This is a genomic window from Paraburkholderia sp. BL6669N2 (assembly GCF_003387275.1).
Classification (GTDB): Bacteria; Pseudomonadota; Gammaproteobacteria; order Burkholderiales; family Burkholderiaceae; genus Paraburkholderia.
The window spans coordinates 1,323,905-1,381,575 of record NZ_QUNA01000002.1; the positions used below are offsets into that span (position 1 = coordinate 1,323,905).

Consider the following 57,671-nt stretch of genomic DNA (forward strand, 5'->3'; position numbering starts at 1 on the left):
ATTTCCTCGGCATTCTTCGAAATCACGACTTCATGCGCACCCAACCGCTTCGCATCTTCAATCTTGGAAGGCGAGGTCGTGAACAACACAACATGCGCGCCCATCGCGCGAGCAAGCTTCACACCCATATGCCCAAGGCCGCCAAGACCGACAATGCCGACCTTCTTGCCAGGACCAGCACCCCAGGTCCGCAGCGGCGAATACGTCGTGATCCCCGCGCACAGCAACGGCGCCACGCCAGCAGGGTCGAGATTCTCCGGCACACGCAGCGTGAACGCTTCATCCACGACGAGCTGCGTGGAATAACCACCATATGTGATCTGGCCGTCAACTCGATCAACACCGTTATACGTGCCGACAAAACCGTTCTCGCAATACTGCTCGAGATCTTCTTTGCAACTCGCACAGGTGCGGCACGAATCCACCAGACAGCCGACGCCTACCAGATCGCCGGCCTTGTACTTCGTTACATCCGGACCCACCGCGGTCACGCGGCCGACAATCTCATGGCCCGGCACAACCGGAAACACCGTGTTCTTCCATTCGTTGCGCGCCTGATGCAAATCGGAATGGCACACTCCGCAAAACAGAACTTCCATCTGCACGTCATGGGCGCGCAGTTCGCGGCGCTGGATTTCGAACGGGGCGAGCGGCGCAGTAGCGTCGGTCGCTGCATAGGCGTAAGTCGTGCTCATGGGTAGCTCCAGCAAAGAGGGTGAAGTTGCAAGGCGCCGGCGACGGGCGACACATGTCGCCGATGTGGCCAACCTCGTCATGAACCGGGATCACGGCGCGGGCGGTGGCTGGCAAATTCGTCAAACTGGGAATTGGCAACCGAGCCCGGCGCAGCGCGGAAAAGGATGATCCGGCAGGGTTCCCATGATAGGAGCGGGCAGGCAGCCCGGGAATACCTGAATGTCTTGAAGATTTGCCTAAAACTCCTGGCGAAGAGCGCGATAGGTTGTTTGGTGCTAAATTTCAAGCATTATTCTCTCGCACGTCACTATACCGTCATGTCTCCCCGTTCCGCTGAACCCGTCTCGGTCGATCCCGCCCAGCAGCGCCTGATCGAATTATTCGATGTGCTCGCGCCCACCCCGGGCTTCACGCGCACGAGTCTCGAAGGCGTCAATCTGATGCGCGCGAATAGTCCCATGCCGCGCATGCCGGTCATGTACGAACCGAGCATCGTGATCGTCTGTCAGGGCCGCAAGCGCGGCTTTCTCGGCGATCAGGTGTTTCAGTACGACGCGCAGCAGTACCTGGTTCTCTCAGTGCCGTTGCCATTCGAATGCGAAACCGAGGCGAGTGCGGAAGAGCCGTTTCTCGCCATCTCGGTGCGCGTCGATCTGACCATGGTGGCCGAATTGCTGATGGCGTTGAACGAAACGCAGGGCGCCGCGCAGAACGAACCCGTCGGCATTTATTCGACACCGCTCGACCCGGCGCTGTGCAATGCGGTGCAACGGCTGATGGATGCGCTGGCTTCGCCGCTCGACGCGCGCATTCTTGCACCCGGCGTGGTGCGCGAAATCTGTTATCGCGTGCTGACCGGCGAGCAAGGCGACGCGATTCGCGCGGCGCTCACGCATCAGAATCATTTCGGCCGCATTGCCAAGGCGCTGCGGCGAATTCATGCCGACTACCACGGCGTGCTCGACGTCGATACGCTCGCGTCCGAAGCAGGCATGAGCCTCGCCGTGTTTCACGCGCAGTTCAAAGCGGTCACCGCGACTTCGCCGATGCAATACGTAAAGACCACGCGTTTGCATCACGCGCGTTTGCTGATGGTGCAGGATGGGCTGAATGCGGGCGCGGCCGCGGCGCGCGTCGGTTATGAAAGCGCGTCGCAGTTCAGCCGCGAGTTCAAGCGTCTGTTCGGGCTGAGCCCGGTCGACGAAGTGAAGCGCATGCGCGCCCTCTACGACGCGCCGCCGCCGCGCGTGGTGAAACCGGTAGCGCGTTACGTTACTGCCGTGTGATCGGGCAAAACGGACCGCACTACAAACCGCTGAACCAGTTGTACCCCTGGTCTTCCCAATAGCCGCCGGGATTCGTGTTGGTCACGAAGATCGCGGCGATGTGCTTGGGATTCTTGAAACCGAGTTTGGTCGGCACGCGCAGTTTCAAGGGATAACCGTATTTGGCCGGCAGCGGCTCGTTGCGAAAATCGAGCGTGAGCTGCGTCTGCGGATGCAGGGCCGTCGCCATGTCGAGACTGGAGTAATAGCGGTCCGCGCATTTGAACCCAACATAGCGCGCATTCAGATCGGCACCGATGCGCTCCAGAAACGTGCGAAACGGCACACCGCGCCATTGTCCGATCGCGCTCCATCCTTCAATACAGATGTGGCGAGTGATCTGCGAAGCCTGCGGCAACGCGCGTAGCTGATCGAGGTTCCAGGTGCGCTTGTCCGAGACGAGCCCTGATACTTCCAGTTGATACGTCGAGCCGTCGATGTCCGGCGCGTCGAACTCAGGATAGAACGCGTTGAAGGGGAACGGGTCGGTGATTTCGCGCGCCGAATAGGTCGGCGCGAGCTTGTTGCGATCGAATAGCCAGCCTTGCACGCGATCATTCCAGCGCGACATGGCCCAAAGTACTTTGTCGACCGAATCGCCGTCCTGCATGTTGCAGCCCGAGAGCATCCCCAGTGCGCCGATGGAAAGCGAGGAGCGCAGAAACAGCCGCCGTTGCAGTCGCTCGATTTGCGGCTGATGATCGGCAAGCACGATGGGGGATCGGCGTGCGTCGCGGTTGGGTTTGGATGCGCTCATGCCTGGCTCCCTTCATGCGCCGAATGTGGCCGTGCGCGTCCTGTCAACATCGGCAGCAAGGTGCGCGGCACCAGCAGCACGAGCGCCAGATGCACGACCACGAAACCGACCACGCCTGCCATCGCAATGAAATGCACGCGTCGCGCAAAATCAAAGCCGCCGAACAGTGCGGTGAGCCATGAGAATTGCACGGGCTTCCAGATGGACAGCCCAGACGCGACCAGCAACACGCCAAGACATAGCACCAGCAGATACAGCGCGCGCTGCACTGCGTTGTATTTGCCGGTATCGTGCGATAGCTTGAAGCGCAGCGCGAGGCTGGCGTCATGCGCCACGTCGCGTGGATGAACCGGCAACAGCTTGCGCCGGAAATGCCCGCGTCCGACGCCATACGCGAAATACAGCAGCCCGTTCGCGCAAAGCAGCCACATGGCCGCGAAATGCCACGCAATCGAGCCGCCCAGCCATCCGCCGACGGTCGCCCACACCGGAAACCGGAACGGGAAAAACGGCGACGCGTTATAAATGGCCCAGCCGCTCATCACCATGCAGACCATCGCGAATGCGTTGATCCAGTGCGTGACTCGTACGGCGAGCGGGTGAACGGGCAGGCGCGTTGGTGTTTCGGGCATGGTGTGAAGCTCACGAGACAAACGGGGAATCGAAAAGCCGCGTCCTGCAAGAACGCGGCGGCCCGACTCAAAGAAAAAACAGAAACGCCGTCTTACATCGGCGGCGTCACGCCATGCTCGCCCGCGGAGATGAAGTTGGCGGCCATCGAGCCGTCGGCTTCCTTGTGTGCAAACAGCACGACTTTCGCGCCGGGCACCAGCAGCGAACGGTCACCCGATTCCAGCGCGACGATAGGCACGTCTTGCGGAATCACGATTTTCTTTTCGCCGTCCTTGTACTTCACGGTGATCGTGCGGCCGTTGCTGACCACGAGCGAACCCACCGTGCCGTTAGTCATCGAACTGTTGCCGCCGAGATCCCACGGACGATGGCCTTCGCCGGAGCCGCGCATGCTCGCCGGAAACACATGCACTTCGAGCGCCTTCAGCGTGCCGTCCGCCTGCGGAATCGCGGCGGTGCCGACATAGCTGTCCGGCTTGATGTCGTTGATGTTGGCGAGCACCACGCCGCGGATCGGCGTGTCCTTGGCGAGCTTCACGTCAACGTCCTTGCCGTCGCGCGTGTGGACCTTGAGCAGATCGCCCGACAGCGATGTCACCGTGCCGCGGACGCCGGTGGGCGCGGCGCTCTGAGCGTGGGCAGCCGGTCCAGCGGCGAGCAAGGCAGCGGCGACGAGCGCGGGGGCGGCGAAAGCGCGCAACGCACGCGGGGAAACAATCTTCATGAATCTGCTCCAGGTGGTGAAGGATGGGGGCAGATTAGACTCGGGACCGGCTCCGGCGAGTGACAGACGGATGACAAAAACGTCATGAACGGCGCGCGGCGGACACGTAGAATGACCGGCATATCCACGTCCAGAATTCGGCGAGCGGCAGGGCGAGGTTCTGCGCCAACGCCGAATCGGAGCACCGAGCACCGAGCACCATGAGTATCCTCGTCATCGAAGACGATCCGAAAACCGGCGACTACCTGAAGAAGGGCTTGCGCGAGAGCGGCTATGCGGTCGATCTTGCGCGCACCGGCACGGACGGGCTGCACATGGCGCTCGAAAATGCGTACGACCTCGTGGTGCTGGATGTGATGCTGCCCGGTATCGACGGCTGGGAAATCATGCGTGCGCTGCGGGCGCGGCGCGATCTGCCGGTGATCTTCCTGACCGCGCGCGACCATGTCAGCGACCGCATTCGCGGTCTTGAACTCGGCGCGGACGATTACCTCGTGAAGCCGTTTTCATTTACCGAACTGATGCTGCGGATCCGCACGCTGCTTCGCCGCGGTGTGATCCGCGAGAGCGACGTGTTCGAGATCGCCGACCTCAAGCTCGACGTGCTGCGCCGCAAGGTGACGCGTGAAGGCGTGGAGATTCCGCTCACCAATAAGGAATTCATGTTGCTGCATCTGCTGGTGCGCCGTCAGGGCGAAGCGCTGTCGCGCACGCAGATCGCCTCTGAAGTGTGGGATATGAACTTCGACAGCGACACCAACGTGGTCGACGTGGCCATCAAACGGCTGCGCGCCAAGATCGATCATCCATTTGAAAAGAAGCTGATCCATACGGTGCGCAGCATCGGCTACGCTTTCGGCGACGGCTCATGAAATTCTGGACCAGGCGCTCGCTCACGGCTCGCACTACGATACTGTTCGCGACGATCGCATGCGTGGTGATCGGCACGCTCGGCGCGTACTTCTATCACTCCGCCGAAGTCTCGCTGCAACGCCGCGCCGACGTGGTGCTGGCCGCCCGTGTCGAGCATTTCAGCCGCATCGTGCGCGATCTCTATCCGGTCGGCGAACTGAAGACCCGGCCATTGCTATTCGAGACCATGCTCGGCGCGGAACAGGACGTGCTGCTGTTTCGCCGCCCGGGCGAGGCGCCGTTCATCGACGTGAACCCGGCGGGCGTGGCCGTGCCCGCGCTGCAAGCCGGCGTGGAGGGCCGCTTGCCGACCTTCGCCGATATCCGCCAGACGCACCTGGCCAACGGCGTGCCGGTGCATTGGGCGATCGCAACTGCAAAGGCGCGCGAGGACGGCACCGAAGTCGAAGTGATCGCTGGCCACCCGATGACGGAGGAAATGCGCATGCTGGCGGCGTACCGCGACCGCATCGTGCTGGCCACGCTGATCGGCATGCTGGCCGCGACGCTGCTCGCCTGGTACGTGCTGCGCCGCGCCCTGCGCCCGGTTCGCGAGATTGCCACGCGGGCCGCGCAGATCAGCCCCACGAGCCTCTCGGTGCGGCTCGACAGCGAGGCGGCGCCGCTCGAATTGCGCCAGATCACGCATGCGTTCAACGCCATGCTCGACCGTCTCGCCGACGGCTATCAGCGGCTCTCGCAGTTTTCCGCCGATCTGGCCCACGAGATCCGGACGCCGGTCGGCGCATTGATAGGGCAAACGCAGGTGACGCTCGCGCGGACCCGCGAGCCCGACGAGTATCAGCAGGTGCTCGAATCGAATCTCGAAGAACTGAGCCGCCTGAGTCATATCGCGGAGAACATTCTGTTTCTCGCGCATGCGGACCACGCGGCGCTTTCAGTGGAACGTGAACCGGTCGATCTGCGTGAGGAACTCGTCAGGATCGCAGATTATTTCGAAGGTCCCGCCGACGAACGCGGGATGCGCTTCGTGGTCGAGGCCGCAGGCGTGGCGTCGGTCAATCCGATGCTGTGCCGCCGCGCGATCAACAACCTGGTGGTCAATGCCGTGCGTTACGGGGCGAGCGATACCGTGGTGCGTCTGCGTGGCACGCAGGACGAGGCGGGCGCCACCGTCGCGGTCGAAAACGACGGCGCGCCGATCCCCGAGGAGCAGCTAGGCCGTCTGTTTGACCGTTTCTATCGCGCGGACGCGGCGCGCAGCGCGTTCACCGAATCGAGCGGTCTGGGTCTCGCGATCGTCAAGGCGATCATGCATTTGCATGGCGGCACGGCAAGCGTGGTGTGTCCGGCGCCGGGCGTGGTGCGCTTCGAGTTGCGCTTTCCGGGCACCTAAGTGCGGGTCGCGCCGGCCGGGTTTTCCGGTTCGTGACAGCACACGCAGAGCTTGTTGCCGTCCGGATCGCGAAAGTACGCGCCGTAATAGTTCGCGTGATATTGCGGACGCAAGCCCGGCGGTCCCTCGCACATACCGCCATGAGCGAGCGCCGCGGCGTGCGCGCGATCCACCGTGACGCGGTCGGCGGCGAGCAGGGCGATCATCTGGCCGTTGCCGGCCGACGCAGGTTGGCTATCGTAGGGCTTACCGATCACGAACAGCGGGCGCGGCGCATCCGCCGCCATCCATCCGGACCAGCATGCTTCCGGATCGCGGAATTTGAGGCGCAGATCGAGCGTGCCCATCAGTGAGTCGTAAAAGCTGCAAGCACGCTCGAAATCGCCGATACCGATGAAAACGTGGGAAAGCATCGCTGTCGCTCCTGGTGACTACTGACTGCACAAGCCGGCGCTGTTCGTTCAGACTCAAACCTTCTTCAGATACGCGGCCTTCAGCATAAAGTTGCCGGCGTCCATCTTGCAGTCCACTTCGTGATCGCCGCCGACAAGACGAATGCTCTTCACCTTGGTGCCCATTTTCAGCGTGATCGACGAGCCTTTCACTTTCAGGTCCTTGATCAGCACGACGGCATCGCCGTCGGCCAGCGGGTTGCCGTTGGCGTCCTTGACCACGCGTGCGTCGGCTTCGTCGAGGGACGCGGCGGCGTTCATCGGCCATTCATGCGCGCAGTCGGGGCAGACGTAGTTGTCGCCGTCCGGGTAGGTGTTTTCCATCGCGCAGTGCGGGCAGGCGGGAATTGTCGACATGATTTTTTCCAGACCGCGGCGCCGGGCCGCGGAAAACTTCAGGGGCGGCGAGTATAGCCGATGGGCGCCGGGCGGCCCGCATCCGCAACACGGTATGCTGTGCAAGCGCAAACCGGCGTGTGTAGATCCTGACGCGAAAGATGTCTGACGGCGCTAGACGGGCAGCGGACTATACTCTTCCGACAGACCGGCGGTCCCCAATGTCTCGTCGTGCTTTGCGAACCCTCGCAAAGCACACCATTGTTCGCATCTCACAGCAGGAGTTCTGTCATGGTCAAGCTCGCCCTGTACGTTCGTCTTGAAGCCAAACCCGGCAAGGAAAAAGACGTCGAAGCGTTTCTGCTCGGCGGCTTGCCGCTGGTCGAGGAGGAGCCGGGCACTGTCGCGTGGTTCGGTTTGAAACTGGGGCCGTCCACCTTCGGTATCTTCGACGCCTTTCCGGATGAAGCCGGCCGTGAAGCACACCTGAACGGCAAGGTGGCGGCCGCGCTGATGGCGAAGGCCGGCGATCTGTTCGCCTCGCCGCCCACGATCGAAAAAGTGGACGTGCTTGCAGCGAAATTGCCGGGCTAGGCCAACTAGCGGCGACAGCGCGTGACCAGCCGCTCTGTCGTCCGTTTCGCCGACGCCGTAACGGAAAAAACGCGCTGATCATCCCGACGACGCCACGCCATGATCCGGCGCGGTTAAGCCAGTGTTCAGCGGCCCGCCGGGTCGCCCGCCGGCTGGCCCGCGTAGGTCGCGCGCTTTTCCTCGTACATCAACAGATCGGCCCGCTGCACGCCCGCTTCGAGCCGGTCGCCGCGCAGGCAGGTGGCCGCGCCCATCGAGAAACTGAGCGGCGAGCCCGGATAAAACTGATTGTTCAGCTCGATCAGTTGGCGGATCGCATCGATCATTGCGGCGCCTCCGCGCTCGTCGGTGTCCGGCATCAGGATCGCGAACTCGTCGCCGCCAATCCGCGCCGCATGAAACGGCGTCTCGGTCGCCTTGGCGAGCACCTCGCCGGCGCGCCGCAAAAGCGCGTCGCCGGCCGCGTGGCCGAGCTGATCGTTGACGCGTTTCAAGCCGTTCAAATCGGCCATGATGATCGTCACGGGCCACGGACCCTTGCGTTCGAGCCGGTTCAATTCGTCCACGTAGAACGAGCGGTTGCGCAGTTTGGTCAGCACGTCGTGCTTGCCGAGGAACTCGAGGTAGGCTTCGGCCTTCTTGCGCGCCGTGATGTCCGTGAGCGCCACCAGCACCAGATCCCAGCTTTGCTCATGCCCCGGCAGCACGGAAAACTGCAGGTGCACATGCACCTCGCTGCCGTCGAGCGAATAGTTGAGCACTTCGCGCTGCTGGAACAGCTTGCCGTCCCATAGATCGACCAGTTGCTCGCGGAAATGCGGACGCATGTCGTCGCGGAACACCTCGGCGAGATGCGACAGCAGCGTTTTCTTGTCCTTCGCCGCGAACATGTCGAGCGTGTGCTGGTTCACGTCGAGCACATGGATTTCCTGCATGCAGCGTTCGACGAACTCGGGATGCACGTCCGTAAACACGCGGAAATCGTTGATGCCGGCCGCCCGTGCTTCGTCGAGCAGACGCTTGACCGCGCTGAAATCCTCCACCCAGAGCGACACCGGCGAATATTCGAACAGACCGCGCACATACTGCTCGGCAAGCGTCACGCGATGCCGCGCGCCTTCCAGTTCTGTAATGTCTTCCACCGAGACCAGCACGCGATCCCAGCGCGCCTCGTGGCCGGGCAGCACGGCGCCCTTGAGCAGCACGTCGAGGCGCCGTCCGCCGAGCGTGTAGTTAACCGTCTGGCTGGTGAACTGCGATTGGCCGGCCCACAACTGGCATAACTCTTCCAGATGCGTCTTGAGCATGTCGTCGCGGAACACCGAGGCGAGATTGCTGGTGAGCGCTTCGAAATCGGTGGCCTCGAATTGCGTTAGCGTCTTCTGATTGACCTTGATGACGCGGATGCTGTGCGCGCATTGCGCGACGCAGCCCGGATTGGCGGCGAAATGCGCGCGCAGATCGGTTATACCGTCTGCCCGCCATGCATCGAACAAGGTGCGCACGCCGCTGAAGTCTTCGAGCCAGAGCGAGACGGGCGCGAGTTCGAACATCTCGGAATCGTCGTTGGCGGGCGCCGGGCCGCGCGGGAGGATATCCAGCATGAGGTTCTCAAAATCGGAAGTGCCGCTATTTTAAGACGGGTTCGGCTGTGGCTGAAAAGAAAGACCGGTTACGCATCATTTTTACGCCAGGCTATCAAGCAGGATAACGGCGCCGTACCGTTGGACTTGAGGCGCGCCAGGGCGCATCCGGCGGGGTGTCCAACCCTTCAGCGGACTTGCCGGCAAGCCTTCCGGAGGCTTGTTACACTGGCCTGCAAATTGTCCTGTCCATTCACGTCGCCAGGAAAAAGCGCCGCCATGAAGCCATCCCTGCTGGTTCTGATCCATCTTAACGATGCAAGCCGCGCGAAGATCGAAGCCGCGTTCGACGTGGTCTATGCGCCCGACGCCACCGCGCGAGCCGCCGCGCTCGATGCGCACGGTGAGACGATTCGCGCCGTGCTGACCAACGGCACGACCGGGCTCGCCGCCGCGGATATCGACCGCATGCCGCAACTCGAACTGATCAGCGCGCTGGGCGCGGGCTATGAAAACCTCGCCGTCGACCACGCCCGCTCGCGCGATATCGTGGTCGTCAACGGCGCGGGCACCAACGATCATTGCGTGGCCGATCATGCGTTCGCGCTGCTGCTCGCGGTGGTGCGCGACGTGCCGCAGCTCGATCAGGCCACCCGCAAGGGTGTCTGGCGCGACTCGTTGCCGATGCAACCGAACGTCTCCGGCAAGCGCCTCGGCATTGTCGGGCTCGGCAACATCGGCGAGAAAGTCGCGCGGCGCGGCGCGGGGTTCGAGATGGAAATCGGCTATCACAACCGTAAGCCGCGCGAAGGCTCGCCGCATCGGTACTTCGATAGCGTGGAAGGCCTTGCGCGCTGGAGCGACTTTTTGATCGTCGCGACGCCGGGTGGTGCGGGCACGCGTCATCTGATCGGCGCGGCGGTGTTCGAGGCGCTCGGGCCACAGGGCTTCGTGGTCAACGTGTCGCGCGGCAGTGTGCTCGACACGGCGGCGCTTGCGCAGGCGCTCACAGCAGGGACGATTGCCGGCGCCGCGCTCGACGTCTACGAGAGCGAGCCCAATCCGCCCGAAGCCTTGCTAATGCTGCAGAACGTGGTGCTGACGCCGCACGTGGGCGGCCGCTCGCCGGAAGCGATCACGGCCTCGGTCGACAACTTTCTGGACAACGCCCGCCGGCATTTTGCGGGAGATGCGGTACTGACGCCGATCTGATGTCCACGACCGGCGGGGTCTGTACTACCTGCCTTCGTCGCTGCCCGGCCGGTTGCCGATGTACTCGTACTCTTCGTCGGACAGCGCGTGCGGCATGGCCGACGCGTAGCGCCGTCGTCGAAAGCCAAACACAAACTATCGGCGCAGCGGATAGTTTCTCTCGAAAATGGCGATTTCCCTTGTGAGGCCACCGCGCATACGATGGGCGGTATCGCATCACCACCGCTTCGGCGCAGCCGGAGCAGCGACGGAGATCCCGCATGGAACATCACGCTCGCACGCAGAACGAACGGCTCGACATCAAGACGACCACCTGCTACATGTGCGCCTGCCGCTGCGGCATTCGAGTGCATCTTCGCGAAGGCGAGGTGCGCTACATCGACGGCAATCCGGAGCATCCGCTCAACCAGGGCGTGATCTGCGCGAAGGGCGCCTCGGGCATCATGAAGCAGTACTCTCCCGCGCGCCTCACGCAACCGCTGATGCGCAAGCCGGACGCGGAGCGCGGCAGCGCGCAGTTCGAGCCGGTGTCGTGGGAGCATGCGTTCGAGGTGCTCGAAAAGCGTCTCGGCCACATTCGCGCCACCGACCCGAAAAAATTCGCGCTCTTCACCGGCCGCGACCAGATGCAGGCGTTGACCGGGCTGTTCGCCAAACAGTTCGGTACACCTAATTACGCGGCGCATGGCGGCTTCTGCTCGTCCAATATGGCGGCGGGCATGATCTATACGATCGGCGGCTCGTTCTGGGAATTCGGCGGCCCGGACCTTGACAGCGCCAAGCTGTTCTTCATGATCGGCACGGCGGAAGATCATCATTCGAATCCGCTCAAGATCGCGATTTCGAAATTCAAGCGCGCGGGCGGCCGCTTCATCGCGATCAATCCGATTCGCACGGGCTACGCGGCGATCGCCGACGAGTGGGTGCCGATCAAGCCCGGCACCGACGGCGCGCTGTTCATGGCGTTCCTCCACGAACTGATTGCCGCCGACGCGTGGGATCACGAATTCGTGCGCCGCTACACCAACGCGGCGGAACTCGTCTCGCTCGACGAAGCCAGCGAAAACTTCGGCCTGTTCGTGCGCGATCCCGAGCGGCCGGTCGGCAATCCGCTGTTTCCGCAGAATCACCTCTGGTGGGACACTCAAGCCGCGCGCGCTGTGCCGCATCATGCGGCCGGCGTCAGTCCCGCGCTCGACGGCCGCTATACGCTCGAGGACGGCACACCCGTCACGCCGTCGTTCGCCTTGCTGCGTGAACGCGTGGCCGATTGCACGCCCGAGTGGGCTGCCGGCATCACCGGTATTTCGGCCGACACGATTCGCCGCCTCGCCGGTGAAATGATTCAGACGAGCCGCGCTCATCGCATCACCTTGCCGATCCGCTGGACCGACGCATGGGGCGAGACGCACGAAACCGTCACCGGCAACCCGGTCGCCTTTCACGCGATGCGCGGGCTGGCGGCGCACTCCAACGGCTTCCAGTCGATTCGCGCGCTAGCCGTGCTGATGTCGCTGCTCGGCACGATCGACACGCCCGGCGGCTTTCGTCACAAGTCGCCGTTTCCGCGTGCCGTGCCGCCGTCGGCGAAACCGCCGAACAGCCCCGACGCCGTCAAGCCGAATACGCCGCTCGCCACCGGCCCGTTGGGCTGGCCCGCCGCGCCCGAGGATCTGTTCATCGACGAACAGGGCGGCCCGGTGCGCATCGACAAGGCGTTCTCGTGGGAATATCCGCTCGCCGTGCATGGCCTGATGCACAGCGTGATTACCAACGCGTGGCGCGGCGATCCGTATCCCATCGACACGCTGATGATTTTCATGGCCAACATGGCGTGGAATTCGTCGATGAACACGATGAAAGTGCGTGAGATGCTGGTCGACAAGCATGCTAGCGGCGAGTACAAGATTCCGTTTCTGGTGGTGTGCGACGCGTTCCAGTCGGAGATGACCGCGTTCGCCGATCTGATCCTGCCCGACACGACGTATCTGGAACGGCACGACGCGATGTCCATGCTCGACCGGCCGATCTCCGAATTCGACGGCCCGGTGGATTCGGTGCGCGTGCCGGTTGTGCCGCCCACCGGTGAATGCAAGCCGTTCCAGGAGGTGCTGATCGAGCTTGCGTCGCGTCTGAAGTTTCCTGCCTTCACGACCGCGGAGGGCGCGCGCCGCTTTCGCGACTATCCCGACTTCGTCGTCAATTTCACGACTTCGCCGGATTCCGGCGTGGGCTTTCTGATCGGCTGGCGTGGCAAAGATGGCGACAAGGCGCTGGTAGGCGAACCGAATCCGCAGCAGTGGGAGCAGTACGCGAAGCACAATTGCGTGTTCCATTACCCGTTGCCTGAGACCCTGCAATATATGCGCAACTGCAACGGACCGTATCTCGAGTGGGCGGTCAAGCACGGTTTCCGCAAGTTCAGCGAGCCGATTCTGATCCAGCTTTACTCCGACGTGATGCAGAAATTCAGGCTCGCCGCGCAGGGTCGCACGAGCGGCAGGCAACCGCCGGATCACTTGCGCGCGCGGGTGGAAAAGTACTTCGATCCGCTGCCGTTCTGGTATGCGCCGCTCGAAAGCGCGGCGACCGACCTCGACAGGTTTCCGCTCGCCGCGGTGACCCAGCGGCCAATGGCGATGTACCACTCGTGGGACTCGCAGAACGCATGGCTGCGGCAAATTCACGGCGAGAACTATCTGTACATGAATCCGTTGATGGCGGCCGAGAACGGTATCGCCGACGGCGCGTGGATCTACGCCGAATCGCAATGGGGCCGCGTGCGCTGCATGGCGCGGTTCAGCGAGACCGTCGAGCCGGGCACGGTATGGACGTGGAACGCGATCGGCAAGGCGTCGGGCGCATGGAATCTCGGGCCGGGCGCGAACGAATCGCAACGCGGTTTCCTGCTCAATCACCTCATCACCGACGAGTTGCCCAACCGCGTCGACGACGTAGCGCGAAGCATGTCGAATTCCGATCCGGTGACGGGCCAGGCCGCATGGTACGACGTGCGCGTGCGCATCTATCCGGCGGAGGCGGACGCGCGGCATACGCTGCCGCAGTTCGCGGCGATGCCCGCCGTGCCGGGCGAGAACGGTGTGATCTCGCGGATCGTGCAAACCTACTTCGCGGGACGACGGGAGTTCGCGGCGCGGCTGCGCGGCGCGACGGGGCGCAAATAACATCAGGACAGCCGCAAGGAGCCTGTGATGACACAGATGGCATTGGTGATCGACCTGAACGTGTGCGTGGGATGCCACGCCTGCGTAACGAGTTGCAAGGAGTGGAACACGTCGGGCGAATCGGGCAGTCTCGCCGATATGAATCCGTACGACGCGGATCCGTCCGGCACGTTCTTCAACCGGGTGCAGAGCTTCGAAGCCGGCAGTTTTCCCAACGCCGAGACGATCCATTTTCCGAAGTCGTGTCTGCACTGCGAGGATCCGCCGTGCGTGCCGGTGTGTCCGACCGGCGCAAGCTATAAGCGCAAGGAAGACGGGCTCGTGCTGGTGGACTTCGACCGCTGTATCGGCTGCAAGTATTGCGCGTGGGCGTGTCCGTACGGCGCGCGCGAACTCGACGAAAGCCGCAAGGAGATGACCAAGTGCACGCTGTGCGTCGATCGGATCCACGATGAAAATCTGTCCGAGCGCGATCGGCAGCCGGCCTGTGTGCTCGCTTGTCCGACTTCGGCGCGGCTGTTCGGCGATATTCACGATCCGGAGTCGGTGGTGTCGAAGGCGATCGAGGAGCGCGGCGGCTACCAGTTGATGCCCGAGTGGAATACGCGGCCGGCGAATCACTATTTGCCGCGCGTGCCCACCGAGGCCGCGGGCTGCGGCAGTGGCTCGTGCTCGTGCAAATCGACGGGCTCGGTACAGGAACCGGAATCGCTCGATGCGCAATTCGAGCGCGGCGAGTTGCGTCTTGCGTCGATGGCGACGCGCATCTAATCAACCCATAGGACCTCACGATGAATCCCGCATTCTCCGTGGTTTTTCTCACCACTTTGAGCGGCGCGGCACAGGGTCTGCTGATCGCGCTCGTCGGTGTGGAAACTGCCGCGCATCTGGGCCTGCTCGCTTCGCCCTCCGGTGCGTTCTATATCACCGGCGCGGGCGTGTCGGTGGCGTTGGGCGGACTCGGACTGATCGCGTCGTTCTTCCATCTCGGTCATCCCGAACGCGCATGGCGCGCGATCGCCATGTGGCGTACGTCGTGGTTGTCGCGTGAATGTCTGTGCCTGCCGGCGTTTCTCGCCTGCGCGTTTTTATATGGCGTCGCGCATTGGTTCGCCTCGCCGTGGTCGCTCGCGATCGGCTGGCTCGGCGTGCTGGCGAGCGCCGTGCTGTTCGTCTGCACGGCGATGATCTATGCGTGCCTGCGCTTTCTGCAGGAGTGGGCCACGCCGCTCACGTTGGTGAACTTCGCGCTGCTCGGTTGCGCGTCAGGCTTCACGCTGGCGACGGCCTTGAGCGCGTGGTTCGCGCCTGAATGGACCGTTGGACTCGCTGTCTGCGCATGTGTGCTGACGCTCGCCGGTTGCGCGAGCCGCTCGGCGTCGCTCATGCGCAATGCGCGCTTGCGGCCGAAGTCGACCGTGCAGAGCGCCACCGGCATTCACAATCCCAAGCTGGTGCAGGTGTCGCGCGGCTTTACCGCCGGTGCGTTCAATCTGCGCGAGTTCTTTCACGGCAAATCGGCGGGCACGCTACGCAATGTCAAATGGGGCTTTCTCGCGACGGCGTTCGTCGCGCCGGTTTTGTTGATGGCGCTAGGCGCGAGCCTGCATTCGATTGGCGTTTCGCTCGGCTTGCTGGCCGCGGCGTGTCTTGTGCAATACGCGGGGTTGGTGGCGGAGCGGTGGTTTTTCTTTGCAGAGGCGAAGCATCCGCAGAATCTTTACTACGCGAGGGTAGGCTAAAAGAAGAGGCGCGCTCCAACATATCAAGTGGGCACAACGAACGCGGCCGCCAGGAATGGCGGCCGCGTCGTTTCTCTGTGCGTTCGCACATAAGATGAAACTACGAGCGCATTAAAATCAATTGCTCACAGAAGAGCAATTCAGCACAAGTTGAAATTAAAGGCGTTTATAAGGGGAAATTTTCACCAGCCTCGAAGGCATAAGTTGAGATTTTCTATCACGGCCGACGCTTGACCCTGGTGGACGGTGCGTTGCGACGCCCACTTACGTTGCCAAAACGAGTCGCTGGAATCGCTTGGTCGCATATCCGCCAGATATCAATGCGCCCAGCATATTCTCAGAACGGTAACGCCGCATCGATTGCGCAAACGTGGCAATTTGTCATACCTTACGCTAGTCACAGGTTCAAAGGACTGGTATGCCAGCGCAATGCACATTTGCACTTAATGGACAGAAGCTCTCGACGCTCCTCTGCAGCGGGTTTGGTGGAGTAGCGGCGTTCTCCGGCAATAAGGATCACGTCGATAACCCCGCAGATACTGCTGTCGTCGGTGCCGGTCCTATCCCCAGGGGTCGCTATTACATCATCAAGCGCGAGACGGGTGGGCGGCTTGGGCGCGTGCGCGACCTCGCCCTGGATATGTGGTCAAACAGCGATCGGGCGAGTTGGTTCGCGCTGTACAGCGCCGACGGCAAGATCGATGACTGGACTTTCGTGAACGGCGTGAAGCGCGGCAATTTCCGGTTGCATCCGAACGGCCGCTGGGGTATCAGCGACGGCTGTATAACGCTCCCATCGCGGGCGCAGTTTGACCGTCTGAGCGCCTACCTGCTGTCTCAGCCGTCAGCGGTGATCCCCGGCACGGATATCCCCTACTATGGAACGGTGGACGTGCGATGAAAGGTCTCTTGCGCTCGGGCCTTGCGGTCCTGCTTACCCCCCTCGTGTTCATCGGCCTTTCGCGAATTGACCCGCTTGCGCGCTGGGTCGGTAGCGACGCCGTGTGGATTGCACTGACGCCGTTATTTCGTATATTCGGCGCCGTTGGCACCGAAGGCGAAGAAAGCATAGTGCTCTCCGTGCTGCTGACCGTCAGCTTCATCATTGCGGCGCTCCTTGTCTGGATTGCAGCGGTGTTTATTCAGAGGCAAAGACAGCGCCAGGCAGCGCGGTAAGCGCTCCGCAATGTTCCCGTGAGTATGTTGCCTGTCACCCATAGCACAACTGTCGATAGCCGATGACATGTCTGGTGACCAGCATGACGTGGATTCTTTACCGGCGGAGACCGGCCGAGGCTGTGTGAAAACACGTATTGAACGCAGTCTTCTAAAAAAAACGACCCGTCAGATCGCGCTGTATTGGCTTGGTAGCAACTCGGGAAGGGTAAAGCGACACCCGAAAACCGAGTACTTTTGGGTTTTCACACAGCCTCGGCCGATTTCGCGCGCTCGCTGTCAGCCCGGGATCGGCCAGGAAGGAACGTTCGACGTGTGTACCAGAATTGGCGACAATATCGCACCACACCACGGAAACGGCGAGACGTCAAATGGGTCTATTGAGCTTCCAGTGCTCGTACTGCTCGGAATGGCATGAGGGCGAGCCAAGCATTGGCTTCAAAGTTCCGGGCTATTTACTGGATATTGCGGAGGCCGACAGAGAGGCGCGGGCATGGTGGAGCGAAGACCTTTGTGTTATCGACAGTCGATATTTCTTCGCGCGGGCATGCCTGGAAATTCCGATAATCGATGGTGCCGAACCGTTTTTATGGGGAATATGGGTTTCCCTTAGCGAGCACAACTTCAAAGATTACGAGGCCAGGCTTGCGTCGGGCGATCCTGGGGGACCATATTTCAGTTGGCTAGCAAATCAATTTCCCGGCTATCCATCGGTCGAAGGGCTCAAAGCACGCACTTTTCCTCAGGCAGGGACGGACAGGCCACTTGTCGAGCTTGAGGAGACTAACCATCCGTTATCGATCGACTTTCATGGGGGAATCACGAAAGCGCGAGCACAAGAGCTTTTTGCCTCGGTTTTTCATCCGAAAAGCAATTTTCATTGAGGAGGCCAATCCTCAAGACCTAAATGTGTTCTGCTCCTGATAGAGAACCGCAAGGACGTGCCTCCGCTCAAGAACGGCCGGCCATGTTCGAGGCATGAGCGGCCGCTCGCGATAGCTCCGCGGACACTCGCCGTGACGGCGCGAATGGTGGCGCAGGATTAGCTGCTGGAGTTCAACGTAGCGGGAAGGTTCAGCCGGACCCGGCGTGACGTCGGAGATCCTGTGGCCCGAAACAGTCGCACGGAACCAGCGTTCCGCCGTGCCCGCCCCAGAAGACGAGGCCGAAAAAATTCAAGCCGATAGCGGCGTTGTTTCCCCGCCTTTTGTGCACCATACAACGGGGAAACAAGAGGATCGTCCGCAAGGACGTGAGCGACATGCAGAGCGGCCGCTCACGGACCAGCACTTCAGTTAGGAATCGAGATGGACCTGAACGCCAGTCGATGTATAGATAGGCGTGACGGTGAAGCCGTCAACAGCAATAGTCGAAAACTTCACGTTCGAACCATTGCCGCTGATTAGGTTGATCGTATCGCCGACCTTAGGTGTGAAGCCGTTGACGAACTTCACATGCAGCGTTCCCCCAACAACCGTAGTCTGAGCGCCCACCTTCATCGAGCCTTGCCCATTCGCGCCGATATCGAGTTCCAGCGTCGTATTCGCAAGTTGCGTGTATTTGCCGACCACGGACACGACACCAGGCGCATTGATGACCACGGTGCCCGCGCCAAGGTAGACGTCCCCGGTGCCGAACGCGGTCGTCGAATCCGCTTCGAGCGTACCGCCGCTGACCTGTGAGCCGCCGGAGAAGGTGTTGGCGCCAGCCAGCTTGAGCGTTCCGCTGCCCTGCACGGTCAGCTTGCCGGCTCCTGAGATCGGATTGCGCCACGTATCGGCTGCGTTGAAGCCGCCTTGGGTGGCGTCCATGGACACGATGACGTTGCCGTTGAATGCGCCGTAGCCATCCGCCGCTGCGAACATGTTCAAACGCCCCCAGCCTTCCGCATCGTCCATGACCGGGTAGCCGGACGGGAGTTCGGTCGTCTTCAGCACGACCCGGCGCTGATCTGCGCTGAGATAGGGGAAACGAGTTTCAAGCAGCGTTTCTGCACCCTTCGGAACGACCGGCGCGGCATCGGTCGCCTCGATTTGCGAAAAGCCAAAAGTCATGCGACGCAAGTAATTGGACTGATTGGTCGCGTAGTCGGCAAAGCGGTCCGTTGAGATTGTGCCCGAATGCGCGAAGGTAGAGAGCGTGGCACTCGTCGTGTTCGTCTGGGACATCAATGCACTTTGGGCCTGCGCATATGCCGAGGTTTTCAAGGACGCATTCGCCGGGTTGTAGAGGTTGGCCGCCACTACGGCCAGGCCCTGCATGCGGCCACCGATTACGTCGAGCGGCGAATGCATGCCCGCGATGATTCGGTTTTCTCCTAATTCCATTGCGCGGCTCATCATTTCCTGGAAGCGCTGCGGAACTACGTAAGCCATGGCCATCGAGTCACGCATTGCTTCGGCGGTATGGCCGCTAATGAAGCCACCGTCTGTCGCGGGCGTGGTGCTTTCGGCCGGTACCAGCGTGGGATCGACCACCACGGAACTGCTCCACCGGAACGGTCTGGCGTATTTATAAAAGCGCTTGGCGGGTTCCGTCGAACCGTTGGTGCTCATGGCATTGACAAAGTCCACCACGGTGCCAAAAGTCGTGTTGGTCGGACGGCCAACGCCCGTGTTGTTGCCTGCGTCGCTGTACAGCGTCGTGGTAGCGTTGGCCGGGATGGAGGTGATCGTCGTGGTTTGCTGCGTGCTGCCTAGCCATGCGCTGGTCAATGGCCCCAAGCCGTCGGTCACGCTGTATCCCTTGTTGCGGCGGTCGTCGAAATAAGCCGCATCGGCCTGCGCCTGTGTGCGGGAGACTGTTTCGTTGACGACGAACTGCGTGTTCTGGCCCAACACGGCGGCATTGAGGATCGTGCCGCAAGGCGTGCCCGAGCTAACGAGGCCTGAACACGTCGAAGCGACCACGGCCGGGAATCCATCGACGGCCGGTGCCGACGCGCCCGCGTCGACAATCATGGTCGACGGCTGCCACAGGTCGAGGAAGCGAGCGACAACGCGTACGCCGGCATTTGTATCGAGTGTCGCGAAGTGGGCATCGTTTCGCTGGTTGGAGGCGGCATTGTCGACGAATGCAGGTACAGGAGGGATGGACGCACTGTCCACAAAGCCTGGATCTGCCGGCGGGGCGGGCACGACGGCCGCATTACTTTGGACGTCATCACCGCTCCCGCAGGCACTCAGCGTCAGCAGGGTGCATAGGGCAATGAAACTGGATAGCGAGCGGGGGCGGGGGAATCGAAACAACATAGGCTTCCTGAGTCGGTGGCAAAAGAGTCAATGGGGACGGATCTTGAGCGATCTAAGTGAAGCCCCGATGACATTCAGAAAGGTTTGATGTTTTCAGAACGCGCACGAGCATGGGTTGCGGTTGCGGTTATCTGGAATCGTTGTGTGTTCTCTCCGTTCAAGCGAAGCCCTGACGCAGCGATCTTCAAAGCGATATAGCTTTGGAGCAGGTGTTATCCAAGACGGGGAAAATCCGAAATGGACATAAAACAGCGGCCATTCGCCAGATCCTGGCGAGGGACTCCTGAAGGTCGGGCTGCGCCAGTCCGCTCTTCAAACTCTTCACTGGAAAGCGGCCAGAGGATCAGCGGGCTCACGCCGCGTGCTCGCCCGCGCTAACTCGCTTGCTTACCGATGCGACCGACCCGGCGCAATGCTCCACATTGATTCTTGTCTACGACGTGAGTCGCTGGGGCCGATTTCAGGACATTGATGATTCGGGGTTTTACGCTCTCCCGTGAGCGCCAGATGTTTGGAAAGGGAACTCAAATCCCCGTATTCCCGCTGTGCGACAATTATGTCCCGTGGCGCAAAACTGTCAGTAATTAAGACCGCTGCAAAATGGAGCCCTCAGATTGGTCCAAGGAGCCAAGCCAGGTGATCGATGAGAATGCCATATGCGTTGCCATGATAGCGCTCGATGAAAGCCGGGAACTCATCGTCACTGCATGCAACGACCGATTCTTTCAGTTAACGGGGAGAGCGGACGCGGGTCTGCAGATTTTCCCCGTTGCATTCGATGCACTGCTTGCAAGTTCCGCGCCGCGCGGGTTCCGCAAGAAACTATTCGCGTGTTTTGCGTCCGGGCGGCCGCCGGAGCCCGAGCAAACTCATGACTTTCGCGAGGGCAGCCAATGGTGGCGCTTTTCGCTCAAACCGATCAGGCACGGCGACGGCTCCAGCGCGCGCGAGGTGCTCGTTACCGGTTTCGACATGACTGCAAAGATCGATCGGCCGCAGGAGCCGGAAGTTGATGCTTCGCGTTATCGTGCTTTGGTCGATCTGGCTTACGACGCTATTGTCACGATGGACGAACAGCACAACATCACACTATTTAATCGCGCGGCCGAGAATCTTTTTGGCTTTTCGTCTGCCGAGGTGCTTGGCAGACCAGTCGTAACTCTCTTGCCCGAAAGGTTTCGCACGCACCACCCACGGAAGGTTCAGCAGTTCGCGGACTCGTACCAGCCCGTGCAGCGGCAGGCGACCCCGCCGCGTATGGATCAAAGCAACAGTGTGTACGGGCAGCATCGCGACGGATCGATAATACCCGTCGAAATCGCAGTCTCCAAGATTGAGAGGAACGGCGCGACCGAATTCATGGCGGTCGTCCGGGACATCAGCGACCGCGCCCGGCTAATGACGCTGCTAAAAGCGCAGGCTAAGACCGACGTGCTAACGGGTCTGCCGAATCGCCGTGAATTTCTGGAGTTCGTGGAGAGAGTACTTGCTACGAGCGATGGTTTATCTGTGTTCATTCTTGACGTTGATTTTTTTAAGGAGATCAACGATCGCCGTGGACACGATGCCGGTGATGAGGTCTTACGCGTGCTCGCCAAGGTCGGAACGTCAATGGCGGATGGGCCGGGTCTATTCGCCCGCTGGGGAGGTGAGGAGTTTGTCGCGGCCTTGCCTGGTGCGGATACACATCTTGCCTATGCGCTCGCGAATGAACTGCGGCGGCGCTACGAACGGCAGGATTTCGAGCACGCGTGGCATTCTGAGCCGATTCCATTTACCGTCAGCATCGGCGTGGCCACTCGTGAAGCCGGCGAGGTCGATGTTGACGCGTTAATGAAGCGCGCGGACCGGGCGCTCTATCGGGCAAAGCAATCCGGCCGCAATCGCGTCGAGATTGGATAGACGCCGGCATGGACCGGCAGTGATGCGGCAGCAACTCAGGAGTATTCGTCTCCGAGAACCAGTCCTCGGCGGAAGCAATCGGAACCTCGGCGGGAGAAATCGCTCAGGGCAATCTGGACTTGTCGCAGCGAACGGAAGAACAGGCTGCGTCACTTCAGGAGACCGCGGCAAGTATGGAGGAGTTGACCGCAACCGTACGTCAGAATACGGAAAATGCGAAGCAGGCGAATTCGCGGGCGGTTAACGCTTGCGATGTCGCGGTGCTCGGTGGGAAAGTCGTCGGCGAAGTCATCGAATCGATGGGCGCGATTTCGGAGAGATCCGGCAAGGTCGCTGAAATCATTGCCGTCATCGAGGGGATCGCGTTCCAGATGAACATTCATCATGGGGGAAATTGCCTCCGCCTCCGACGAGCAGGGCACGGGCATCGAACAGGTCAATGTTGCGGTGGGACAGATGGACGCCGTGACGCAACAGAACGCGGCCCTTGTCGAGGAGGCGTCGGCCGCCGCTCAGGCAATGGCCGGGCAGGCATCCACGCTGCGCGATGCGGTCGCTGTCTTCAGGGTTTGAGCGGCAGTCAAGCTTGTACGTGCCGAACGACAGCGGCGTGACCGCGTTGTGAGGCCGTACGTGCGGATTCAGCCGGTGAGGCACTGAGCGCGCTTTCCGCGTAGTACCGGTTCGGTGCGGGAAAAACCCCGGTCATCACTTCAATCAGGAACGGACCGTTAAGCCGGGACGCCTCGCTCAGCGCATCAGCCAGATCCTGAATGCGCTCGACCCTGCGCGCGGCGACGCCGAGCGAAGCCGCAAACGCCGCCCAATTATGGCTCGGCAGCCTGGTGAACCGCTCCGGAATGGAGCCTTTACTGATCGCATCGATATGGACTGCGCCATGCGCCGAATTATTCAACACGATGTAAAGCATCTTGACGTCGTATCGGGCTGCGGTCTGGATCTCCATGCCGTGCATCAGCATGCACCCGTCTCCAGTCACTACGACGCATGGTTGTTCCGGGGCTGCAAGCTTGATGCCGATCCCGGCGGCGATTGCCCAACCCATCGGCGCGAGCGAACTGGAGGAAAAGTAGTTGCCAATGCCCGACGAAAGCCAGTAATGAGCCATGAATATCCGGTGGGCGCCGGAATCAACCACAACGTTTGCGTCCTCCGGCATTAGTCGGCACAGTTGCTTGACGACGTCTCCCGTGTAAAGCGATTCATCGCCATCCATGTCCCACGCGCCGGGTTGTTCGAACTTATCGTCGTACAGAGGGGTCTGGTTGACCTCGACGGTCCATGCTTTTCTTCGTTCCAGAACGGTGTGAAAGTCGGCGCCCCAGTCAGCGAACGTCTTTGAAAGCAGGCGGAATGTGGCACGAATCCCGGAGAACACGCTACCGCGCGCGACATGCCCCATGGCGGGCGCATCAAAGCTGTCGTCGAAGATGATCAACTCTTTCCCGGCAGGCAGCTTCTCTGTCCAGTTCATGCTGTCGCGCTGGTTCAGGTCGCTGCCGAATACGACGAGGACATCGAGTTCGTCCGAGTTGATGACGCGAACGGCCCGCGAGTGGCCCGCGAATCCGTACACGCCGAGCGAAAGGACATGATCCTCAGGAAACGCGCCTTTCCCCGATAGCGTGGTCGCAACAGGAATGCAAAATTTCTCGGCCACGTCGAGTAAGGCCTTTGCAGTTTCCGGATCATTGCCGCGGCTGCCGATCAGAAACGCGACTCGCTTCGATGTGAGCAAATACTGGTCGCATAAGGCGTGCAATGCTGCATGGTTTGCGGGGACCTCGGATGCATTGAACTCGCCATGGTCGTAAGCTTGTCGCGATACTTCCTGACCGGGCAGAGCTTCCTGCTGCTGAACGTCGACAGGAATGCTGACGAAAGACTGCGCTCGACGCATCCAGTTGAGCCCATCCATCGCGCGCCGCATTTCGGCTTGAAGATTGTCCTTGTTCTTCAGCTCGACCACATTTTCCACCAGACTCTTTACGACGCCGCTTTCGAAAATGCCGCTCAGCGTAGCGTCCTGGAACGCGCCTTTGCCTTCCGCTCGCGACGAGACACCGCCGGCAATGTAGAGCATAGGAATCCGGTCTGCATGGGCGGCCGCCATGCCGGGCACGAAATTCATGGTGCCTGGTCCGGAGATGCCAACGCAGACACCGAACTTCCGGCTGGCCCGCGCATAACCGTCAGCCATGAAAGCACTGCTGGTCTCATGTGCGCAAACAATTCCGCGGATCGACGGCGACTTGTCGATTGCATCCAGCAGGGGATAAATCATCTTCCCCGGCACCAGGAATACGTGGTCGATTTTCGCGGCTTCCAACGACTTCACGACCGATTTCGATACGTTTAGTGGGGCGCGTGATTCCATATTCTTGAGTACGATCCGAGCAAAAACCTTTAATCGGATCTCACTATCCCTCATACGGTCACCGCGTGTGGCCTCGAAAAAGCAACGCGATCAAGCCGGGCGTACCGGCATCTGGAGACAGCGAGACGGCTTGAACGCGCTGCACGGCGGCTGCAGTCGCGTCTCGTGCTGTTTCATCGAGCCCGCTTGCAGCGGCCCCGTGTCTCCATCCGTGAGTACTCTTCCTGTGCTGCCACGTCGCTCGCGTGCATTGCCTCAATGGCAAAGCCGGAGCGACCAGACGTTATCCACGCTACCGCGCGTGTGATTCGCGAGCTGCGGTGTGTTCAACCACCGCTTGTCGTGCAACCATGCGCTGACCTGTTCAGAATGTCTGCCAGTCGGCAGCCTGGGCGGTGTTGGTCGCGACTTCGGTGCTGCCGCCGGCTGCAAGGCGTGGCATCGCTGCGGGTTTCGTCAATCTCGCGGGGGATGACGTATGAATCTTCGACGGCGCGCGCTGTGTTTCCTTTGAGGGCGCATTCGCTGATGACAGAGAGACTTGCCTATCGTCGACCTTGAAGAAGGCGACCGCTGCGCGCAGATCCTTCGCCTGCTGTGCCATCGCCTGGGCTGCCGCCGAAGCTTCTTCCACAAGCGCGGCATTCTGCTGGGTAACCTGATCCATCTGGTTGACCGCCTGGTTGACCTGTTCGATGCCGGTGCTCTGTTCTTGCGACGCCGAGGAGATTTCACCGACGATGTCGGTGACGCGTTTCACGGATGCGACGATCTCATTGATCGTGCCGCCCGCCTGTTCGACAAGGGTCGAGCCCACCTCGAACCGGCTGACCGAATCGGCAATCAAGTCCTTGATTTCCTTTGCCGCGCTAGCACTGCGCTGCGCGAGCGCGCGGACTTCTCCGGCCACGACTGCAAATCCACGTCCCTGTTCGCCGGCGCGAGCCGCCTCGACCGCTGCGTTGAGCGCAAGGATATTGGTCTGGAATGCAATACCCTCGATCACGCCGATGATCTCGGACATTTTGGCCGAACTGCCGGAGATCTCGCGCATCGTATCGACCACCCGCCCGACGACCTCGCCGCCTTGCTGCGCGATGCCGGAGGCGGTGCCGGCGAGCGTTGCCGCCTGCTTCGCGTTGTCCGTGTTGTGACGGACTGCGGCGGTCAGTTCTTCGATGCTCGAAGCGGTTTCTTCGAGCGATGCTGCCTGCTCCTCGGTGCGGCTCGACAGATCCAGGTTCCCCTGCGCAATCTGCGCGCTCGCCGTGGCCACCCCTTCGGCGCTTTCGCGGACCTCTGCCACGACGCGCGATAGCGCGTCACGCATCGCCTTCAGCGATGCCATCAGGCTGTTCATGTCGCCGCGCCGTAGATCGATGCTTACGCTGAGATCGCCGGCTGCGACGCTTTTTGCCAGATTGGCGGCTGTCGCCGGCTCGCCTCCCAACTGCCGTGTCAAACTGCGCGCCATCCAGACGCCGATTCCCGCACCGATCAACATCGACAACGCCACCAGAACCAACATCAGATTGCGGCCTTCCTCGTACACCTGATCGTTCGATCCGGCCGTCGTTTGTGCATCGGCCTGTTTCACATCGACGAGCGTGCCCATCAGGACTAGCGTCTTGAATCCCTTCTCGTGGTATTCGCCCAACAGATAGGAAGTCAGCGCAGCGTGATCCTGCAGCCCCGCAGCGCTGATCCGGCCTTTCATTTCATTGAAAGCCTCTATGTAGTCGTGCCAGCTTTGATCGAGCTCGGCAAACGTGGCTTTGCCTTTCTCGGTATAGACGAGGGGTTCGGCTTGATTGAGGTGTTCGCGCGCCGAGGTCAAAGCTTTTTCGGCCTGAGCAATAGAGGCAGTCCGCTGCTCGGCAGTGGCGGCCAGAATGGCGTTGCGTAGATATGTGCCGGCTCGCAGCACATCGGCATTCGCTTGCTGGATCCGGTTAAGCCCCACGAGATCCAATCGATAGCTCATATCCGCGTTCGCGTTAATCTGGCCCATGCTGCGAACACCGATCACGCTGACGATAGCGCTGATCACCGATACCAGGATGAAGGCGCTGATCAGTTTGGTGCCCAGTTTCATATTGCCAATATTCATAGCTAGCTTCGTCGACGTGAAAGAAACCTGAACAGGTGAAGATCGTCCGGCCGTCCTTCCCAAGGTGAGGTGGGTGGGCAGCGTGTGCGACATGTGGTTCATGTAGGGAGTTAACGGCAGCATGAATTTATTCTTCATACAAATTCACGTTTACGCGTAAATTTTCTTTTCCGTCGGCCTTTCGAGTTATCTGTTTGTAATGTTTCGGGGCGAAGCAAGGAGCGACGGCCCGTGCGACTGAACGCGGGCTATCAAGTGGTGCGTCGTCCAGCGTGTGGGGTGCGTGGTCGCGGTCGGATATCGGGCAAGGCGTTGGGTCGTTTCGATCTATGGCAAGAAGGGCTTTCCAAACCGCTTATAGGCCTCCGGGATATTTTTCCCCGATGAGCTTATTTGCCGAATCCCTTTCCGGCGCCACGACAGAACATCCTGCGGAGAAGGCGGAAAGAAGTGCGAGGCACACAGGTTTTTGGGGAAGATGCATGGATGGCTCCTATGCGTATCGCTGTGACAGTTTGAAAACAAAACTGTCGATTTTCATGCGTTGCAGCGTCAGTCCGATTTGGCCGGATGTCCGGGTTTATTCGCTTTGGATGACTAAGTTTATTTACTTATCGACGAGCTGTCGTCGACAGCTTTCTGCATGACAGACACCGGAAATCAACGGCCCGCGCAGAAGTCGCAGGCCTGGTACTTTTCAGGAAGCCGGATACGGCGCACTCGAACAAGCGCTCTACCTTGAGGCGAAGGACTGCTTGCCTATCACCAGCTTCTTGACCTGCACGAACAGCGGTTGCCATCCGCTCCGGTGCACGTTGTCAACGACGCTCGAGCGCGCGTGGTTTCGTGCTCCGGCTTTTGGTGCCCACGCAGACGCTGCTTCTTTATAGGGAAGCGATGCAAACACGAGGTAGCGGTCGGAGAGCCGCTTGCAAACGAGTTGCCGTAAGCGATCGAATCGCGACGAACAGTTCTTAACCGACAGCACCTCGCGCCGTCTCTACCCGCACGCACCCACTTCGCCACACGCGGTGCAAAAGTCACACCCATCCTTGCGAATCACCGCATTCGCCCCGCACGACCCGCACTTGCGCCCGAGCATCGTATGCAGGCCTTGCGCGCCGCCGGGCTGCGTCAACGCGAGAGCGTCGGCATCAGTCTCAACAGGATGCGGACGAATGCCGAAATCCGCCGGCAATGCCGTCTCAGCCCGCATCTGTCCGCGCGGCAAACGCGCCAGCATGCGCGAGGGCACCTGGTTACCTTCGGCATCGAGAAAGCCGCGCCGATGCAGAATCTGCTGGATCGCGAAGGCGAGGGCGGCCACTTCCGAATCGTGCCAGCGTGGCGCGCGATGTCCGTCGAGGCGCTGCACGTCGCCGAGCCGCACTTGCCCGCGATCCCACGAAACCTTGCGCATGTCCTGCAGATTGCGTGCGACGAAACCGCCGCGCGCCGCCAGCGACAGCGAGCGCATCGTCGCCGTGATCCATTGCTGTGATTCGTCGCGCTGACCCGTCGGAATGAAGAACTCGATAGGCCGTTCGATGGTGACGTCTTCACCACCCAGCCGCCCGGTGACTTCGATAAACGACACTGCCACGTAAAGCGACTTCTTACCCGCCTGCGTCAGATATTCGACCTTCTCGATGATCGCAGGCAATTCGCCCTTGGGCCGATGATCGATCGCGATACGCAGCGGATCGAGATCGCTCTCGGTCAGCGTGTCGTCGGCTTGCGGGGGGCTCACGCTCAGAACCGCGCCGAGCGTTTCGTTCGGACGATAGGTGGCGAGACCCTTGAGGCCGTTTTTCCACGCATCGAAGTAGAGGCTTTCGAACGCTTCGAACGGATAGTCGGCGGGCACGTTTACCGTCTTCGAGATCGACGTGTCCACATACGGCTGCACAGCCGCCATCATGTCGAGATGGTCGCGTGCGGACATCTCCAGCGCGCTGACGAAATAATCCGGCAGCTTGTTCGTGTCGCCGCCTAGCTCGCGATAAAGCCGATACGCGTAGTCTTCGACATCGAAGGATTCGCGCCCGCCGTCGGCCATCACCTTCATGCGCGTGTAGGTCCACGAGAAGGCCGGCTCGATGCCGTTCGACGCGTTGTCCGCGAAGGCGAGGCTCACCGTGCCGGTCGGCGCGATGGAGAGCAGATGGCTGTTGCGAATGCCATCGCGACGGATGGCCTCTTTGATGTCCTCAGGCAAGCGCGAGGCGAACGTGCCGGTCTCCAGATAACGCGCCGCATCGAAAAGCGGAAACGCGCCGCGCTCGCGCGCCAGGTCCACGGACGCGCGATACGCCTCGTCACGCATCACTTGCGCGATGCGCACGGCGAAGTCGCGGCCTTCCTGCGAGTTGTAGCGCAAGCCGAGCATGACAAGCGTATCGCCGAGGCCGGTAAATCCCACGCCGATGCGCCGCTTGGCGCGCGACTCGTCGTATTGCTGCTGCAGCGGCCACAGCGTGACGTCGAGCACGTTGTCGAGAAAGCGCACCTGCGTGCGCGTGCGTCTGGCGAGGCCGTCCCAGTCGAACGAAGGCTTGCGGCCTTTCATCTGCGCGAACGGGTCGATCACGAAGCGCGTGAGGTTCAGCGGCCCGAGATTGCAGCAGCCGTACGCCGGCAGTGGTTGCTCTCCGCACGGATTGGTGGCGCGGATGGTTTCGACGGCGCGCAGATTGTTGTCATCGTTCATGCGCGAGATGAACACGATGCCGGGTTCCGCGACGTCGTAAGTGGAGCGCATGATGCGATCCCAGATCGCGCGCGCCGGGCGTTCGCTGTAGACCCACAGGCCGTCTTCGCGTTGCCGCACGTCGTCGGCCGCGCGCTGGGCGGGCGAGGGTTCGGCGCGATGCACGAGTTGCCAGGGCTGGTCTTCCTCGACGGCGCGCATGAACTCATCGGTCACGCCGACCGAGACGTTGAAGTTGTTCCAACGCCCTTTCGAATGCTTGGCCTCGATGAATTCCAGCAGGTCGGGGTGGTCGCAGTCGAGCACGGCCATTTGCGCGCCGCGCCGCGAACCGGCGCTCTCGACGGTGCGGCACGACGCATCGAACACGTCCATATAACTGCACGGACCGGACGCCGACGAACTGGTGGTGTGAACGCGCGCGCCTTTGGGACGGATCGCCGAGAAGTTGTAGCCGACTCCGCCGCCGCGGCGCATGGTTTCGGCCGCTTGCAGCAACGCGACGTAAATGCCGGGCAGGCCTTGTTCGTCGACGCCCTGGATCGCGTCGCCCACAGGTTGCACGAAGCAATTGATCAGCGTGGCCGCAATGCCGGTGCCCGCCGCGCTCATGATGCGGCCGGCGCCGAGCGCGCCGTGCCGCAGGTTGTCGACGAAGAGCGCCTCGACCGATTCGCGCAGCGCTTCGGGCTCGGCCTCGGCGACGCCGCGCGCGACGCGCTTGAATACATCGTCGGCGGATTGCTCGTCGCCTTTCGCGTACTTTTCGAGCAGGACGTCCAGAGAGAATTGTTGCGGTGCGACGAGCGGAGCGGGAGGTGCGAGGGGCGCGGGTGGCGCGATTCGCGTGCGGGTTTCCGGCGAGTCTTCGGCCATGGTATGCCCTCAATCGGCGCCGCACGGGGCACGGCGCGGTAGGTGGAGTGCGGGTCACGCTAGCGCCGCGCGTGGAGCGGGCAGGTGACCTGGCGCAACGACATCCACCTTAACGCACGTGGCGAGGGGCCGCAATCGGAGGGTGTTTTACCCACGGCGCGAAGCGGGTTACGCGCGATGCGCGTGCCGCTATGTGGGTTGGTCCGCCGGGCAAATCGGGCGCGTCAGGCGCATTGGCAGAGCGCGCACGCGATGCCGGCAGGGATTGATGCGTTACGCCTCGACGCACTCCAGCAGTTCAGCGCAGATCATGGCGGAAGCATTCAGCGGCGCCGGCCGTTCGGCCGGCTTGAACACGGCGTCGCCGCGGCGAATCTTGCGGCGCGATACTGCACACGTTCCGGACGTATGTGCCGACCTGCGCCGCCACCGCTGCTCGCCGTAATGACATTTTCCCGGCTCGACCCAGCGAATCACGAGCGTCGTGTCCGAGCGCTCGAGAATTTCGATGCGGACGCCATGGGTACCGTCAAGGGGGATGGACTCTAAGGTCATCGTCGTCGGCTCCGTATGTGTGGTGTGCCGAATGTAGTCCCGCGCGCGCCGGATAGCCATTGTGCGGCGGTTGAAACACTGTTCTTCAAACAGCAACAATAAAATTTGACATTCGCGCTATCCCGAAAAGACGGGCCTTCGCGGGCCATTGTTATGCTGAATTTACGATAGGACGGATTTTTGCAACGCAGTGTTGTACGTAGTGAGACAAGCGTACCGCCTGCAAGGGGCGCCAGTGCTTCCTTTAAGATGTGGTTATTGATGAGCGACCGGGCAATGGCAGTGTAGCGGTTTTGCATTTTTCCGGTCGGCTCGCGCGCACACGCCGAAGGAAGTCCCCCGAGGGGGGCGCCTTCGAAAAACCATAAGAGCTCACATGAATTCACGCCCGCCTGTCGCACCGCCTGAACCGCCTGAGGTGCCGGACTGCCTGAAGAAGCAGAACGCGGCCTCGCTCGTGCTGTACATCGGCCTGGTCTTGCTGGCGTTGTGGGTCGTGCGCGACTTCATCGCGGTGGTGGCATGGGCCGCCGTGCTTGCGATCGCGCTGTGGCCGCTGTTGCGCAGGGTCGAGCGCAACCGCTGGTTCACCGGCCGCACGACGCTGATCGCGGCCGTGTTGACGCTGGCGATCGCGTTGCTGGTCGTGCTGCCGGTGGGCATCGGCATTGCCCAGGCACTGCGCGAAGCGCATGACATGAGCGAGTGGTTCAAAGACGCGCAGGAAAATGGCATCCCATTGCCCGATTTCATCCAGCATCTGCCGTTCGGCGCGCAGCAGGCTGCCGCGTGGTGGCAGGCCAATCTCGCTCAGCCGCTGCGCGGATCGGCGGCCATGAAAGGGCTACATAGCACCACCGTGATGACGCTCGGCCGGCACTTCGGCGCGCGCGCGGCGCATGCCGTGGCAGTGTTCGGTTTCATGCTGATCACGCTGTTCGTGATTTTTCAGGCGGGACCGCGCCTGTCCGGCTCGCTGCTCAAAGGCATGCGGCGTGGCTTTGGCGAAGACGGCGCGCAGCTTCTGCTACGCATGGCCACGGCGGTGCGCGGGACGGTGTCGGGACTGGTCGTGGTCGGACTCGGCGAGGGCGCGTTGCTGGGCGTCGCCTATTTCGTGACGGGCTTGCCGCATGTCGCGCTGCTCGCGCTCCTCACCGCAGTCGCCGCGATGCTGCCGTTCTGCGCGCCGCTCACCTTCGGTCTCGCGGCCTTGTGGCTGGCCTCGCAAGGCTCGGTCGCGGCGGGTGTCGGCCTCGCCGTGTTCGGTTCGGTCGTGGTGTTCATCGCCGAGCACTTCGTGCGGCCGGTACTGATCGGCAACTCGACGCGTTTGCCGTTCCTGCTCGTGCTGTTCGGCATACTCGGCGGAGCGGAAACGTTCGGCCTGCTCGGCATCTTCATCGGTCCCGCGCTAATGACCGTGCTGATGGTGTTGTGGACCGACCTCGTGAGATAGTTGCACGCGTTTTACGGCCGCTGGTTTGAGGGATGATCCAGCGGCGGTTGCTGCTGCGGTTGCGGTTGTTGCGGCTGCGACTTCACGCAACCGAGCGTGTATTTGAGCGCGGCGGGCAGCAGCGCGCTCCAGACGTCCCACGTATGACCGCCGTCGATTATGCGCAGCGCCGCCGGATTGCCCGCCAGCCGCAGGTGCGTATACAGCGACGACGCATCGGCCTGGATCGCGAGGTCGTCGTCGCCGGCGGCGATGAACATCGGCAGACGGTACGGGCGGCTCATGTAGCGCTCCCACTGCGCCGGATAGTTGAGTTCGTGCCAGATGCGCGCGTCGAATTCGCGCTCGCCGAACACACCGACGCGGCGCGCGGCCGACGCGCGCGGCGGCTCGTTTGGATAGATCGCGGGGCTCAGCAGCAGCGCGCCGCAGAAGCGCTCGGGTTGCGTCATCGCATAACGCAGCGCGCCGAAGCCGCCCATGGAGACACCGCCGATCATCCGTGCCCCGCGTTGCGTCGAGACCGCATAGCGCGCCTCGATCTCGGGCAGCAGATCGTCGAAGAACGCGGTCTCCATCTTCTCCTTGCGATCGACGTACCAGTCCGTGCCGCCTTGCGGCATCACGATCACGACGGGCGGCATGTCCTTATGCTCGATCAACGCGTCGGCCGTGCTCTGCAGATGGCCTTGCGTGATCCAGTCGTTGGCGTCGCCGTTATTGCCGTGCAGGAGATACAGCACGGGCAGGCGGACGGCGTCATGGCGATAGCCGGTCGGCAGGTAGATCGTGTAGGCCCAGTCGCGGCCGAGCGCGTCGGAATGGAAGCTGCGGCTGATCACGGTGCTGGCGAGCACCGGCGCGCTGATCGAGGCTGCGCAGAGCGCAACGAGGGCGGAACGTAGGAATAGACGCATGTCAGAGTAGGAGGCCGCCGCGCAGGTCGGGCGCGGCCGTCATGCTATCAGGATCGGCGGAACATTTTGACCGCGAGCGAACTCAGCGGACGGTTGCATGGAACATGAGTGAGTGGCGGAGAATGGCCCGAGACCGGCAGGCGGTGAGCCCGCGCCATTCCGCATGCATATCGCTCAGGGCGATGTGCGCAGCCGCCCGCCATACAACCGGCCGGCCAGACGCTTGAGCGGCTCCGCGCCCAGCGCCACCGCGAACAGCGCGCCGATCGCGATTGCATCCGCGAGCAGTCCGAGCGGATAGTTCAGATAGCCGTCCGTCGCCGCGTACAGCACCGAATCGACCACCAGCGAGATCACTGCGCCGGCGATAAAGCACAGTAACCCTTTGCGGCCGATCACGCCGACCCACGGGACCCATTGCGCGAGCTTTCTTGCCCAGCCGAGCTGAATCAGATTGGCGACGAGCCAAGCGACGGCGAGAAAATTGACAGCCCGCAGATAGGAGAGGTTTTGCTTGAGGCTGGCATCGAGCGGCTCGTGCTCGATAAACAGCTTGTAGTAAGCGGCGGCCGCGACCACGGCGAACGCCAGCAGGCTGACGAGCCAGCTCAGACGGTGTGCGCTCACGCGTTGATAAACCGGTTGGCAACGCGCCAGCACGCCGAGCACGAACAGCAATTGCCACGCGAACGGATTGAAATCCCAATGCATGTCCGGCGCGGCGGGCAGGTAGGCGTCGATGGCCGGCGCGCCGGCCCACAACGCGACGCTGCCGGCCAGCAGCAGCCACGGCTTGCTGCGCGCGAGCGGCAGGATCATCGGCACCAGCAGCGCGAAGAACGCGTACATGGGCAGCACCGAAGCCAGATACGGCTGGCGACGGAACAGCAGGATGTCGCCGAGCGCCGCGAGCGGCGTGTCCATCAGATCGTCGAGATCCGTGGTGGCGAGATTCGGCCCGTCGATGCTGAACGCGCTGAGCGCGGCGCTGACCAGCAGCATCAGCGCCGCGGTGACGAGGAATGCGCGGTAGATTTCCAGCGAGCGCCGCAGGAAGCGGCTGCGCGCGATCGTTTCGTTGCGCCGTTCGGCCAGCGCCGCGTAGGCCGTGGCGGTCGCAAAGCCGCCGAGGAACACGAACACCTCAGCGGCATCGCATAGTGCGTAGGCGTGCAGCGTGACGCGCGACAGAATGCTGCCGCCGATGTGGTCGACGACGATGATCAGAAGGACCAGCCCCCGAAAAAAATCGAGTTCGATCAGGCGGGATTGCGACTTTTGCATTGTGTTCGCCAAAAGCAAACCCCGTGCGACGGCGCGCTGGTTCAGCGCGGCAGGCGTCTCACAAGGCTTTTAGAAATTGGATTGGGATGCTGCGGCGGATACGCGACCCGCGTCGCCGCTTTCCAACCGGCCGGACGCGGCACGGTTGCAGGAGGCGATAAAAGTGACCCGGGTGGCGGCGCGGAGTTCCGCTGCGCCGCCGCAAGAAGTTCGCGATTATATTTCTTTTCGTGACAAATCGGCTTGAGACAGGGCAAGGCGGCCCGCGCGGTGCGGGCGCGCCGCCGGTGTCAAGTCCGTGTGGCGTTGCGCCGTTTACCTCAATGAGCGCCGCGACAACAGGGCCCGCCGCACCAAGTGGAGATTTTGCAACGTTTTTAGATATCGACACGACACCCAATGGACGGCGGCCTAACGGCGTGTGAGGATTTCTGTAAAGCGCGTCAAGGTTGGTGCAGTACCTTGTGAGGCGCAAAGAACAAGCGGCCGGATCGAGTTGTCCCATTGCTCGAGTGCAGGGAGATCGTCGTCATGAACAAGCAAGTGTTCGCGCTAGCTGTCTCCACCGCCATGTCCGCCGCTTTCGCCGCGCCCGCCCTGGCGCAGACGAGCGTCACGCTGTATGGCGTGCTCGACGAAGGCATCAACTACACCAACAATGTCGGCCGCGGCCATGTCTATGAACTGGCGAGCGGCTTTGCGCAAGGCAGCCGCTGGGGGCTGAAAGGCGCCGAGGACCTGGGCGGCGGCCTGAAGGCGATCTTCCAGCTGGAAAACGGTTTCGACGTGAGTTCCGGGCGGCTCAATCAGGGCGGCCGCATGTTCGGCCGCCAGGCCTTCGTCGGCTTGAGCGAGAACCGGTTCGGCACGTTGACGTTCGGCCGCCAGTACGATTCGGTGGTCGACTATCTGGCCCAGACCACGGCGAATGGCAACTGGGCCGGCTCGCTCTTCTCGCACCCGTACGACAACGACAATACGGACAACTCGTTCAGGCTCGACAACTCGGTCAAGTACACGAGTCCGTCGCTGTCCGGCTTCCAGTTCGGCGGCGTGTATAGCTTCAGTAACGACACGAACTTCGCTAACAATCGCGCGTACAGTTTCGGCGGCCAGTATACGTATGGCGGCCTGCTGGTGGCCGCGGCCTATCTGCAGGCCGACAATCCCGGCAATGGCGCGAACGGTGCGATCACGACGAACGACGCCAGTTTCATCGCCGCCCGCATGCGCGTGTTCGGCGGCGGCATCACCTACACGTTCGGGCCGGCGACGGCCGGCTTCGTCTACACCAACTCGAACTATCTGGACCCGACCGGCAACGGCTATCTCGGCGTGACGCCGCTCGTGCCGCCGGGCGTATTGCTGAACTCGCTGAAGTATCAGAACTTCGAGGTGAACGGCAAGTATCAGATTTCGCCGATGCTGTTCGTCGGCGCGCAGTACGTGTACACGATGGAAACCTACGACGCCTCGACCGGCGGCGTGAAGCCGAAAATTCACTCGTTGGGTTTGATGGCGGATTACAACCTGTCCAAACGCACCGATGTCTACATCCAGGGCCAGTATCAGCAGGTGACCGGCGACACGACCTATTCGATTCTGGACGATGCCTTCAACGTCGGCACGCAATCGCCGTCATCGACCTCGAAGCAGGTCGTGGTGCGCGCGGCGATCCGGCATAAGTTCTGATCTCACCTTACCTGACCGTATCGCGCGGGCGTCCTGGAGCCGATCAACTCCGCCACCCAGTCGACGAAAATCCGCACGCGCGGCGCCAGATGCCGGCCATGGGGAAACACCACCGACACCGGCAGCGGCGGTGCTCTCCAGTCCTTCAGCACTTCGACGAGCTCGCCGCTCTCGAACAGCAGCGCATCCACGCTGCCGACCGGCCCCTGAATCATGCCGAGTCCGGCGAGGCAACAGCCGATATAGGCATGCGCGCTGTTGACCGAGACGGCGCTGCGCATTGCCACCGTCTTCAGTTCGCCTTGTTCCAGATATTCCCAGTCGAGATCGCGCCCGCTGCGGCTGGAGAAAAAACCGACCGCGACATGCTCGTCCAGATCGGCGGGCGTACGCGGCAGACCATGTCTCTCGATGTAGCCGCGTGACGCGCAATTGAACTGCTCGAACTCGCCGATGCGCCGTGCGACCAGCGTCGTGTCGCTCATGCTGCCGACCCGCACCGCGCAATCGACGCCGTCCTCGATCAGATCGATCATGCGGTCGGTCGCGCTCAGCACGACGCGAATGTCCGGATAGCGCGCGAAGAAGTCCGGCAGCGCGGGAATCACCACGTGCAGCGCCAGCCGCTCCGGCAAGTCGACGCGGATCACGCCGCGCGGGCCGGCGGCGACATCGGCGAAGAGCGCCTCGGCGTCGTCGATATCGGCTAGCACCTGGACGCAGCGCTCGTGATAGGCGGCGCCTTCGGGCGTGAGCGCGACGCGCCGCGTGGTGCGCTGAAGCAGCCGCACGCGCAGATGACTTTCCAGGTATTGGATCGCGTTGCTCACGGTGGGGCGCGGCAGTTGCATCTGCTCGGCGGCCTTGGTGAAGCTGCCGAGTTGCGCGACGCGCGCGAAGATTTTCATGGCCTGCAAGTGATCCATCGACGATGCTCTCCGTCTGAGCCCGCTCGGGCCGGGTTCGGTGGCTTTCCATTGTGCCGATTGTTAACCGTTTTCGACCAATCTGATCGAGCGGCGCGCCTTTATCGCTAGGCGGGCCAGGCGCAGAATGCCGTTCAGAGTTGGCGAACCCGCCTGTAAACGCGGCTTGAGGCGCGGCTGCAAGCGCACCTTCAGGCACGCCGGTTCGCCGTCATCTTCAACGCGATCAAACGACTTCGGGAAGGCACGCAATGAATACACGTCAACTGGGCCGGCAAGGCCCGCGAGTTTCCGCCATCGGCCTCGGCTGCATGGGCATGTCCGATCTGTACGGTCCGGCCGACCGCGACGAAGGCATCGCCACGATTCACGCGGCGCTCGACGCCGGCATCACGCTGCTCGACACGGGCGACTTCTACGGCATGGGCCACAACGAAATGCTGATCCGCGACGCGCTGCAAGGACGTCAGCGCGAGAACGTGGTGGTCAGCGTGAAATTCGGCGGAATGCGTGATCCGGCCGGCGGCTGGATCGGCTTCGACGCGCGGCCGGTGGCGGTGCGCAATTTTCTCGCGTACACGCTGCGGCGGCTCGGCACCGACTATATCGACATTTACCGTCCCGCGCGACTCGACCCGGCGGTGCCGGTCGAGGAGACCGTCGGCGCCATCGCCGATCTGGTGAAGGAAGGCTACGTGCGCCAGATCGGCTTGTCGGAAGTCGGCGCGCACACGCTGCGCCGGGCGCGGGCCGTCGCGCCGATTGCCGATCTGCAGATCGAATATTCGCTGATGTCGCGTGGCATCGAGGCCGAAATCTTGCCGGTGTGCCGTGAACTCGGCATCGGCATCACGGCGTACGGCGTGTTGTCGCGTGGTTTGCTGAGCGGCGCGTGGTCGAAAGAGCGTGGCACGCAGAAGGATTTTCGCAGCGTGAGCCCGCGCTTTCAGGGTGAGAACCTCGAGCGCAATCTGGCGCTGGTCGAAACGTTGCGCGGGATCGCCGACGCGCGCGGCACCAATCCGGCGCAACTGGCAATCGCGTGGGCGCTGTCACGCGGCGACGACATCGTGCCGCTGGTCGGCGCGCGCCGCCGCGGCCAGTTGACGGATGCGCTGGCCGCCACCGGCTTGAAACTGGGCGCCGACGAACTGGCGCGCATCGAAGCGGCGATTCCGCCTGAAGCCGTGGCGGGCTCGCGCTACAACGCAGTGCAGATGGCGCATCTGGACAGCGAACGCAGCGGGCATTGATCGGCTAATCGATCAGCCCGCGGTGGGAAAAAGGAAGAGATAAAACGAATCGCGCGCCTTGGATAACGGATTATCAAGGCGCGCGAATTGAATGCGGTGAATATCGAGCGGTATTTTTAAACCGGATTAACGCTCAATTCATCACGTAATTCTGAAACAGAATGCCGACGATCACGCCGAACGGAATGCCGAAGGTCCGGCCGCGAAGCGTGGCGTTGATGTCTTCATCCAGGACGAAGCTGCAGCGGCGCTCGCGCCACACGGTTTTATAGGCCAATGGCTTTGCATCGACGATGACGATGGAAATCAGCGCGGTCAGGATAACCTGTTCCAGCGCATGCAGTTTGGCCATGAACGGCGAAAATTCGCCGGCATTGCACAGGAGCACCATGACGACGGCGGCAATCAGGGTGCCGAAGAAAAAACCGCTCATGAATCGGCTTGCTGAACTGAGAGAATCCATTTGAACCTCGGCTGTGTGCGCCGCCTTGACAAAAAGCGGCGCATCGAAAATATTCTGACGGAAAGGGTTTCCATTCGATAAACCGGCGCCGCCTTGACTGCGGCGCCGGTCGACCTCAACGGGATACGCAAGAATATTTTTATTGCCTTGTCCAACCTATCGTCCTTTTCCTAATGGCGCTTAAGATCAGTCCGAAAAGTACGGAAACTCGCCACGTTTTGAGTTAGTTGCCGAAGAGATTCAGCTTGGCGTACTGCAACAGCATGATGGTTTTTCCGTCGACGATCTCGCCGCGCTCGATCATCGCCAGCGCATCCTCCACCGGCAGTTCCAGCACCTCGATATCTTCGCCTTCGTCGGCGAGGCCGCCGCCCGCGCCGACTTTCGCCACTGCATCGTATTCAGCGACGAAAAAGTGCAGCTTCTCCGTGACCGAACCCGGACTCATGAAGGCCTCGAAGACCTTGCGGACGTCGTGCACGCGGTAGCCGGTTTCTTCCTCGACTTCCGCGCGAATCCGCTCTTCCGGCGACGCGGTCTCCAGCAGCCCGGCCGGCGTCTCGATCAGCATGCCGTGATGACCGTTGACGAACGCCGGCAGCCGGAACTGCCGCGTCAGCACGACCGTGCGCCGGTGCGGTTCGTAGAGCAGCAGCGTCGCACCGTTGCCGCGGTCGTAGGTTTCGCGGCTCTGGCGCTGCCAACTGCCGTCGGCGCGCCGGTAGTCGAAGGTGGTTTTTTTCAGCACGTACCAGTCGTCCGACAGCACCTCGACGTCGACAATCCTGACCCGTTCGGCGGTTTCGTTCATGGCTCGCATCCTGTCCAGTGGGAAACGCGGTTCTCTCCGCATGCGAATCATGGTATCGTGCGATATCGTGCAAAAACAAGTAATTTCGTGCAATCCCGCGAAATCGGCCGAGGGCCACCGCCATGCTCACATCGCAAAGAAAGCAGCTGATACTCGACGCGCTCAAGCGCAATGGGCAAGTGATCGCTAAAAGCTTGAGCGCTGAATTCGAAGTCTCCGAGGACACGATTCGCCGCGATCTGCGCGAACTCGCCGCCGAAGGCCAGCTTCAGCGCGTGCATGGCGGCGCACTGCCGGCGTCGCCGGCGGCGGTGGATTTTGCCGGGCGCGAGCGGATCGAATCGGCGTCGAAGGCGGCGATCGGCCGGGCGGCGGCGGGCATGATCGCGCACGGCCAGATTGCGTTCGTCGACGGTGGCACGACGGCCGTGCAACTGGCACGCCATCTGCCGCGTGACTTGCGGGCGACGATCGTCACGCATAGCCCGAGCGTTGCCGTCGAACTCGCGGAGCATGCCGAGCTCGAGGTCGTCATGATCGGCGGCCGCCTGTTCCGGCATTCGATGGTCAACGTCGGCGCTGCGGCCATCGAAGCGCTCAGCCACATTCGCGCGGACCTGTATTTCATGGGCGTGACCGGCGTGCATCCGCAAGCGGGCCTGAGCACCGGCGATAGGGAAGAGGCCTATGTGAAACGCGCGTTCGCGGAACATGCCGCGGAGACGGTGGTGCTGGCCTCGGCGGAAAAACTCAACGCGGCCTCGGCGTACAAGATCGCGGATGTCACGGCGGCCAGTGCGATCGTCGTCGAGAGGAACACGGAAGAGGCGTTGACCTCGCCGTTCGAGGCCTTGGGCATCAGCATCGTGCGCGCATAGTTCGACATACTGATTAAAAAGCCAAAGAACAAAGCGCCAAAAACCGCTGTAATCCCGTGAATATGGCGCTTCATACCAGATCCGTTATTTGCGAGATAGTGCACAAAATTTGACGCACGCTGCGGCGAATTAACGCGATAATCCGGCCCCTTGCCCTCTGTGGGGCAAGGAAAGGCAACTCACGGTAGTTCAAGGTCAATCAGATCGACTGCGGCGCGACCGAAGTGACGGTCGTCGCAGGTCGCCGGTACGCCCGGGCGTTAGATAGCGTCCGCTGTTCGAATACCTCCCTCGTGGTGATAGCCGTCCAGCGCAAGTTCGTCGTGTGTGCCAGCACGCACACAGACGCTCGCTTGCGACGGTCCGTGCTCCGCTTCGTTCTGACGACGCCGGAACGGTTACCTCGCGGGCCGCCTCGATGGAAGCCCCTTGGACGACGTCTTGCAGGAAGCCCCGCGAGGCCGGGTTGCCGCCGTATTCACTAAAGGAGAAGTCCATGGGGAAACTCGACCTTTCGCGTCGCAGTTTTCTGAAGGCCAGCGTGTTGGCGGGCGTGTCGGTGTATATCGCGCCGATGGGCAGCCGCGCATTCGCTGCGTTGTTCGAAGAGAAAATCCTGACGCCCGTGCAGTGGGATGCGGTCAACGGTCAGGCGAAATTCCGCATCGACGGGATCGCCAAGGTCACCGGCTCGAAAGTGTTCGCGCGCGACATTCGCGCCGCCGACATGCCGCACTGGCCGCAGCAGCAATCGCACGCTTTCATTCTGCGCACGACGCAAGCCGACCGCAGCTACGAAGGCTTCGACCTGTCGCTGCTCGGCGACGAACTGAAGCCGGACCGCGTGATCACCGCCGCCGATCTGGCGCGCGACGGCCTGATCTTCCCGGCTTTCTACGGCGACGACATGCTGTTGCCGCCGGGCAAGACGCCGGCGTATCTCGGCCAGGCGGTGGCGATCCTGATCTATCACGACTTCGCGCGCTTCCGCTTCGCAAAAGACAAGCTGAAGTTTCAGGATCAGATCATCCGTTACGGAGCGTCGACCGGCGCGCTCGAACGCGATCCGTGGGGCACGTTCCGTTTCGTGCGGGTCGGCGGCAAGACGCCGTACGACGACGACACCTTCTCCAGTCTCAAAGATGCGCCTGTTTTCCCGAGCATGATGCGCAAGCACCAGCCGGTGTGGCCGGACGGCCTCGAACACGGCAAGCTCGACGAGCAGGGCATGTTCCACGCCGCGCGCATCCAGCAGGAACTCGATCAGCCGTTGGCGGACTGGCTGGTGATGGAGCGCGAGTACAACACGCAGTCGATCGACACGGCCGCGCTCGAGCCCGACAACGCGAACTGCTGGTACGACGCGGCGACGCAATCGCTGCATATGGTCGTGCCGACCCAGGCGCCGTCGGAAGTGGCCGACAGCGCGGCCGAGATGGTCGCGAAGTGCGCATTCCCGGTAAAGCATCTGTTCCTCCATCCGTGTTACACGGTGGGCTACGGTTCCAAGGATCACTTCAACGTGCCGTTCTACGGCCTCGTTTGCGCGATGTATGCCGACGGCCGTCCCGTGCGCCTCGCCAACGATCGCTACGAGCAGTTCCAGACTTCGTTGAAGCGCCACGCGTTCAGGATGAACTACCGCATCGCCGTCGATAAAAAAACCGGCCTGCTGCAATCGTTCAAGGCGCAGATGGAAGCGAACGGCGGCGGGCGCTGCAACTTCTCGCCGTCGGTGGCAATGGTCGGCGCAACAGCCGCGCAGTCGATCTATTACTTCCCGAAGAACGATCTGTCGGCGGTGGCGATTGCTTCGCGCGCGATCGACGCGGGTTCCGCACGCGGCTACGGCACGCTGCAGAGCATGGCCGCGACCGAGATGATGATCGATGAAATCGCCGCGCAGCTCGAACTCGATCCGATCGAGTTCCGCCTGAAAAATGCGCTACGTTCCGGCATGAAGAACACGCAAGGCGCAGTGCCGGCCGGCGCGATTCGCGTCGACGATGTGCTGAACAAAGCGAAGCTGCATCCGCTGTGGACGAACCGCGCGAAGCGCAAGGCCGAGTTCGAAGCGGCGCATCCGGGCAAGCGTTACGGCGTCGGCTTCGCGTGCGTGCAGAAGGACTTCGGCACCGGCGCGGAGACTTCGTTCGCGAAGGTCGAATTCGGTACCGACGGCAAGATCAGCCTGCAACACACGGCCGCCGAAATCGGCACCGGCATGTCGACCTCGCAGGCCGTCGCGGTGGCGAAATGGCTCGGCAAGCCGGCCACCGACGTACACGTCGCCATCACCGACTGGCCCGATCTGCCCGTGGTGACGAGCGGCGATCCGTACATGATGTCGCAAGCCGATCAGGACAAACTCGCGGCAAATCCGCGCTGGTCGCCGGGTTACGCGTCGCCCTCGAGCGCGACGAATTCCGCTTACTACTTCACGCACAGCACGCGCGAAGCGGCGCGCGTCGTGTTCACGCACGGTCTGTGGCCGGCGGCCATGTCGATCTGGAGCCAGGGCATTGGCGGCGGCCAGGCCGCGCCATTGCTGGTGCGTATCGAAGACGCGCGCTGGGTTGACGGCAAGCTCTCCGCGGCAGGCCTCGAAGCGCTGCCGTTCGAACAGCTCGCGAAGAAGGCGCACGAACTCGGACTCGTGACCGGCGCGACCGTGCACGTGTTCAACCGGTGGCAGTGGACCGAAGCGGACTTCGAGATCGACGGCAGCATCGAGCGCTGGTCGCTCGACGGGCTCGCGGTGCGCTACGGCGACAGCGCGTCGGCCGATAAGCAGAAGACGCAGACCACGCCGAATCGCTATCGCGTGCTGGATCGTCAGCGTGTGTTTATTCCGCCGGTCCAGCGCAACAACGCGGCCGTGACGTACTACAGCGCGGTCGGCACGCTGGTCGAACTGTCGGTGCATGAAGCAAGCGGCAAGGTCGATCTGCTCGCGCATCACTCGATCATGGAATGCGGCAATCAGATCTCGCCACAACTCGTGTCCGGCCAGCTGCAAGGCGGTCTGGCGATGGGCATCGGCCACGCGCTGCATGAATATCTGCCGCTCTACGAAGACGGCCCCGGCAACGGTACGTGGAACTTCAATCGTTACCACCTGCCGCGCGCGACGGACGTCGCCGTCTGGACGCAGACCGGCGAAGTGCTGCCGCCGCTGACCGAGACCGATCCGCCGAAGGGCATTGCCGAAGTGGTGATGATTCCCGTGGTCGGCGCCATCGTGAACGGGATCGCGCACGCGATCGGACATCGCTTTACCGACCTGCCGGTCACCCCGCAACGTATTCAGGAGGTGCTCGCATGACGGCCCCTAATCAAACCAACGCAAATGTCGCTAGTGGCGCGGTGAGCGCTGCTGCAGCAAGCGGCGCTTCCGCAAGCAGCGCTTACGCCGCCTCTGCAAGCGGCTCTTCTGCCACTCAGGCGAGCGGCGTCGCCGCGGCTTCGGCTGCCGTCGCTGCCAGCGCGCCTGCGGGTGCGTCCGCAGCCAGCTCGGTCGAGCGGCCGCTGACGCAATTCCGCTCGATGCCGCTGTCGATCAAGGTGAACGGCGAGATCGTCGGCCCGACCGATGTGCCCGCCGGCCTGATGATGATCGACTATCTGCACGAGTATCTTCACTTGACCGGCTCGCGCCTCGGCTGCGGCCAAGGTGTTTGCCACGCGTGCGTGGTAATCGTCGACAAACCGGACGGCAGCAGCGAAGAAGTGCGCACCTGCATCACCGGCGCGAATTTTTTTCACGGCAAGTCCATTCGCACGATCGAAGGCCACGCGAAGCGCAACGAAGCCGGCGAGGTCGTCGAACTGGCGCCGATCCAGCAGAAGTTCCTCGAGCACTTCAGTTTTCAGTGCGGCTATTGCACGCCGGGCTTCGTCAATGCGGCAACCGTGTTGATCGAACGCCTGAAGCGTCAGCCGGTCGCCAAAGACAAAGTCGAGGAAACCATTACCGAAGCGTTGAACGATCACATCTGCCGCTGCACGGGCTACGTGCGCTACTACGAAGCCGTGAAGGAAGTCGTGCTGACGACGCCGGGCCTCGTAAAGGACGCCACACAATGAGGCGACCCATGACCTTGCGCCGCACGCTCTTGCTGCTCGGTACGGTGCTCACGCTGAGCGCGTGCGGCGGTAAGCACGACGACTCCGCCGCACTGGCCGCGGCCGCCGCATTGGGACCGCAAGCCACCGCCGCCGATCCACTCGCGCGCGGCCGCTACCTCGTCAAAGCCGCCGATTGCGCCGCCTGCCACACCACGGCAGACGGCGCGCCGTTCGCCGGCGGCGTGAAGCTCGCTTCGCCGTTCGGCACCTTCTACGGCACGAACATCACGCCGGACAAGGACCACGGTATCGGCAACTGGAGCGCGGACGACCTGTACAAGGCCCTGCACGATGGCGTCGCGCCGGGCAAGCAGCTCTATCCGGCCATGCCGTACACCTCGTACCGCCGGCTGTCGCGGGCGGACAGCGATGCGATCTACGCGTACCTGATGGCGCAGAAGCCGGCCGCGGTGGCGAACCACGAGCCCGAACTGTCGTTCCCGTTCACGCTGCGTTTCGGCGTGCGTTTCTGGAACTGGATGTTCCTGGAAGACGCGTTGCCGGATGCGTCGACGGGACAGACGGCGCAGTGGAATCGCGGACGCTATCTGGCGAGCGCGCTCGGTCATTGCACCGAGTGTCATACGCCGCGCGGCACGTTCGGCCAGCTCGACGGCGCAAAGCCGTTGACCGGCGCGGCGCTCGGCCGGATCGCGGCGCCGGATATCACGCCGCATGGTCTCGCGGCTCGCGGCTGGACCGCAGCCGATTTGCAGACGTTCTTCGCCACCGGCATCGCGCCGCAGGGCTCGGCATTTGGCGAGATGTATCCCGTGGTGCATCTGAGCAGCCAGTACCTGACGCATGACGACTTGCGCGCGATCTCGACCTACCTGCTCGGCGACCAGGCCCCCGCGCCGCAACCGCTGCAGCCGGTTTCCGCGGATGCCGCTCAGCTCGAAGCAGGGCGCAACGTGTATCTGGGCGTGTGCGCGGGCTGTCACGGATTGAACGGCGAGGGCAAGCCACATGTCGCCGTGCCGATGCACGGCAATTCGACGCTGCGTCAAAGCGATGCCCACAATCTGATTGCGGCGATGCTCGACGGCATCGGCGCGCAGGATTTTCCGGGCCTCGAACGGATGCAGGAGATGCCCGGCTTCGCCACGCAACTCAGCGATATGGAACTCGCGCAACTCGCCAATTATCTGCGTACGACGTGGGGCGGCCAGCCTGCCGATGTGACGGCGGATGCGGTGAAAGCACTGCGTTGAACCGTTGATGTGCTTCCGGCACCTACCGTCAGGGCGCTGGGCGCAGGCATTCAAAGAAACCGACGCTTCGGGTGGTTAAGGGCGTCGGTTTTTGCTTGCGCCGCTTCGGTCATCGTGCCTCCTCCTGGAGTCGCGCAATGAACTCGCGCGCCACGGTCTGCTCAAATGGTATCGCGCCGCTGCCGGTTAGCGGCGCGCGTTACGTTACGCCGTAGGCAAGGCAGATTCCTTTCTCGGAGACTTCATGAGCAATCGCGCGACGGAGATCCTTCCGCATCATAGTTACGTTTATTCGCTGGGCGCGCCGCTCGCCTGCGTGCAAGGCACGATCAGCAAGGTGTTCGCCAGTCCGGAAAATCACAACGGCGCCAATCACCAGCACTTCGTCATCAAGATCGACACTGTGGTGAAGTTCGAAGGCGGTATGGAAAATCTCGTGGGCACCGAGGTCTTCGTCGCCGTGCGGTTCGGCGACAACGAGGGCCTCGCGCATGAGATCCCCAACCTGCAGGCAGGCCAGCCGATCGAAGCCCAGGGCGAGTACATCCCCGACGCCAAAGCCTATCCCACCGAAGACAATCGCAATCCCGTTCTGCCGGTACTGCACTTCACGCATCACCCGGTCGGTTACGTGAAATACCAGGGGCAGTACTACAGCTAGCCCTGTCCGGTCGCGCCGGACGGACGCCGTTCCGTCCGAGCGCCGCCACGACTCTCACTCCACACCCACGGTCGCCACCCGCTGACGATTCAAGTTTCCATGCCACTCTGCCGTTAATGCAAACGTAATCGCGCGCTTGCCGAGGTGGGGCCGTAGGTGCCTGTTGCATGACTTGCAAACGCGCACCCGATCCGCCGCAGTACACGAAACGCGGTTCTGCAAAACCGGATTTGCGACGGCCACGCGGATGCCTGACGGGCACGCGCCGCGCGTTCACGTTGCATGCGCAACGTTATCCGCAATACCCAGCGTAAGGTTTGTATCAAAGTATGTGGCTCGACGCGTTTTGTATAAAACGCACTTTACAATTCCGCTTGAATTTTAATCGGCAATCTGGCCCTTTCCGCGGAAGATCGGCTGTTTCGGCGGCCGCCATGGGCGCGTCCCAAGTGTTCGACAGCTTGTGAAGGCGAGGGGTTGGGTTGGTCGGCAAGGCGAGGGCGAGCGCCGCACGAGGCGGCTTTGTCGTGTCGCGGGGAAAGCAGCGCGCCGTCCGGGCGTGCGCGTCGCTTGCGACAAGGCAACATCCAGCTCGCCAATGAACGAGGCAGGAGTCGAACAAGATGGGAAAGCGCTTCGACAGAACAATGATGGCCAGTCTGGCTGGCGTATGGGTCGCGCTGGCGGTCAGCGGGTGTGCGAATGTGGGCCAGCAGGGCGCGCAGACAGGCGCGGCAGCGGGCGCAGCGCCCGCGTCCGGTGCGCTGGCGGCAACCGCGCCGGCCTCCGATGCGACAGCGGTTGCACCGCCAGGCATCAACGCCGACGGGAGCGCGCTGCTCAAGAATTCGCCGCCGCTCGTGTATCGCGTCAAACGTGGCGACAGCCTGGCGCGCATCGCGCAGCATCATCATTGCAGCGTGAAGCAGTTGCAGGCCTGGAACGGATTGAAGGCGTCCTCGCGGTTGAAGTTGGGACAGGTCTTGCACGTCGCATCGCCGGAAACGGTGCGGGCGGTGAATGCGGCCAATGCCGCCAATGCAGCAGCGAAAGCCGCAGCGGCGTCTGCATCGAGTGCTTCGGTCGCGGCGCGGCAGCCGGCGTTGCCGTCGGGCGCTACGCAGTTACCGTCGCAAGCCGCGCAGACCGCGCAGACCGCGCAGACCGCGCAAGCCCCGCAGTCGCCGGCGCCTAGCTCCGCTGAAGCACGCGAAGTGGCGCATCAAACCGCACGGCACGCGAACGGCGTAGCGCTGGCCTGGCCCGCGGGCGGGCGGGTGGTCGAGGGATTCCAGCCGGGCGAAACACGCGGCATCGAAATCGGCGGCAGGCCGGGCGACCCCGTGCGGGCCGCGGCCGACGGCAAGGTGATGTACGCCGGCACAGGCCTGAACAGCTACGGCAGTCTGATCATCGTCCAGCACAACAAGGACTTTCTGACCGCCTACTCGCACAACCGCAAGCTGCTTGTCAAAACCGGCGATATCGTCATGCAGGGGCAGCAGATCGCGGAGATGGGCGACGAAAAGAACTCGCGCGTTTCCGTGGGTTTCGAGTTGCGCCGCGACGGCAAGCCGATCGATCCGATGCCGTACCTTCCGCAAGGACGCGGCTAGGCGCGCGCCTTCAATCCAGCCACAGCAGCGCCGCGGCGACGATCGCTTCCGGCGCGTCTTCCTGCATCAGATGGCCGGCTTTCGGCACCGCCTGAAAGCGCGCTTCCGGTATGGCCGCGGCCAGTTGACGGCCGCGCGCCAGTGGAATCCACTGGTCTTCTTCGCCCCACAGAATTTGCACCGGGCAACGTAGCTGCGCATAGCGCGCTTCGACCTCGTCGGTGTAGCGCTGATCCATTTGCGCAATCTGCCGATAGAACGCGGCCTGGCCGGTTGCGCCGAGCCATGGCGTTACATAGGGCGCGAGTTCGTCGTCCGGAATCTCGCGCGCGATCGCGCCGCGCACATACGCTTTCACCACCGCCTCGTGAATGTACGGCGGCAGTCCGGCAAACGCGTCGCCCTGATCGCGCACATGCCGCACGAATGGCGAACCCCATGGCGCGACCGCGACCGGATCGATCAGCGTGAGGCTGCGGTAGTCGCAGCCATCGATCAGATGTGCACGCAATGAAGTCGCGCCGCCGAAATCGTGCGCGATGACGTCCGGGCTTGTCAGTTGCCAATGCGCGAGCAATTCCGCCAGCAAGGCGTTCTGCACGCCGAGCGAGACGTCCGCGCCGTCGCGCTGTTCGGATTGCCCGTAGCCAAGCAGATCGTAGTAATACACGGTGCGTGTCTGGGCGAGATGCGGTGCAATGCGATGCCACACATACGAAGAAAACGGCGTGCCGTGAACAAGCACCAGCGGCGGACCATTGCCCGTCACGTTGAAACGCACGGCTTGATCGCGGAAGGCATAGCTTTCGGGGAGCGGCCAGATTTGCATGGCGATGAGCGTCGCAAGAAGGTCTGCCTACCTTAGCAGGGCTTCGTGAAGCATGCTGACCGGCTTTTCGTAGCTCCCGTTGAAGATCTCCCGCAGAAGCTCACCTTTGTTTTATTCAGCAAAACCAGGCAAATTCAGCCATGACTAGATCGCGCACTCGTTTCAATCGCAAACAAGCGAGGCCGGCAACACGCACTTTTACGAATCGCGCATAAATTGGCCTGAAACAAGGCCTCGTTGTGTTGGACGTATTCGAAAAGCCTGGTAATCGCGCCGGCTGCGCACCCATACCGGCATCGCGCAAACAAGGCACGATGGGTCGAAACGCGCGCTTTCAATGGTGAGGAAATTCGGGAGCCGAGGCGGGTTGAACGCAACGCGCCACACGATCATGCCGAGGGCAAAGTGCGAGCAACGCGCGAACAAAGCGCGGCCGAAACTCGCACCACACGAGCGCACCAGGCCGCGCGCAGCCGGCTACTTCGATTCGTACCCGCGCAACAACTGCGACACCTGGCCATGGTGATGCAGGATCGCCGGATCGGCCTGCAATAGCGGCAGATAGCGTGGCAAAAAAGTATTGTTCGGCTGGTCGGGCGAGAAAAGTCCCGTCACCGCTTCGGCCGCGGCGATGCGGTCGGCGGCTTCGGCTTCCTTATCGTCGAGAATTTCGTCGACGTTCGCAATGACCGTCGAGAGCGCCGCGAGCCAGCGGAACCCCGACCCGTTGATGAGCACCTGCAGGAAAGCTGCCGGTGTGACCGGGCCAAATTCCTTTTCGTACACGGCACGTTCGTGATCGAGAATGGCTTTGTGCAGCGCCAACAGCGGCCGGCGAATGTCCGAGAGGAATTGAGTGCATTGCGAGTCGTCCATGTGTGCTGCTCCTTCGGATAGTCAGACCGGATCCATGCTAACAAAATCGCCCGGCATTGATTCAATTAGATTCACTGGCGTGTATAGAGGCCGATCATCAAGGCCGATGCGCCGATCGTCTGCCATCGATTAAAAACACCTTTCAACCGCGCACTCAGCACCCGTGAAATGCCTTGGGCTGACCGCAGTGTGCAGCCACGAGGCGAATTTTTTAATGCGCGTCTACAATTCGCCGGTCAGTATCGGCAGGTTCGCGCCCATGCATTTATCGCGGTTTTCAAGGACCGGAAAAACACCACACGTATTAGTCCAGTCAGTCGAATAAACGCGGTGAGTCTTTATGTTTTGGTCCGACGTCTCTGTCTAAACAGCTTGATAAACAATAAACCCCACTCGGAGCCGCTCCATGACAACGCTGAATATCAATGGCCAGACGCACACCGTCGACGCGCCGCCCGACATGCCTCTCTTGTGGGTCTTGCGCGATATCGTCGGCCTGACCGGCACGAAGTTCGGTTGCGGCATTGCCCAATGCGGCGCGTGTACCGTGCACCTCGACGGCGTGGCGGTGCGCTCGTGCGTATTGCCGGCAGCAGCCGTCGGCGATAAAAAGATCACGACGATCGAAGCGGTGGGCAGCACGCCGGCCGGTCAGAAGGTGCAGCAGGCCTGGCGTCAACTGGACGTGGTGCAATGCGGCTACTGTCAGTCGGGGCAGGTCATGTCGGCGGCGTCGCTGCTGGCAGGCAATCCCAATCCTACCGATGCGGATATCGACGCCGCCATGGCCGGCAATATCTGCCGCTGTGGAACCTACAACCGTATCCGCGCGGCGATCAAGCAAGCCGCCAAGGGGGCTTGATATGTCCCAGGGATTGCTTGGTTCACAAAACGGCACGCACGAGTCGAAGGCCGGCGCGCGCGCCGCAGCCGGCTTTTCACGCCGCAGCTTTCTGAAGTTCGGCGTGACGGTCGGCGCGGCGGCGGGCGGCGGTCTGCTGCTCGGCTTTAGCATGCCGGCCGCGAGCCAGGATCAGAAGGCCGGCAAGTCGGTGATCGGCGGCGACGGCGTAGAAACGCCGCAAAGCGGCGTGTTCGCGCCGAACGCGTTCATCCAGATCGATACCGCGGGCAAGGTCACGCTCGTGATTCCGAAGGTGGAGATGGGCCAGGGCGTCTACACGTCGATTCCGATGCTCATCGCCGAAGAACTCGAAGTGCCGCTCGACACGATCACCATCGATCACGCGCCGCCGAACGAAAAGCTCTTCATGGATCCGCTGCTCGGCGGCCAGCTCACGGGCGGCTCGACCTCGATCCGCTATGCGTGGGAGCCGATGCGCAAAGCGGGCGCCGCTGCGCGCACCATTCTGATCAGCGCGGCGGCGCAGCAATGGCAGGTCGATCCGGCAAGCTGCCATGCGCAGGCCGGACAGGTGATTCACGAGGCCAGCAAGCGCAGCATCGGTTACGGTCAGCTGGTGACGGCAGCTGCCGGTCTGCCCGCGCCGCAGAACGTCAAGCTCAAGGACCCGAAGGACTTCAAGCTGATTGGTACGGCGGTTAAGCGCCTCGATTCGCCGGAGAAGGTGGACGGCACCGCGATGTTCGGTCTCGACGTGCGCGTGCCCGACATGGTCTACGCGGCGATTGCAAACTGCCCGGTGTTCGGCGGCACGCTTGCCAGCGTCGATGACACCAACGCGAAGAAAATCCCCGGCGTGCGCCAGGTCATCAAGATCGACAACGCGGTCGCGGTGATCGGCGACCACACGTGGGCCGCCAAACGCGGCGTGCAGGCGCTCGTCATCAAATGGAACGAAGGGGCGGGCGCGAACCTGTCGATGAAGCAGATCGTCGACGATCTCGCCAATGCCTCGCAGCGCGACGGCGCGGTGGCGCGTAAAGATGGCGACGTCGGCAATGCGTTCTCCAATGCAAAGACACGCGTCGACGCCGTGTATCAGCAGCCGTTTCTCGCGCACGCCACCATGGAGCCCATCAACTGCACGGTGCATGTGCGTTCCGACGGCTGCGATGTCTGGCTCGGCTCGCAGGTGCCGACGCGCGTGGTGGATGCCGCCGCGGCGGTCACGGGTTTGCCCGCCGACAAGATCGTCGTCCACAACCATCTGATCGGCGGCGGCTTCGGCCGGCGGCTCGAATTCGACATGGTCACGCAAGCCGTGAAGGTGGCCAAGCAAGTGTCGACGCCGGTGAAAGTGGTCTGGACACGGGAGGAAGACATTCAGCACGACATGTACCGCCCGTATTACTACGACAAGATTTCGGCCGGCCTCGATGCGAATGGCAAACCGGTCGCATGGCAGCACCGGATTGTCGGCTCCTCGATACTGGCGCGATTCGCGCCGCCCGCGTTCAAGAACGGCATCGATCCGGACGCGGTCGAGGTCGCGTCGGACTTGCCGTACGACTTGCCCAACCAGTTGATCGACTACGTTCGCCAGGAACCGCGCACGGTGCCCACCGCATTCTGGCGCGGCGTGGGACCGACGCGCGGGACCTTCGTGGTGGAGAGTTTCATCGACGAACTCGCGGCGCAGGCGAAAGTCGATCCTGTCAAATACCGTCAGGACCTGCTCGGCAAGACGCCGCGCGCGCTCAACGTGCTCAACGTCGCCACCCAGGCCGCGAACTGGGGCAGCGCCGTGCCGAAGGGCCAAGGGCGCGGCGTGTCGGTCATGCACGCGTTCGGCAGTTTCTTTGCGATGGTGGTGGACGTCGCGGTGGAGCAGGGCGAGGTGGCGGTCAAGCACGTAACGTGTGCGGTCGATTGCGGCATGGTGGTCAATCCGAACACGGTCGAGGCGCAAGTGCAGGGCGGCATCATCTTCGGCATCACGGCGGCGCTCTACAGCGAGATCACAATCAAGGACGGCCGCGTCGAGCAGAACAATTTCACCGATTACCGGATGCTGCGGATCGATCAGACACCGCCTATCGATGTGCATATCGTGAAGAGCAGCGAGGCGCCCGGCGGCATCGGCGAACCCGGCACGGCCGCGCTCGCGCCCGCGCTGACCAACGCGATTTATGCGGCCACCGGCAAGCGGCTGCGGCAATTGCCGGTCGGCAGCCAACTGCAAACCGTCTGAACGGAGCCCGACATGAAAAACACACTGAAGGGTTTCGGAGCGGCGTTGTGCGTGACGCTGCCGTTGTTCGCGCAGACTCCGGCGCGAGCGGCGGATCAGGCGTTGGTGCAACGCGGCGCTTATCTGGCGAAGGTCGGCGATTGCGTCGCCTGTCATACGGCGCCGAAGGGCAAGCCCTTCGCGGGCGGCCTGCCGATGACCACGCCGATGGGCCAGATCTACACCACCAACATCACGCCGGACCCGCAGACCGGCATTGGCGGCTATACGGAAGAGGACTTCGCGCGGGCGATGCGCGAAGGCGTGGCGAAAGACGGCCACAACCTCTATCCGGCGATGCCGTATCCGTCGTACGCCAAGGTCAACGACGACGACATGAAAGCGCTGTACGCGTATTTCATGAGCGGCGTGGCGCCGGTGCAGCAGGCGAATCGCGAGCCGGACATCAAGTGGCCGTTGAACATGCGCTGGCCGCTGAAGTTCTGGAACATGGTGTTCCTGGATAAAGGCGTCTATCAGGACAAGCCGGGCAAGGACGTCGCGTGGAATCGGGGCGCGTATCTGATTCAGGGGCTCGGGCACTGCGGATCGTGCCATACGCCGCGTGGCATCGCGTTTCAGGAAAAGGCGCTGGATGAAAGCGGCAGCGCGTTCCTGACCGGTGGCGTGCTCGACGGCTGGTTCGCGGCGAACCTCACCGGCGAGCAGAACGTGGGTCTGGGCCGCTGGAACGATCAGGACTTGCAGGCGTTTCTGAAGACCGGCGCGAATCGCCATGCCTCCGCATTCGGTTCGATGACCAGCGTGATCAACAACAGCACGCAGGGCATGAACGATACGGATATCGCTGCGATGTCGACGTATCTGAAGTCGCTGCCGCCGTCGGGGGGCAACGGTGCGCCGCCTTATAAGTACGATCCGCAGGCGACGAAGGTGTCGTTGAACCGTCCCGCGAACGATGCCGGCGCGCGCGTCTATACGGCGTATTGCATGCACTGCCACGGTGTCGATGGACGCGGCTTCGCGCCGATGCTCGCGCCGTTGTCCGGCAATCCGAACGTATTGGAGAAGGATCCGTCGTCGCTGATCAACGCGACGTTGAACGGCACCGAGGACCTGGTGATCGGCGGCATTCCCGCGCCGTATCCGATGCCGAAGTACGCGCCGGTGCTCAACGACCAGCAGATCGCGGATGTGCTGACCTTCGTGCGCGCCGGATGGAACAACGGCGCGTCGGCGGTGACGGCGGACGACGTGGCGAAGTTGCGCAAGTCCACGCACGCGGCTCGCTAGTTCTGCGGGGCTGGCGATAAAAAAAACGGCGACAGCCAGTGGTCAGTCGCGCGCGTGGGAATCGCGAGGCGACGTGGAGCGTGCAGTATTTGCTGGACGAGCTGGCGCACGAGCCGCACGATATGATGCGCAAGTATCGTGCGGCTTTTGCTGGAGGGCGGGGTGTTGCATGGGACAAGAATGGGACGTTCAATCAACACCGCGCGATTCCGGTCACCGACGTGGCATCGTGGATCAAGGCAAACCTTACTTCGGGCCGTAGCGAGTAATCGTGAGTCCGACCGTCCAGGCAAACGGCATCGACGACAGCTTTCCCGAACACAAAGCCCGACCCCGGCGATGGGGAAGGGCTCCCGTATTCCGTACTGACTTCTACCGAATTCTGCTCGGCGACGTCGTCGTGTGAAAGCAATGCAGCAGGTGGCCGAAGTTGCTGGTCAGCCTTCGCTGCTGCGGAGAATCTGTCGCTGCGGATGAGCCGTCGTTCAGACCGCCATCCCGGGTCGTTTCTGCGCGAGCAATCGCAGCGACACATGGTGCGCGCGCTGCGGCAAACCTAAGAGCGCTGCATGCTCGCCAGGCGCCTCGTGCGCGAAACGCCATGCCGTCGACGCAGACCGCGAGGCCCGGCGTCATGGAACGACTCACTGTCAGATCCGCGCGTAGATCGAACTGCCGATCGTCAGCGAAGTTGCCGTGGTCGACGCGAAACGGATCTCATAGAGGTCGCGTCCAAAATTGCCCGGCACCTTGATCGACATGCCGCCGAGCGTATCACTCAGCGGCACGATCAGTTGATAGCGAAGATCATCGTTGCCGTACAGCACGTAGCCCGGGAGTTCGGCGAGTGTCGCGAAGAACGCCGGCGGATTGCCAAGAACGACAATCGGCACGGCGCTCGGCGCATCGTTGGTCAACGTCCATTGTGTGCCAACGCGTTGCTGCCACGCGCTGTCGAGCGCCGCCAGCGGGGCGAGTTGCTGGCCGACCGGCAGCGTCAGATACGCGTAGCCCGCGCCCGGCACGACCCGCTTCATCAGATAGCGATAGTTGAACGCGTTTCCTTCGCTGTCGTTGCCCGACACGACTGCGAAGCGATACGACGCCGAATCGCTATCGCTCCACCACCAGCCGTCGCTGCGGTACTGGTACCCGCCGATCTTCGCCCAGCCTCGCGTAGCAGCGTCCCACTGGTTGATCTGCAGGCTACCATCCGCGTTGGCGAGCACTTGATACGGCAAATCCGAACTGCCGTAGATGCCCGCGCCGCTCGCAATGCCCGGCCCCGAAGCGACCGGCGGCGCCGTGGTGCCAAGCTTCGCCGGCAGCGACGAAATCGTGCCGTCTTCCTTCAACGCCGACAGCACCAGCGTTTCGGCAATCGCCCGGGCGTTGTAGCCCGCATTGCCGGTCACCAGCAGCGCGAACTGCGAGTTGGGCACCACGAAAAATTCGGTCGAGTAGAACGCAGTGCCGCCGTCTTTTTCCCAGCCGAGCACGCCCGCGGCGTCGAGCGCCGGCTGCACCACGGAGTCCCAGCCGAGACCCCAGCGCCACTCCGGCGACGGGTTGATCGTCAGGTTTTTTGTCTGATCCATGCCCATCTGCGCGATGCCCGCTGCAGACACAATGCGCTGTCCCTGGAACACGCCACCGCCGTAGATCATCTGCGCGAGATTCATCATGTCGGCGGGCGTCGAACTCAGTCCGCCGGTCGCGTACGCATTGACGAATTCCTGATGCTGCGTGCCGTTCACGTACGGCAGTGAGAACGATCCTCCGGACGGCACGCTCGTCAGATAGCTGGACTGGGTCATCTTCAGCGGCGCGAGAATAGCCGACTGGACGAAGTCCGCGAAGCTCTGGCCCGTCATGGCGAGCACGATCTGCTCGACCATCGTGAAGCCGTCGTTGCAATAGACGGCCAACTCACCCGGCAGATGCTTCAGGTGCGAGTTGGCGAGTTCGGCTTGCGTGTCGGCGGCGTATCCGGCAACCGGCTCAAACGTGAAGAGATTGCGCCCATTCGTGCCGGGCAGACCGGATGCATGCGACAGCAGATGACGCGTGGTGATCTGCGCGTATTCCGGCGACAGCATCGTGAAGGTCGGTAGATATTTGACGATCGGCGTGTCGAGCGTGATCCGACCGCGATCGACGAGGATCGTCGCCGCCAGTGCCGCGAACAACTTACTGACCGAGCCGATGTTAAAGCGCGTTTGCGGCGTTGCCTTGATCTGCCCCGGCACCGACGCCAACCCGAAGGCCTGCTGCCAGACCACGGTGTTGCCCTTGACCATCGCGATCGAGATCGCGGCGACGGGATTCGACGGATCGCTGACGGCCTGCTGGATCATCTGCTGACCGAGCGCAATGGTCTGCTGATACGCCGTCGACTGGATGTCGCCGTTGCCGCAGCCGGGTAGCACCGCCGCGAGCATCCCGGCGCCGGTGTAGCCGAGAAATTGCCGTCGGCCTACGCTGAAAAGAACCTCGTGATTGCGATCGCACTTGGTCACGGCATTCCCTTTTCTCTGGTTATCAGGATCTGCAAAAAGCGCGTTTCTTCAGCTACGGTGCCGCCAACATGGCAATGACGATCTTCTTCGTCCCAGCATTCTATATAGCATGCCTTCAACTTGACAAAGCCCCTCGGTGCGACCGAGCCATACTGAACATTCCCTCTCCGCGCCCGGTAACGGAGCGCATACGCAGCCATGGTGCCGTGATTATTTCTGTCGAGTTTCGTCGTGGAACTCGACGTCCTCGACCACGTTGTCGATATCCATGCGTTGTCCGGCGCGCACGTGCACCTGTTGCTCGTGCGTTTGCTGTGCGCGCATTGCCTGCTCGCGAAGCTGTTTGCGCAGATCGCGCGTTTTCCACCAGACAAAACCGCCGATCAAAACGCCTGCTCCAAGCACCACTGCCAACATCACAAGCGAAACGGCGAACCCCACGACGAGTAGGGCAGCGCCTGTCACCACGGCTAGTAGCTTCGCCAATAGGCTCGGCGGACCAGAGCGCATAGTTGCGCCATTCAGCTTGAGCCTTTCCTGATGCTTGTCGAATTGCATCGCATCTCCAATCGCGGTTTCAAGGGTGAAGTGCAACCACGAGATAAATGTTTAAAGGTTTGAGCCGGATTTGCTGATACGACGGTTGTGCCGTTTGAACAAAGCCGTCCTGTTATCGCTCAGTATGCGCCGAAGATCCGGTAGACTGGTTGCGTAAACGTATCGTTATATCGTCATTCGCTATCCAATTGATTTAAAACAATTATTTAAAGAGACTCGGCCGATAGCCGTCAGTTTTTCGTATTTTTTCGCGAACGCAATTTCATCGGTCTATCCGTCGAATGATGAAATACTATCGGTTTGTCCTAGGAGCGGCGTTTCGCCCGCATAGCCTTGCCCAGCAGGGCTCGGCGACCGTTCCTTGCGAAAGTCTGCACAATTGGGCGGTCGCGAACATGATGCAATTCCTCGCTTCGCGGGGCTCACCGGTGCCCGGCGAATTTGGAGGGCAGACACTAAGGCTATCCATCTTTGCCTTTACGGCAGACAGATGGACGTGTCCGCTGGGGGGCATGATGGACGATCTGGAGAAGAGGGCAACTTCGCTTTAGCGTGCGCGGACGCTAGGCCAGATCCTATCCATATCGAAGTTTGCGGGAGAGCGGAAAACGACAAGTCCTTCAGAAAAGGCCACTTGTCGCGCCACTGCGCTGTGATCGGGAAGGTAAGCGATTGGCACCTGATCCCTCGGG

General features: G+C 62.1%; 47 protein-coding genes and 2 pseudogenes (2 of these 49 running past the window's edge). 26 read left to right on the forward strand and 23 right to left on the reverse strand.

Annotated features, from left to right (window positions below):
- Nucleotides 1-695 carry the 5' portion of an NAD(P)-dependent alcohol dehydrogenase gene (locus B0G80_RS28495; protein ID WP_106280718.1) on the reverse strand. Its footprint begins 358 nt before the window's first position, so the window shows 695 of its 1,053 coding nt (coding positions 1-695); the start codon lies at nucleotides 693-695; its stop codon lies beyond the left edge, outside the window.
- 318 nt (nucleotides 696-1,013) lie between these two features.
- Here B0G80_RS28495 and B0G80_RS28500 point away from each other — a divergent pair, with 318 nt between their 5' ends.
- Nucleotides 1,014-1,982, forward strand: coding sequence for an AraC family transcriptional regulator (locus B0G80_RS28500; RefSeq protein WP_116121351.1), 969 nt, complete (start codon nucleotides 1,014-1,016; stop codon nucleotides 1,980-1,982).
- Between the two features lie 19 nt (nucleotides 1,983-2,001).
- On the opposite strand, the gene B0G80_RS28505 is transcribed toward B0G80_RS28500, so the two are convergent.
- From B0G80_RS28505 to B0G80_RS28515, 3 genes are all read right to left on the reverse strand, one after another.
- Nucleotides 2,002-2,778, reverse strand: a complete 777-nt coding sequence (locus B0G80_RS28505; RefSeq protein ID WP_116121352.1) for a molybdopterin-dependent oxidoreductase — start codon at nucleotides 2,776-2,778, stop codon at nucleotides 2,002-2,004.
- A complete protein-coding gene (locus B0G80_RS28510; protein WP_116121353.1) occupies nucleotides 2,775-3,410 on the reverse strand; it encodes a cytochrome b/b6 domain-containing protein in 636 nt (211 codons plus the stop codon). Before B0G80_RS28510 ends, B0G80_RS28505 begins: the two co-directional genes overlap by 4 nt.
- 92 nt (nucleotides 3,411-3,502) lie before the next feature.
- The gene (locus tag B0G80_RS28515) at nucleotides 3,503-4,135 is read right to left on the reverse strand and encodes a hypothetical protein (protein ID WP_106280726.1); all 633 of its coding nucleotides are present in this window, start codon (nucleotides 4,133-4,135) and stop codon (nucleotides 3,503-3,505) included.
- Nucleotides 4,136-4,335: 200 nt separating this feature from the next.
- Between B0G80_RS28515 and B0G80_RS28520 the strand changes: the two genes are divergently transcribed.
- Together B0G80_RS28520 and B0G80_RS28525 are read left to right on the forward strand one after the other, a co-directional pair.
- Nucleotides 4,336-5,007, forward strand: coding sequence for a heavy metal response regulator transcription factor (locus B0G80_RS28520; protein ID WP_106280728.1), 672 nt, complete (start codon nucleotides 4,336-4,338; stop codon nucleotides 5,005-5,007).
- Nucleotides 5,004-6,404, forward strand: coding sequence for a heavy metal sensor histidine kinase (locus B0G80_RS28525; RefSeq protein WP_116121354.1), 1,401 nt, complete (start codon nucleotides 5,004-5,006; stop codon nucleotides 6,402-6,404). Before B0G80_RS28520 ends, B0G80_RS28525 begins: the two co-directional genes overlap by 4 nt.
- On the opposite strand, the gene B0G80_RS28530 is transcribed toward B0G80_RS28525, so the two are convergent.
- Both B0G80_RS28530 and B0G80_RS28535 read right to left on the reverse strand, forming a co-directional pair.
- Nucleotides 6,401-6,817, reverse strand: coding sequence for a VOC family protein (locus tag B0G80_RS28530; protein ID WP_116121355.1), 417 nt, complete (start codon nucleotides 6,815-6,817; stop codon nucleotides 6,401-6,403). The two genes, B0G80_RS28525 and B0G80_RS28530, sit on opposite strands and share 4 nt — an antisense overlap.
- A gap of 54 nt (nucleotides 6,818-6,871) precedes the next feature.
- On the reverse strand, nucleotides 6,872-7,213 hold the full coding sequence (locus B0G80_RS28535) for a zinc ribbon domain-containing protein YjdM (RefSeq protein ID WP_116121356.1): 342 nt from the start codon (nucleotides 7,211-7,213) through the stop codon (nucleotides 6,872-6,874).
- A gap of 270 nt (nucleotides 7,214-7,483) precedes the next feature.
- Between B0G80_RS28535 and B0G80_RS28540 the strand changes: the two genes are divergently transcribed.
- Nucleotides 7,484-7,786, forward strand: a complete 303-nt coding sequence (locus B0G80_RS28540) for a putative quinol monooxygenase (protein WP_106280735.1) — start codon at nucleotides 7,484-7,486, stop codon at nucleotides 7,784-7,786.
- A gap of 125 nt (nucleotides 7,787-7,911) precedes the next feature.
- On the opposite strand, the gene B0G80_RS28545 is transcribed toward B0G80_RS28540, so the two are convergent.
- Entirely contained in the window at nucleotides 7,912-9,390 is a 1,479-nt protein-coding gene (locus tag B0G80_RS28545; protein ID WP_116121357.1) for a sensor domain-containing diguanylate cyclase, read from the reverse strand.
- 258 nt (nucleotides 9,391-9,648) lie between these two features.
- On the opposite strand from B0G80_RS28545, the gene B0G80_RS28550 reads away from it, so the two are divergent.
- The 7 genes from B0G80_RS28550 (at nucleotide 9,649) to B0G80_RS28580 (ending at nucleotide 17,568) form a co-directional block, all read left to right on the forward strand.
- Nucleotides 9,649-10,581 (forward strand): 2-hydroxyacid dehydrogenase, encoded by a 933-nt coding sequence (locus B0G80_RS28550; RefSeq protein WP_116121358.1) that lies wholly within the window; start codon nucleotides 9,649-9,651, stop codon nucleotides 10,579-10,581.
- 260 nt (nucleotides 10,582-10,841) lie between these two features.
- Nucleotides 10,842-13,766 (forward strand): molybdopterin-dependent oxidoreductase, encoded by a 2,925-nt coding sequence (locus B0G80_RS28555; protein ID WP_116121359.1) that lies wholly within the window; start codon nucleotides 10,842-10,844, stop codon nucleotides 13,764-13,766.
- Nucleotides 13,767-13,793: 27 nt separating this feature from the next.
- The gene (locus tag B0G80_RS28560) at nucleotides 13,794-14,537 is read left to right on the forward strand and encodes a 4Fe-4S dicluster domain-containing protein (protein ID WP_116121360.1); all 744 of its coding nucleotides are present in this window, start codon (nucleotides 13,794-13,796) and stop codon (nucleotides 14,535-14,537) included.
- A 20-nt stretch (nucleotides 14,538-14,557) separates the two neighbouring features.
- The gene (locus B0G80_RS28565; protein ID WP_116121361.1) at nucleotides 14,558-15,508 is read left to right on the forward strand and encodes a DmsC/YnfH family molybdoenzyme membrane anchor subunit; all 951 of its coding nucleotides are present in this window, start codon (nucleotides 14,558-14,560) and stop codon (nucleotides 15,506-15,508) included.
- Between the two features lie 418 nt (nucleotides 15,509-15,926).
- Nucleotides 15,927-16,409 (forward strand): DUF2778 domain-containing protein, encoded by a 483-nt coding sequence (locus tag B0G80_RS28570; protein ID WP_116121362.1) that lies wholly within the window; start codon nucleotides 15,927-15,929, stop codon nucleotides 16,407-16,409.
- Entirely contained in the window at nucleotides 16,406-16,684 is a 279-nt protein-coding gene (locus B0G80_RS28575; RefSeq protein WP_116121363.1) for a hypothetical protein, read from the forward strand. Before B0G80_RS28570 ends, B0G80_RS28575 begins: the two co-directional genes overlap by 4 nt.
- A gap of 371 nt (nucleotides 16,685-17,055) precedes the next feature.
- On the forward strand, nucleotides 17,056-17,568 hold the full coding sequence (locus tag B0G80_RS28580; protein WP_116121364.1) for a DUF2199 domain-containing protein: 513 nt from the start codon (nucleotides 17,056-17,058) through the stop codon (nucleotides 17,566-17,568).
- Nucleotides 17,569-17,979: 411 nt separating this feature from the next.
- On the opposite strand, the gene B0G80_RS28585 is transcribed toward B0G80_RS28580, so the two are convergent.
- A complete protein-coding gene (locus B0G80_RS28585; protein ID WP_181920087.1) occupies nucleotides 17,980-19,935 on the reverse strand; it encodes a phosphatase PAP2 family protein in 1,956 nt (651 codons plus the stop codon).
- Between the two features lie 600 nt (nucleotides 19,936-20,535).
- Here B0G80_RS28585 and B0G80_RS28590 point away from each other — a divergent pair.
- Together B0G80_RS28590 and B0G80_RS28595 are read left to right on the forward strand one after the other, a co-directional pair.
- Entirely contained in the window at nucleotides 20,536-21,837 is a 1,302-nt protein-coding gene (locus B0G80_RS28590; protein WP_116121365.1) for a sensor domain-containing diguanylate cyclase, read from the forward strand.
- Between the two features lie 47 nt (nucleotides 21,838-21,884).
- Nucleotides 21,885-22,410: pseudogene (locus B0G80_RS28595) on the forward strand (chemotaxis protein); the annotation flags it as partial.
- 7 nt (nucleotides 22,411-22,417) lie between these two features.
- Here the strand turns inward: B0G80_RS28595 and B0G80_RS28600 are convergent.
- The 4 genes from B0G80_RS28600 to B0G80_RS28615 form a co-directional block, all read right to left on the reverse strand.
- Entirely contained in the window at nucleotides 22,418-24,289 is a 1,872-nt protein-coding gene (locus B0G80_RS28600) for a thiamine pyrophosphate-binding protein (protein WP_309568792.1), read from the reverse strand.
- Nucleotides 24,290-24,599: 310 nt separating this feature from the next.
- Nucleotides 24,600-26,483: a methyl-accepting chemotaxis protein gene (locus B0G80_RS28605; protein ID WP_309568793.1), complete on the reverse strand. Its 1,884-nt coding sequence runs from the start codon at nucleotides 26,481-26,483 to the stop codon at nucleotides 24,600-24,602.
- An 862-nt stretch (nucleotides 26,484-27,345) separates the two neighbouring features.
- The gene (locus tag B0G80_RS28610) at nucleotides 27,346-29,931 is read right to left on the reverse strand and encodes an adenosylcobalamin-dependent ribonucleoside-diphosphate reductase (RefSeq protein ID WP_116121367.1); all 2,586 of its coding nucleotides are present in this window, start codon (nucleotides 29,929-29,931) and stop codon (nucleotides 27,346-27,348) included.
- Between the two features lie 273 nt (nucleotides 29,932-30,204).
- Nucleotides 30,205-30,486: a DUF3331 domain-containing protein gene (locus tag B0G80_RS28615; protein ID WP_012426819.1), complete on the reverse strand. Its 282-nt coding sequence runs from the start codon at nucleotides 30,484-30,486 to the stop codon at nucleotides 30,205-30,207.
- 376 nt (nucleotides 30,487-30,862) lie between these two features.
- Here B0G80_RS28615 and B0G80_RS28620 point away from each other — a divergent pair, with 376 nt between their 5' ends.
- Nucleotides 30,863-31,945, forward strand: coding sequence for an AI-2E family transporter (locus tag B0G80_RS28620; protein ID WP_116121368.1), 1,083 nt, complete (start codon nucleotides 30,863-30,865; stop codon nucleotides 31,943-31,945).
- An 11-nt stretch (nucleotides 31,946-31,956) separates the two neighbouring features.
- Here the strand turns inward: B0G80_RS28620 and B0G80_RS28625 are convergent, their stop codons facing one another.
- On the reverse strand, nucleotides 31,957-32,862 hold the full coding sequence (locus B0G80_RS28625) for an alpha/beta hydrolase family protein (protein WP_116121369.1): 906 nt from the start codon (nucleotides 32,860-32,862) through the stop codon (nucleotides 31,957-31,959).
- 174 nt (nucleotides 32,863-33,036) lie between these two features.
- Nucleotides 33,037-34,146: an OpgC domain-containing protein gene (locus B0G80_RS28630; RefSeq protein ID WP_116121370.1), complete on the reverse strand. Its 1,110-nt coding sequence runs from the start codon at nucleotides 34,144-34,146 to the stop codon at nucleotides 33,037-33,039.
- A 531-nt stretch (nucleotides 34,147-34,677) separates the two neighbouring features.
- On the opposite strand from B0G80_RS28630, the gene B0G80_RS28635 reads away from it, so the two are divergent.
- Nucleotides 34,678-35,838, forward strand: a complete 1,161-nt coding sequence (locus B0G80_RS28635) for a porin (RefSeq protein ID WP_116123744.1) — start codon at nucleotides 34,678-34,680, stop codon at nucleotides 35,836-35,838.
- A gap of 2 nt (nucleotides 35,839-35,840) precedes the next feature.
- On the opposite strand, the gene B0G80_RS28640 is transcribed toward B0G80_RS28635, so the two are convergent.
- Complete coding sequence (locus B0G80_RS28640) at nucleotides 35,841-36,764, reverse strand: LysR family transcriptional regulator (protein ID WP_116121371.1); 924 nt, start codon at nucleotides 36,762-36,764, stop codon at nucleotides 35,841-35,843.
- Nucleotides 36,765-36,827: 63 nt separating this feature from the next.
- A complete protein-coding gene (locus tag B0G80_RS46115; protein WP_116121372.1) occupies nucleotides 36,828-37,016 on the reverse strand; it encodes a hypothetical protein in 189 nt (62 codons plus the stop codon).
- On the opposite strand from B0G80_RS46115, the gene B0G80_RS28650 reads away from it, so the two are divergent.
- Nucleotides 37,016-38,017, forward strand: a complete 1,002-nt coding sequence (locus tag B0G80_RS28650) for an aldo/keto reductase (protein WP_116121373.1) — start codon at nucleotides 37,016-37,018, stop codon at nucleotides 38,015-38,017. The two genes, B0G80_RS46115 and B0G80_RS28650, sit on opposite strands and share 1 nt — an antisense overlap.
- Before the next feature lie 133 nt (nucleotides 38,018-38,150).
- On the opposite strand, the gene B0G80_RS28655 is transcribed toward B0G80_RS28650, so the two are convergent.
- Both B0G80_RS28655 and B0G80_RS28660 read right to left on the reverse strand, forming a co-directional pair.
- Nucleotides 38,151-38,480 (reverse strand): hypothetical protein, encoded by a 330-nt coding sequence (locus B0G80_RS28655; protein ID WP_106280770.1) that lies wholly within the window; start codon nucleotides 38,478-38,480, stop codon nucleotides 38,151-38,153.
- Between the two features lie 223 nt (nucleotides 38,481-38,703).
- A complete protein-coding gene (locus B0G80_RS28660) occupies nucleotides 38,704-39,291 on the reverse strand; it encodes an NUDIX domain-containing protein (protein WP_116121374.1) in 588 nt (195 codons plus the stop codon).
- A 122-nt stretch (nucleotides 39,292-39,413) separates the two neighbouring features.
- Between B0G80_RS28660 and B0G80_RS28665 the strand changes: the two genes are divergently transcribed.
- From B0G80_RS28665 to B0G80_RS28690, 6 genes are all read left to right on the forward strand, one after another.
- Complete coding sequence (locus tag B0G80_RS28665) at nucleotides 39,414-40,169, forward strand: DeoR/GlpR family DNA-binding transcription regulator (RefSeq protein ID WP_116121375.1); 756 nt, start codon at nucleotides 39,414-39,416, stop codon at nucleotides 40,167-40,169.
- A 496-nt stretch (nucleotides 40,170-40,665) separates the two neighbouring features.
- The gene (locus tag B0G80_RS28670) at nucleotides 40,666-43,494 is read left to right on the forward strand and encodes a xanthine dehydrogenase family protein molybdopterin-binding subunit (RefSeq protein WP_116121376.1); all 2,829 of its coding nucleotides are present in this window, start codon (nucleotides 40,666-40,668) and stop codon (nucleotides 43,492-43,494) included.
- Nucleotides 43,491-44,255: a (2Fe-2S)-binding protein gene (locus B0G80_RS28675; protein ID WP_116121377.1), complete on the forward strand. Its 765-nt coding sequence runs from the start codon at nucleotides 43,491-43,493 to the stop codon at nucleotides 44,253-44,255. Before B0G80_RS28670 ends, B0G80_RS28675 begins: the two co-directional genes overlap by 4 nt.
- Nucleotides 44,256-44,263: 8 nt before the next feature.
- Nucleotides 44,264-45,511, forward strand: coding sequence for a cytochrome c (locus tag B0G80_RS28680; protein ID WP_258879061.1), 1,248 nt, complete (start codon nucleotides 44,264-44,266; stop codon nucleotides 45,509-45,511).
- A gap of 244 nt (nucleotides 45,512-45,755) precedes the next feature.
- Nucleotides 45,756-46,172 carry a hypothetical protein gene (locus tag B0G80_RS28685; RefSeq protein ID WP_116121379.1) on the forward strand — a complete coding sequence of 139 codons (417 nt, stop codon included), beginning with the start codon at nucleotides 45,756-45,758 and terminating at the stop codon, nucleotides 46,170-46,172.
- Between the two features lie 623 nt (nucleotides 46,173-46,795).
- Nucleotides 46,796-47,788 carry a peptidoglycan DD-metalloendopeptidase family protein gene (locus tag B0G80_RS28690; protein ID WP_116121380.1) on the forward strand — a complete coding sequence of 331 codons (993 nt, stop codon included), beginning with the start codon at nucleotides 46,796-46,798 and terminating at the stop codon, nucleotides 47,786-47,788.
- Between the two features lie 10 nt (nucleotides 47,789-47,798).
- Here the strand turns inward: B0G80_RS28690 and B0G80_RS28695 are convergent, their stop codons facing one another.
- Both B0G80_RS28695 and B0G80_RS28700 read right to left on the reverse strand, forming a co-directional pair.
- Nucleotides 47,799-48,617: an alpha/beta fold hydrolase gene (locus B0G80_RS28695; protein ID WP_116121381.1), complete on the reverse strand. Its 819-nt coding sequence runs from the start codon at nucleotides 48,615-48,617 to the stop codon at nucleotides 47,799-47,801.
- 477 nt (nucleotides 48,618-49,094) lie between these two features.
- Entirely contained in the window at nucleotides 49,095-49,493 is a 399-nt protein-coding gene (locus tag B0G80_RS28700) for a hypothetical protein (RefSeq protein WP_106280784.1), read from the reverse strand.
- A 406-nt stretch (nucleotides 49,494-49,899) separates the two neighbouring features.
- Between B0G80_RS28700 and B0G80_RS28705 the strand changes: the two genes are divergently transcribed.
- The 4 genes and pseudogenes from B0G80_RS28705 to B0G80_RS28720 all read left to right on the forward strand — a co-directional run.
- Entirely contained in the window at nucleotides 49,900-50,355 is a 456-nt protein-coding gene (locus B0G80_RS28705; protein ID WP_106280786.1) for a (2Fe-2S)-binding protein, read from the forward strand.
- 1 nt (nucleotide 50,356) lies between these two features.
- Entirely contained in the window at nucleotides 50,357-52,609 is a 2,253-nt protein-coding gene (locus B0G80_RS28710; RefSeq protein ID WP_116121382.1) for a xanthine dehydrogenase family protein molybdopterin-binding subunit, read from the forward strand.
- A gap of 12 nt (nucleotides 52,610-52,621) precedes the next feature.
- Nucleotides 52,622-53,902: a cytochrome c gene (locus B0G80_RS28715; RefSeq protein ID WP_116121383.1), complete on the forward strand. Its 1,281-nt coding sequence runs from the start codon at nucleotides 52,622-52,624 to the stop codon at nucleotides 53,900-53,902.
- Nucleotides 53,903-53,976: 74 nt separating this feature from the next.
- Nucleotides 53,977-54,171 (forward strand): annotated as a pseudogene (locus tag B0G80_RS28720) (aromatic alcohol reductase); the annotation flags it as partial.
- A 381-nt stretch (nucleotides 54,172-54,552) separates the two neighbouring features.
- On the opposite strand, the gene B0G80_RS28725 reads toward B0G80_RS28720, so the two are convergent.
- The 3 genes from B0G80_RS28725 to B0G80_RS28740 form a co-directional block, all read right to left on the reverse strand.
- Nucleotides 54,553-56,421 carry a serine hydrolase domain-containing protein gene (locus tag B0G80_RS28725; RefSeq protein WP_408968338.1) on the reverse strand — a complete coding sequence of 623 codons (1,869 nt, stop codon included), beginning with the start codon at nucleotides 56,419-56,421 and terminating at the stop codon, nucleotides 54,553-54,555.
- A 210-nt stretch (nucleotides 56,422-56,631) separates the two neighbouring features.
- Nucleotides 56,632-56,979: a hypothetical protein gene (locus tag B0G80_RS28730; RefSeq protein ID WP_116121384.1), complete on the reverse strand. Its 348-nt coding sequence runs from the start codon at nucleotides 56,977-56,979 to the stop codon at nucleotides 56,632-56,634.
- A gap of 547 nt (nucleotides 56,980-57,526) precedes the next feature.
- On the reverse strand, nucleotides 57,527-57,671 hold the end of the coding sequence (locus B0G80_RS28740) for a hypothetical protein (RefSeq protein ID WP_116121386.1). 1,499 nt of this gene lie beyond the right edge of the window; 145 of the gene's 1,644 nt are visible here — the last part of the coding sequence; its start codon lies off the right edge, out of view; the stop codon is at nucleotides 57,527-57,529.

Coding starts and splice junctions, on each gene's coding strand:
- B0G80_RS28500 (WP_116121351.1), top strand. CDS start 1,014: ATGTCTCCCCGTTCCGCTGAACCCGTCTCGGTCGATCCCGCCCAGCAG.
- B0G80_RS28505 (WP_116121352.1), bottom strand. CDS start 2,778: ATGAGCGCATCCAAACCCAACCGCGACGCACGCCGATCCCCCATCGTG.
- B0G80_RS28510 (WP_116121353.1), bottom strand. CDS start 3,410: ATGCCCGAAACACCAACGCGCCTGCCCGTTCACCCGCTCGCCGTACGA.
- B0G80_RS28515 (WP_106280726.1), bottom strand. CDS start 4,135: ATGAAGATTGTTTCCCCGCGTGCGTTGCGCGCTTTCGCCGCCCCCGCG.
- B0G80_RS28520 (WP_106280728.1), top strand. CDS start 4,336: ATGAGTATCCTCGTCATCGAAGACGATCCGAAAACCGGCGACTACCTG.
- B0G80_RS28525 (WP_116121354.1), top strand. CDS start 5,004: ATGAAATTCTGGACCAGGCGCTCGCTCACGGCTCGCACTACGATACTG.
- B0G80_RS28530 (WP_116121355.1), bottom strand. CDS start 6,817: ATGCTTTCCCACGTTTTCATCGGTATCGGCGATTTCGAGCGTGCTTGC.
- B0G80_RS28535 (WP_116121356.1), bottom strand. CDS start 7,213: ATGTCGACAATTCCCGCCTGCCCGCACTGCGCGATGGAAAACACCTAC.
- B0G80_RS28540 (WP_106280735.1), top strand. CDS start 7,484: ATGGTCAAGCTCGCCCTGTACGTTCGTCTTGAAGCCAAACCCGGCAAG.
- B0G80_RS28545 (WP_116121357.1), bottom strand. CDS start 9,390: ATGCTGGATATCCTCCCGCGCGGCCCGGCGCCCGCCAACGACGATTCC.
- B0G80_RS28550 (WP_116121358.1), top strand. CDS start 9,649: ATGAAGCCATCCCTGCTGGTTCTGATCCATCTTAACGATGCAAGCCGC.
- B0G80_RS28555 (WP_116121359.1), top strand. CDS start 10,842: ATGGAACATCACGCTCGCACGCAGAACGAACGGCTCGACATCAAGACG.
- B0G80_RS28560 (WP_116121360.1), top strand. CDS start 13,794: ATGACACAGATGGCATTGGTGATCGACCTGAACGTGTGCGTGGGATGC.
- B0G80_RS28565 (WP_116121361.1), top strand. CDS start 14,558: ATGAATCCCGCATTCTCCGTGGTTTTTCTCACCACTTTGAGCGGCGCG.
- B0G80_RS28570 (WP_116121362.1), top strand. CDS start 15,927: ATGCCAGCGCAATGCACATTTGCACTTAATGGACAGAAGCTCTCGACG.
- B0G80_RS28575 (WP_116121363.1), top strand. CDS start 16,406: ATGAAAGGTCTCTTGCGCTCGGGCCTTGCGGTCCTGCTTACCCCCCTC.
- B0G80_RS28580 (WP_116121364.1), top strand. CDS start 17,056: ATGGGTCTATTGAGCTTCCAGTGCTCGTACTGCTCGGAATGGCATGAG.
- B0G80_RS28585 (WP_181920087.1), bottom strand. CDS start 19,935: ATGTTGTTTCGATTCCCCCGCCCCCGCTCGCTATCCAGTTTCATTGCC.
- B0G80_RS28590 (WP_116121365.1), top strand. CDS start 20,536: ATGGAGCCCTCAGATTGGTCCAAGGAGCCAAGCCAGGTGATCGATGAG.
- B0G80_RS28600 (WP_309568792.1), bottom strand. CDS start 24,289: ATGAGGGATAGTGAGATCCGATTAAAGGTTTTTGCTCGGATCGTACTC.
- B0G80_RS28605 (WP_309568793.1), bottom strand. CDS start 26,483: ATGAAGAATAAATTCATGCTGCCGTTAACTCCCTACATGAACCACATG.
- B0G80_RS28610 (WP_116121367.1), bottom strand. CDS start 29,931: ATGGCCGAAGACTCGCCGGAAACCCGCACGCGAATCGCGCCACCCGCG.
- B0G80_RS28615 (WP_012426819.1), bottom strand. CDS start 30,486: ATGACCTTAGAGTCCATCCCCCTTGACGGTACCCATGGCGTCCGCATC.
- B0G80_RS28620 (WP_116121368.1), top strand. CDS start 30,863: ATGAATTCACGCCCGCCTGTCGCACCGCCTGAACCGCCTGAGGTGCCG.
- B0G80_RS28625 (WP_116121369.1), bottom strand. CDS start 32,862: ATGCGTCTATTCCTACGTTCCGCCCTCGTTGCGCTCTGCGCAGCCTCG.
- B0G80_RS28630 (WP_116121370.1), bottom strand. CDS start 34,146: ATGCAAAAGTCGCAATCCCGCCTGATCGAACTCGATTTTTTTCGGGGG.
- B0G80_RS28635 (WP_116123744.1), top strand. CDS start 34,678: ATGAACAAGCAAGTGTTCGCGCTAGCTGTCTCCACCGCCATGTCCGCC.
- B0G80_RS28640 (WP_116121371.1), bottom strand. CDS start 36,764: ATGGATCACTTGCAGGCCATGAAAATCTTCGCGCGCGTCGCGCAACTC.
- B0G80_RS28650 (WP_116121373.1), top strand. CDS start 37,016: ATGAATACACGTCAACTGGGCCGGCAAGGCCCGCGAGTTTCCGCCATC.
- B0G80_RS28655 (WP_106280770.1), bottom strand. CDS start 38,480: ATGGATTCTCTCAGTTCAGCAAGCCGATTCATGAGCGGTTTTTTCTTC.
- B0G80_RS28660 (WP_116121374.1), bottom strand. CDS start 39,291: ATGAACGAAACCGCCGAACGGGTCAGGATTGTCGACGTCGAGGTGCTG.
- B0G80_RS28665 (WP_116121375.1), top strand. CDS start 39,414: ATGCTCACATCGCAAAGAAAGCAGCTGATACTCGACGCGCTCAAGCGC.
- B0G80_RS28670 (WP_116121376.1), top strand. CDS start 40,666: ATGGGGAAACTCGACCTTTCGCGTCGCAGTTTTCTGAAGGCCAGCGTG.
- B0G80_RS28675 (WP_116121377.1), top strand. CDS start 43,491: ATGACGGCCCCTAATCAAACCAACGCAAATGTCGCTAGTGGCGCGGTG.
- B0G80_RS28680 (WP_258879061.1), top strand. CDS start 44,264: ATGACCTTGCGCCGCACGCTCTTGCTGCTCGGTACGGTGCTCACGCTG.
- B0G80_RS28685 (WP_116121379.1), top strand. CDS start 45,756: ATGAGCAATCGCGCGACGGAGATCCTTCCGCATCATAGTTACGTTTAT.
- B0G80_RS28690 (WP_116121380.1), top strand. CDS start 46,796: ATGGGAAAGCGCTTCGACAGAACAATGATGGCCAGTCTGGCTGGCGTA.
- B0G80_RS28695 (WP_116121381.1), bottom strand. CDS start 48,617: ATGCAAATCTGGCCGCTCCCCGAAAGCTATGCCTTCCGCGATCAAGCC.
- B0G80_RS28700 (WP_106280784.1), bottom strand. CDS start 49,493: ATGGACGACTCGCAATGCACTCAATTCCTCTCGGACATTCGCCGGCCG.
- B0G80_RS28705 (WP_106280786.1), top strand. CDS start 49,900: ATGACAACGCTGAATATCAATGGCCAGACGCACACCGTCGACGCGCCG.
- B0G80_RS28710 (WP_116121382.1), top strand. CDS start 50,357: ATGTCCCAGGGATTGCTTGGTTCACAAAACGGCACGCACGAGTCGAAG.
- B0G80_RS28715 (WP_116121383.1), top strand. CDS start 52,622: ATGAAAAACACACTGAAGGGTTTCGGAGCGGCGTTGTGCGTGACGCTG.
- B0G80_RS28730 (WP_116121384.1), bottom strand. CDS start 56,979: ATGCAATTCGACAAGCATCAGGAAAGGCTCAAGCTGAATGGCGCAACT.